The sequence below is a fragment of the Verrucomicrobiota bacterium genome, assembly GCA_027622555.1.
In the GTDB taxonomy this organism is placed as follows: domain Bacteria; phylum Verrucomicrobiota; class Verrucomicrobiia; order Opitutales; family UBA2995; genus UBA2995.
In genome coordinates this window covers 1-53,163 of the sequence record JAQBYJ010000030.1, presented here as the reverse complement: position 1 = coordinate 53,163, position 53,163 = coordinate 1, and the positions used below count along the sequence as shown (strand labels likewise).

The following is a 53,163-nucleotide window of genomic DNA, read 5'->3' as shown; positions in this document are numbered from 1 at the left end:
TGGACCGCATCGCGGTTACAAGTTTTCTGTTTATGAAGGTGGATTGCGCATCCCACTCATCGCCTGGTGGCCGGGTGTTGTTCCTAAGGGAACTACGAGTGATGCCTTGGTCGGTCTGAACGATTTTATGGCAACCTTTGCGGAACTAACATCTGTTAAATTGGCAAAAGACGAAGCGCCGGATTCCATTAGTTTCGCCAAACTCCTGCGCGATCCCGGTGCGACAGGCACACGTCAAAATCTGATCATGCAATCCGTTGTCCCGTTTGTCGTGCGGGATGGAGATTGGAAATTGTGTTTGTGTCCAGGCAGTGGAATGCCAGCCGATTCAGAGAATGGCGCCGGTAATGAGCCCACGCCGCAAGATGCCTGGCGAAGCGCGTTGGATCAATTCTCAGGCAAGCCCAAGGAGTCCGACTTCCTCAAGGCGCCCTTTGTTCAACTGTTCAATCTTGCCAGCGATCCGCATGAAGACCACAATCTCGCCGCCGACCATCCGGATCGGGTCAAGCAAATGGTCGCCATATTAAAAAAGCAGATTGCGAACGGCCGCAGCACACCCGGACCAAAACTGAAAAACGATAAGGAGGTCAAAATCATCAACACCAAAGACAAACGCCTGCCGGACTTCGTCCTCGATGCGTTCCGGTAAGGAACACTTCTTTAGGTATCACTTGTTCCATTTATTGGATTGTATCCGTGTTCATCCTATAAAAATAGATTCGAGATTAAGCGCCCGAATCCTTACTGCTTGGTTCGGAATGGCAGTATCAATGACGACCGATCCGTAGAGGAAGTGGGTCAACGGTCCAGGCCATGCGGTGGCATAAACGAAGCAGAAGATCCGCCTTCAAATTTTGATGCTTAGGATCCTTCCAGAGGTTTTTAATTTCTCCCGGATCGGACATCAGGTCGTATAACTCCCCTGTATTCCCGGTGTGATCAACAGTGATTTTTGCGTTCTCAGTTCTTAACATGGTGACATGAGGACTGGGGTCATACCAAACCATCGCATTATAATACTCGGAATAAATGTCCTTCCGATGCACGTTACGATCGGCTCCATCTGCCAGCAAAGGCCATAGGCTCTTAGCCTGCATGCCCTCGTAAGGTTTGAGACCGGCAGCCTCCATTAAAGTCGGTGCTATGTCGAACAACTCCACGAGTGCATCGGAAACGCCGGGAGCAATCCGCCCCGGCCAGCTGACGATGAAAGGAACCTTAACGGCCGGTTCATAAAAATGCGGGCCTTTCAAATAAATCCCATGGTCACCCATCATCTCGCCATGGTCGGACATGAATATAACCAAAGTATTGTCGAGTTGGCCGGAAGCTTCGAGAGCTTGCATCATCCGCCCCACCTGGTCGTCGATCAAGTCGCACATAGCCCAATAGGCGGCCTTCACAAACCGGTGATCCTTATCTGTCATAGAAGCGTAGGAATAAAAATTTCCATCGTAAGCCCCATGGTGATCAATCGTCTGATAGCTGGGCTTATTTTCCAGTTCACCTGGTGAGTAGTGAGGCAGCTCAATTTCATCCAGACGATCCAGGTATCGGTTTAGGTATGCTTCGGGTGGATTGAAGCTGTGGTGAGGATCAAAAAAGTTAACCGAATAGAGCCAGGGTTGCTCACTCGCCTCGTTTTTCGAAATGAAATCGGATGCCAATTCTCCACACCAGGTGGTTTGGTGGAACTCCGCCGGTGGGCCAATCTCCACATGCTCACATTCAGGATGGAGCCGCTTCTCATGCTTATACCCTTTTGCTTCGTACCATTCATGGAATTTGCGAGAAGTCCAGTTGTCGGCATGACTATGGGACCAATTGAACTCGGAGTAGCCGTCATCAAGACGTTCTTCTTCGTCAGGACAAGTATCCGCATGGCAAGCGCGTAGGTGAAGCTTCCCTACAAGCCCGCAATAATACCCAGCTTCCGCCAGTAGCTTGGTGACCAGTCGTTCGCTACCTGGCAGATCGGCTCCGTTTTGACGTCCACGACACGTACGCGGATACCGTCCGGTAAGAAAACTGGAACGGCTTGGGGTGCAAATAGGACTTTGGCAATAGACGTGATCGAAGCGGACGCCATTGGCAGCAAGTTTATCGATGTGTGGGGTATGTGTTTGAGTGTTCCCATAACAGCCCAGAGTATCCACACGCTGTTGGTCGCTGCAGATCCACAAAATGTTTGGAGGTCGATTCATTGTAAAATGGAAGACGGTTTCAGCCTTGTTTTGATATGTCGTTTAACGCTTACGACAATCCTGAAACACGAAACCACCCAATTTAGACTGGATGTGGGTCGCGTCAAGATGAGGAGAAAATTCTCTATCTTGACCTGGCTCTTGGTATCGCCATTTGTTAGAGCTGTTGCTGCACGGACTTTTTCTTAGCGCACTTATTCCTGTGAAAACTTTTATAAACTCAACTGCCTTGACTCGCAGATCGTTTATTAAATCTGCCACGGTTTTTGGCGTGGCGACCGCGGCAGGATATAGATGCCCACTGATGGCGCAGCAGATTCCTTCTCGAATCTTTCAAGCATCCGAGCCGATGCAAATTGGACTGAATGCATACTCCTTTGCAAAGATGTTGAATGCGGTAGCCTTGAAAAGGAAAGGCCCGGGAATGACGCTCTTTGAATTGCTCGATTACTGCGCCCATCCGGACCATCGATTCGACGCGGTGGATATCACGGGCTACTACTTTCCTAATTACTCATCTAAGGAAGCAACAACTCCTCCTGACAATTTTGTGGACAACATTCGACGTAGGGCTGCGGACCTGGGCTTGCCAATCAGTGGAACAGGTATCGGCAATTCATTAACCGGTGTTCCCTTCGATCGTAAAGGGAAAGAAGGAATTGTCTTCAGCAAAGATGAAGGCGGCGATCGTGAGTTGATAGAGAAAGATATTGAGCGGATTAAAGTTTGGACTGAGGTAGCGGCTCGGCTTGGTGCTCCGGTGATTCGAGTATTCACAGGCTTGGAACCCTCCTATCTGATGGCGGAACATATCAAGCCGAACGATCCTGCTCGAGAAGAGAAGGCCAAGAAACTCAAACAGTGGCGCGCTGAAAAAATGAAGTGGATGGTGGACGACCTGAAAGAGCTCGCAGAACACGGCAAAAAGATGGGTGTAATCATCGGCATCCAAAATCACGGTGATTTTTTAAAAACCGCAGATGAAACGGTAGAGCTGATCCAGGCAGTAGATTCAAAATGGATCGGCGTCATCGTCGATACCGGATACTTTCTCACACCTGATCCGTATCAGGATATCGAAAGCGTCATGCCGTTTGCAGTAAACTTTCAGATCAAGGAATTTGTTCGAGCAACCGTATCTCCGTATCAAATGTCCATGTTTAAGCCAACCGATCTGAATCGATTGATGGGGATTATCAGGCACTCCGGGTATCGCGGCTACCTTCCCATTGAAACGCTTTCCGCCGGCAAGACCACAGACTATGAACCCTTGAAGGAAGTACCCGTATTTCTCAAGTCTGTGCGGGAATCGGTAGCAGCCATCGGTTGACTCAATTCGGGGTGTTGCGGAAGGTCAATAAAGCTGGGGAGGATGAGAACTCATAGGTAAATCTCTTGCCTAGTTTCCTTTTCCATTTTTCAATGGTGCCCTATGCTCTGGTTTATTCGCTCACTTCTCTTTCTTGTTTTTCTCAGTTCATCCTACGGTGCAGGTAAACCGAACATCGTTATTATATTAACCGACGATATGGGCTGGAAGGACGTGGGATACCACGGAGCCGAGTTTCCCACGCCCAATATCGATCGTATCGCCCACGAGGGTGTGGAGCTCGATCGTTTTTATGTCACTTCTCTCTGCTCCTCGACTCGGGCAGGTTTGATGACGGGGCGATATCCGATTCGCTATGGACTGCAACGCGTGACGGTTAAAACCTGGGGGACGCGATCCATTCCCGATGATGAGGTGATGATTCCGGCATCCTTGGCGGAGGCAGGTTATAAGACGCGTGCCATCACCGGGAAGTGGCATTTGGGTTGGTTGCGCCGACAGAATCATCCCTTAAGCAAAGGCTTTACTTCTTTTCTGGGGCATGCGGGTGGGGCTATCGGTTTTTTTGATCATAGCACTGTGGGTCTGCATGATTGGCATAAAAATTGGGAGTTAAACTACGAACCCGGTTACAGCACTGAGCTGATCGGTGAAGAGGCGGTTCGGGTAATTGAAGAGGCCGAAGGTGATGAGTCACCTTTCTTTCTCTATGTCGCTTTCAATGCCATTCATACACCCAACGATTATTTGCAAAAGCACTATGACTTGTTTCCAGAAATAAAGAACACACTCCGCCGTGAAAAGGCTGCGATGATGACGTCACTCGATGAGCAGGTAGGAGCCATTCTCGATGCTTTGGATCGCACCGGCGCCACCGATAATACTCTCCTGCTGTTATCATCTGACAACGGCGGAGCCGTACCGACCGGCTCACTGAATGATCCCTTGCGAGATGGAAAATGGTCCGTTTATGAGGGCGGAATCCGGGTCGCTGCAGCATTGAGATGGCCCGCAGAAATCAAAGGAGGTCGAAAACTGACAGAACCGATTCGCTACATCGATGTGTTTCCCACGATACTTCGTATAATCGGTGGTGCACCCTCGGGTAATCCTTTTGACGGAGAGGATGTTTTGGACGTGCTTCAAGGAAAAGAAAAACGGAAGGATTGGGTATTCCATTCCTACTTTCAGGGTCAGAGGATTCCTCAAAATGAAACGAACCCCGACCGCGAAATCCCTTTTGAACGCAATGCGGTCAACACCAGAGATTGGAAACTGGTTCGGCTTGGTCCGAGCATCAGAATGGTGGACGATCCAATGCGGGATGCCTCCATCGAGCTTTATCGCATTCAAGATGATCCCTACGAAACAAAGAATGTCGCATCCAGGAACCCGAAAGTGGTGAAAGACTTATTGGCTCAAATGGTAGCATTCAGAGAGACTCAAAAACCGGTGCTGGATCATGTGGATATCAACCCGCCGGACACCTGGCAAAAACCGCTCAGTCTTCGGATTCCCGACTGATTCTATTGTTGGTAGGGCATAAGGTCAATTGAACCAAACCATCAGTCACGTCTCGCACACCTCATTCCATTGACCCTGATATACAATGTGCTAAATAAATGAGGATATTCCTCCCATCGTTGGATTCATTAATGGGCGGTTGTGCTGAATTTAAGATTGTAATCGATAGAAAAGTAGTGAACATAAAATCACATGAGTCAAACATCTAAAATAGAATGGACAGATGCGACATGGAATCCAGTGCGGGGATGTACCAAGGTAAGTCCGGGTTGTAAGCACTGTTACGCGGAGACTCTTGCTGAAAGATTTAGAGGAACTCTTGGACATCCGTTTGAGTTTGGGTTCGATCTTAGACTCGTTCCTGAAAAATTGGGTGATCCTATTCGCTGGTCTCGTCCGAAGAAGATCTTTGTGAACTCAATGAGCGATCTATTTCACGAAGACATATCCGATGAGTATATTGAAAAGGTAGTAGATGTAATGCTGGCGGCCAATTGGCATACATACCAGATTCTCACCAAGCGATCCACGCGTATGGCTAACCTGCTGGCTGGGAAGCTGAAGAAAGGTGCGGAAGCCTCGCATATTTGGTGGGGAGTTAGTGTAGAGGATAAGCAGTATGGTATTCCACGTGTCTCGGAACTAAGAAGATCTAACCCAACGCATACCTTTCTGTCTGTTGAGCCGCTATTAGAAGACCTTGGCACTTTCGACTTATCCGGTATTGATTGGGTGATAGTTGGCGGAGAAAGTGGCAGAGGTGCTCGCCCTCTGAAAAAGGAATGGGTAAGAAATATTCGCAAGCTTTGCTGTTCATACAAAGTACCCTTCTTTTTCAAACAATGGGGAGGAGTTCGAAAAAAGGAAACGGGTCGTGAACTTGATGGCAGGACTTACAGCGAGTTTCCTGAGTCTGCTGTCAACGAGGTTGCCTCGAAGGAAAGGCGGCTCGATTTACTCTCTCACCTTAGTTTCGCTTGATTAGATGAAGGCTTGCGACTTTCACGATAATCCGTATGATGGAGGAACACTGACAAAGTTGGAAATATTCGAGGCCTACGTTAAAGCATGGATTCCAGTATTTTTATCGCGACCAGATGCTCCTTTTGACGAATTGCACATTTTCGATTTCTTTGCGGGGCCTGGACAAGACGCAAATAACGTATCTGGTTCACCGGTACGAATTCTTAAGCAGCTTCAAGGAGCGCTTGATCAGCGTCTAGCAAGTTGGGAGAACGTTAAAAAGGTTGTTCATTTCTTTGATCTCGATAGGGGAAAGATAGATCACCTGAAATCCAAAATTGAAAATGAAGGCCTTACGGTAACAGGAGTTGCTTTAGATATTCGGTCTATCGATTTTGAATCAGCTCTAAAAGAGAATGGAAACATCTTAAATAATCGAAGAATAGCCAAGTTACTCATAGCAGATCAATGTGGGGTTGATGCAGTTAGCGATAGTGTTTTTAGCACCTTGATTAATTGCCCACGAGCAGACTTTATCTTTTTTCTTTCTACAAATACTCTCCATAGGTTTAGAGATCATCCTGCAATAAAGCAGAAAATCGGCAAGCCGGAGGACTCTTTTCATATCCATAGAGAAGCCTTCAGATATTACAAGAATCTGATACCTCCGTCTTCAAAAGTTTACTTAGGTCATTTTTCAATTAAAAAGGACTCTGGGAATATTTACGGATTAATTTTTGGGAGTAAGCATCCATTGGGTATTAACAAGTTTTTGGAGGTTGCATGGAAAAATGACAAGATAGCTGGAGAAGCAAACTTCGATGTTGATCGCGAAAAGATTAAAGAAGACGAGCTTTTGTTGAATTTGGATGTGATGGTTCCAAAGAAAATTGCTGTCTTTGAAGAGGCATTATCTGATGGCTTTAGAGAAAAGCGATTTGCGAACGAAATGGATATAGCCGAGCTTTGCTTTGAGTCTGGAGTCACATGTAAGCTGGCGGCACCTGTAATCAGCCAACTTAAAAAGGAAGGCATAATTCAATGTAAATTCAGGTCGCCTGTAGTTAAGAACTGGAAAAACCCTAGACTGATAACATATCTATAGTATTCATCCGATGTAGGAAAATGATCTTTCCTTTGTGCACTACTCTATTAAGGCACAGTATGACGTCGGGACCATTCGACGTCTGGTCTTGTATATTAACCAGGTCAGCTAAGTCCAGTGCGCGGTATTCTTGACAGCCTGTGAATATTTTTTCTCTTTCCCTTCATTTCGGCCTCCAGGGTTCTTTTGGTCGAAGGAATTTTGCGTCTACTTCACGATACCATGTATGTAGCCTGGCTTTCATTGAGGAAACGCGATCGGGGTGTTTCTCTGCCAGGTCGTTCTTTTCTCCGATATCGTCCTTCAAGTTATACAGATGCAGGCGTCCGTCTTCGTAGCGTTCGATGAGTTTCCAATCTCCCATGCGGATGGCCCCTGAAGGAATACCTCCCTGATTGCTGTAATGAGGATAGTGCCAGTAGAGGGCCTCGCGTTCGATAGAACCGTTTTGACGTAATTCCGGAACAAGGGAGATCCCATCAATGGGGTGATCGAAATCCGCTCCGGCGATTTCCAGAAGTGTGGGGTAAAAATCGATACTGCAGACGGGTGTGGTGTTAACGCTTCCGGGTTTGGTTACTCCCGGCCATTTGATGAGGTAGGGTTCGCGGATGCCACCTTCGTAAGTCCAGCCCTTGCCGCCACGCAACGGGAGGTTGGAAGTAGGCAGACCCTCGCTGGTGGAGAGACCACCGTTGTCTGAGGTAAAACAAACGATGGTATTGTCCGCGATCCCGAGCGCTTCGAGTTTATCCAGCACGCGCCCAAGGTTCGTATCCATCGATTCCATCATAGCGGCGTAAATGGCGTGCTGTTGAGAAATGCGAACCTGGCGTTCCTGTTGAATCGGCAGGACCTGTTCTTCATGGGCAAATTCTTTTTTGCCCACGAGGCCAAGTCGTTTCGCTTTCTCCTCGTATTTTTTAACCAGGTGGTCGGGTGCCATCAAAGGTGTATGAACCGAATAAAAGGAAAGGTAGGCTAAAAACGGTCCGTCCTTGTTGTCTTCCATGAACTTCATCGTTTCGTCGGCCAGTCGATGGGGTAGGTGTTCGCCTTCAGGCCCATCCTCCAGGCGTGGATTTCCATAAGGAGAGAAATACTTACTTCCGTACCTAGGCGCACCAAGTGCCCAACCACCTTTGTTGATCTCGAAGCCTTGGTTCTCTGGCCAGTATTCTTCTGTGGAACCGAGGTGCCATTTCCCGGCGAAGAAGGTTTTGTAGCCTACTGTCTTGAGTGCTTCTGCCAGGGTAACTTCTTCTAATGCCATCACGTCATTCAGCGGAGCGGGTTTGAATAATCCTTCCCTAGCTCCCGAGAAAAAATTGGTCGCATCGACCCGGCTGGGATACTTGCCGGTCATAATGCTGTAACGCGTCGGACTACACACAGGATTGGCTGCATACCCATCGGTGAAACGCATACCGGTTGCCGCGAGTTGATCGATGTTGGGTGTCTCGTAGAAGGTGTCGGGATTGTTCGCCCCTATGTCCATGTAGCCAAGGTCATCGACGAGGAAGAAAAGGATGTTGGGCTGCTTTGCACAAAGGCCGAATCCGATGAAAAAGATAATTGAAAGAAGAAACTTGGGCGTCATTAGGCAATTCATGAAGTGATATGGATATTCTGAAACTGACGGAACTCCAGCAAGCACAATGAAAACATTGGACATTGCTCGGATTTATCGGGTCTTTTGCATTGATCAAGCTATGAGCAATTTGCAGCGTATTCAAATGGAACGCTTTCGACTCGACCGAAGTGCCTTTAGTATGCGCTCGCACGCTCAAACTGAAGAGCGAAACTCTGAGTATTGGTCGCGACAGCCAGTTGCCGATCGATTTTCTGCTGCTGCTTATCTCAATAGCGTCGCATACGGATATCCTTATGCATTTCCACCTCGTCTCGACAAGACTGTCCATAGAGCCCGAAAACGGTAGACCATGGACATTGACCTAAACCCGGACTTTCTGGATTTTATAAAGGCGCTCAACGCCAACAGCGTGGATTACTTGGTCGTCGGTGGTTACGCTGTTATTTTTCCTTCTTCTATCAATCCTTTGTTAAATCAATTGGGCGGTGGTATTTTTGTCTCTTCCAGATCCAATTCTCATTCATGATTACCGGCTTCTCATAAAGTATCCGAAGTTCCTATTTATATGGCCATCCTGCATAACAAATCTAAACCACGACGCTTATTCGAAAGAGTTCTTTCAGCAGCGAGGAGAAGACTTCCGTTTCCTTGGATTTGGGCTTTTTTAATGGGATTACCTGTTCCATATCGTTCGATTACTGGAAGCATGTCTGGGCTACTGCGTCCTGAATCGGTTGCATTTAGTAAATCTGGAAACCACATCGTCGTCGGAAACTCTGGTGGTTCTTCTTTGACTGTTTATTCAAAGTCGAGCGACTCCAAAGACCAATTCGATTCAATCCCCACTTGCTCTATTATCAACGGCAAATGGCTAAACTTTGTGCACGATGCGATTTTCACTCCATGCGAAAACTATGTTATCGGAGTTGGGCGCGATTGCCATTCATTGGCAGTGTTTGAATTGAGCTCCGCCGACAACGTGGATCAAAAAGAAGTAGAACCGGTTTTTCATATTTGGGGAGATGAATCCAGGTTGAGCTATCCAGGAGGAGTGGCCATTCATCCTTCAGGCAATTGGCTGGCGGTTGCCAACCGTGGTCGATTTGGTATTACGCTTTATCGAAGGAAAGGAACCAGTTTTGAATTTGAATCGGTACCTTTTCAGTCAATCCCTGTCGAAGAATTAGTCCTTCACGGTCTGGCGACGCCACAGGGTATCGATTTTTCATCAGATGGAGAGTCGCTCATAGTTACTTACAAGGAATTTTATTTAAATGAAGACCCCAAAGGGAAATCCGGGATATCACTTTTTAAATGCCATAGCGGGGGTAATCCCGGAATAGAAAGTGAACCAGCTCATGTTTATCACTTTGGTGATCGGGCACTTCACTCAGTTGCCTTTCATCCTAAGGATCCCTTTATGGCAGTAACTGATGAAAATGGCAGTGTTGAGGTGCATCGCCTACCTTCCAAGCATGAGCCTATGCGCAAAATGGCTTCGATCGCTACCCTGGTGGGTGAAGAGGGTCCAAAGGGTGTCGGTTTCTCCGCGGATGGAAAGTTATTGGGGGCTTGTACTGTCTTCAACGAAGTGTTACTTTATAAGTCAGACTCTATATTCAAGTTGAGTGCTTAGATGCCTGTTATGAATAAATTTTGCCATCAGATCTTTTTCCGAGCGGAAATAAGCCACACATAATTTTAATGATTTTGCTTAATGACTTTTACTCCTGCACAAACAATTATCCAATTGTATAATCAACTTCATCAGCGAGGATCTAGTAGGGACGATCTAAATACGGTTCGCGAAGCTTACGAGTTAGTCGTTATAATTTTTACCGGTCAGTACCGTGCGAACGGAAAAACGTTTATATCTCATCTTGTTGGAACTGCCAGTGTGATAGCACACAGTGGAGGGAGAATTCAGGAAGTCGTGGCCGGTCTACTGCATTCCGCCTATTCACTCGGCGAATTTGGAGACGGAACTAGAGGTGTTTCTTCTAAAAAGCGTCAAATGGTGCGAAACATTGTCGGAGAAGAGGTGGAACAAATTGTGTACGATTTTCCTAGCTTGGAATGGAATGGTCCCGGTGACATCGAACGCTTGCTTCAGACCCCTCAGGAAAACATTTCCGAAGGGGAACGCCGTCTCATTTGGATGCGATTGGCACATGAGGTGGAGGAAAATGCTGACAGGGCTTTTATCTATTCGGAGAATGTTTCCCTGGATCGCACTCGCCAGCGATTGCAGATGACATCGGAAATTGCCGGTAAACTTGGTTTGGACGCTTTAGTGGTGGCGCTCAACGACTTGTTGAATGAAATTAATTCCCCGGATTTGCCAGAACCATTTGATAAGCTCCGCTCTGGAATTATCTATGTTGCACCGGCATCCCATAGCGAGAAGCTATCGTTAAAGCTCATGCGGGCGAAGCGCTATATCAATTACCGCATAGGGAGACTAATCGGTCGTTAGCTTTAATCGATTTAGTATGTGCCTTTTCACAATTCAATGGAGCCTGAATGAAAGTTATTTCACGAAGAAACTGGTTGAAGGGTGGCAGCTGCGCTATACTAAGCATTCTTGCGCTGCCTGGGTGCTCTCATGGGACTGCCGACTCCGAGTGAGGAGGTCAAAAAACAGCAAAGTAATTTGGATTGGGTCAAACGGCTTCTTGAGTTAGCCCATGATCTTAAGGTGGATAACCTTCCGCTGATTCAAGGTGTTTTGGGTGGTGGGAAGTGGGGCCAGAAAAAGAATTTATTTCGCGACCGGGTGGGGCAGTGGCTGGAACTTGCCGCCGCGGCGGGCATTACCCTCGCAATTAAACCACACCGAGGTCACGCGATGTCCACACCTGATGAAGCCGTGTGGATGATTCATGAACTTGGCGACAATCCCAAGCTGCGAATGGTCTACGATTATAGCCATTTCGCCTTCCGTGATATGTCCATCGAAAGCACAGTCGATATGGCTTTGCCATACACGAGTTATGTTGTGATGAAAGATGCAGTTCAGGAAAATGAGAAGGTGGTATTCGAACTTCCTGGACAGTCAGGAACCGTCGATCATGCACGTGTCCTTTCCCTGTTTTATGAAGGAGGCTATCGCGGAGAAATTTGTCCGGAAGTCAGTTCACTGGTTTGGCGTGCGGAAGGATACGATCCGGAGAACGCGGCCAGGATTTGTTACCGGAACTTGAGTGACATTTTTTCTGAAGCAGGTGTGGGGAGAATTTGAAGAATAAATGGAAGTCATGCGCTTATTGGAAGATACGGCGGCATAACGAGGCCCAACCTTCGCTCAAACAGGCTACGGCTTGGCACGCGCAATAGCCCTGCCTTCTGTTCTGGTGAAATGGTCGGGCCAGAGCCTCCGGCTCTGCTGAGATGTTTTACTTCTCTCCCTTGAGTCCAAGGTGTGCCAAAGCTTCCGGTGGCGGAGCAGGGGCGTGTGTCCGGGCGACATTGCCGGTGTAGCCAATATCCTTCATCCCGGCCGGAGTGGTGTAGTATCCGCCGGCGATCAGGTTGCGCATAAGATAAAAGAAATTGCCGGGAAACTTTTTGTTACTCGCTTTTGCTGATCGGGCAAGTTCTTGGCAGATCGCTGTTTGTTCGGCGAGTTTCAGGGACACAAAGTTTTTGGCTCCTTGCCTTTGCGCTTCTTCATCCAGCCCGGGAAGGCCTTGCAGGATGAGCTTCCGGTCTTTCGCCTGGTCCGGATAAGGCGAGCTGATCCATTCATCTACAAAATCGTGAACGCCCAAAGACGAAGCACTAGGTGACTGGTCGTCGGACGGCATAATAATATCGCACAAAGCGATGACTATTCGCCGCTGTTCATCGCTCAAGGTGAGTGGCCAAAGATCACCCGGGCGGTAGATCTTAAGAAGATCTGGATCGGGTCCGTAGCCCTGTGCTGTGACAGTACTTGCCGAAGCTTGGGTTAAGGGTAGAGAAGACGCGCCAAGTGCAGGCAAGGAGGTTGCCGCCGAAGCAATCCACTTCAATGCTTCACGGCGGTTGATACGTGGAAAGTTGTTTTCCTTATTCATGTTATATCTTTGTCCTAACGACGGCACTGCGAGGACGCAATAGCCCTACCTCTTTTAGTGGCGATGCATCCTGCTCTGCCGCAAATAATTTTAAGAAATGAGTCATCATTCATTCTAAAAAGTGCTAGATGTTTCCTTTCTTAATTTCCCCGATCAGGTGGTCCGCGGTGCGCCAGGCCAGGGCCATGATGGTCAGGGTGGGGTTCTTATCCGCCGTACCGGGAAAGGGAGCACCATCGGCGATAAAAACATTGGGTACGTCCCAGGTCTGACACCATTGGTTGGTTACCGAGTTCGAAGCATTCGCTCCCATGATCGCCCCGCCCACCTCGTGAATGGTTTGGCCGCCTTCCTTGACTGCCTTGAGCGGGTTTTCCGTGTCGGGCGGACGGTTGAATTTGGCCTCCATGGCTTCAAGCAGGTTGCCCATCATTTCCTGTTGGTGGGCAACCTGCTTTATATCGTCTTCAGAAAACTTCCAATGAAAGCGCAGGGCGGGGATGCCCCACTGGTCTTTTACCTCGGGATCCAGTTCGCAGAAGCAGTCATCGTTGGCGGCCATGGCACCTTGTGCGCCAATTCCTTGCATCGACCCGTAATAACGTCGGGCATCTTCCTTTAACTTTTTGCCGAAGGGAATACCATCGCTGTCCGAGAGCGAATCAAAACTTTTACCGGTGTTGAGATTCGGCATTTTGCGACCGCTTACCATGATGAATTTGTAGCCGCCGGGAAAATCGAGTTTGCCCGCCGCTTGTTCCTTGCAGAGCCAGAAGGGAACGTAGGCCTGCTGCCCAACTACGCTATCTTCATTGTGTATGGGGAGATTTTCCAGAGCCGGTATTTGTGCGCTGAAGCGGCTGCTGATCGAGTCGGTGATGTATTTGCCAACCTTTCCGCTGGAGTTTCCCAGTCCGTCAGGAAAACGGTTGGACTTCGAGTTCAGCAACAGTCGAGCGGTTTCATAGGCACTCGCCGCGAGCACGACAACACGCCCTTTGACCTGATGTTCCCTTCCATCGACCTTGTCGATGTAGCTGACTCCACTGGCCTTGCCAGATTTATCAACCGTCACATTCCGGACCATGGCATTGGGCAGTATGTCGAGGTTGCCGGATTTCAATGCGGGTCTCAACAAAGTGGTGGTCGAATCAAAGGCTGCGCCGACCGAACAACCGCGATGGCAATCGGTAGCAAACAAGCAGGCTGAGCGCATCCTCATGTTTTCAGCCAAAAGGCGTTGAGCTTTCGCATTCCCCGGGTGAAGTTTTGCCGGAAGGGTATCGGCATCCTGGCGTTGGGTGAGCACTGCCCGGTGAACCGGCAGGACGGGAATCCCCAGTTTCTTGCCCCGCTCCTTGGCAAGCAATTCTCCAGCGCGGAAGGGAGGTGGAGGCAGCAGGACTCCGGGAGATGAATCCGGGGAATTTTCGATCCCTTCGCTGGCACCAAAAATCCCCACAAGCATTTCCACTTTGTCGTAATACGGCGCCAGGTCGTCGTAGGTGATGGGCCAATCGAAACCGACTCCTTGGCGCGAGTTAGTTTTGAAATCGTAAGATCCATTGCGCAGGGAAACTCTGCCCCAGTGGTTGGTCCGTCCGCCCATCATTCGCTGCCGCCACCAGTGAAACTCTCGTTTCTCCTCTTTACTCGCGTTGGTGTACGGTTCGCCGGGGATGTCCCAGCCGGATGTGATGGAAGCGTCGTAAAAGCCGTACTGTTTATCCGGCGTTGGCTCCTCGCGCAGAGGTGCCTGATCGGGGGTGTGAAACATGGCCGTTTCCCGAACCGGATCAAACATCCGGCCTGCTTCGAGGACCAGAGTCTTGATGCCTGCCATGGCCAGAAGATAAGCGACCTGACCGCCACCGGCACCCGAACCCACGATTACCACATCGTAGTTGGATTGGATTTCATTTGGGGAAATAACGGGCATGATTGATTTGGGGAACTTGGATTAAGAAAACCTTTTCCATGATTGTTGTCGCCTTTAAAAGTTAGGAGTAGCTGCAATCCTGGGAACGCCAAGCCCCAGCTTGGCATTTATAACTGAACCCCACAGCTCAAACAGCGGAAACCGTCATATGAAACATGTGTTAGTTCTAGAATGGATAGTGATTCACAACAGAAGTGAGTATTAGTTTGAGAAAAGTTAACCATTTCATTTCGAATATGCGTAAGCCTCACCTAGTTGCTTTTCCAACTTCTCCACGCGTTTTTGCTGATTTGAATTGCCAGCCAAATTCATGGTCTCCAACGGATCGGCGTTGTGGTCATACAATTCGCGTTCCACGATCTGTCCAGTCTTGGAGTCTTCCCACAGCACGAAGCGATATCTGTCAGTCCGTAGAGCCCGGCCCATGTATCTTTCCTTAAAGCGGACGTGTTGACTCAACGCGACTGAGGAGAATGTTTTCGAAGGCTTTTCAAGGACTGGGACGAGCGTTTTACCTTCCAGATTTTTGGGCGCTTCGATGCCGGCCAGATCACACAAGGTTGGGTAAAGGTCCACCAATTCGGAGAGGGTATTTGTCCGTCCGGGTTTGATTCCTGGAGCAGCAATCATCAGAGGGACCCGGGTCGCAATTTCGAAATTGGTCATTTTGGTCCAGGCACTTTGCTCGCCCAGATGATAACCATGATCGGACCAGAGAAGGATAATCGTTTTGTCCAGGCGATTGCTTCTCTCCAGCTCCTCCATGAGTCGTCCGACCTGGGCATCCACATAGCTGACGCATGCTGCGTAGGCCTGAAGGAGTTCCAACTGCAGCGAAGTTGGAATAGCACCTTCGTTTGGAACGCCAACGTAACTCCGCATCTCGTATCCGTTCCAATCGATTCCTTCCTCATGGTTAGGTATATCCGGCATAGTGAGGCCAATCCGCTTTGCCGACCCCACGTAACCATCGGAATTGAACCAGGCCATGACAGGTGATCCGGTTGCAGGCATCGGGTTCTTCGCGAGCCACGTTTCATCGGGTTGATGGAGATCGAAATAACGTTTCGGTGCAATGTATGGAACATGTGGTTTCCGGAATCCGACGGCTATGAACTGGGGCTTCTCTTCTGCCCTCGTGTGCAAGGCTGCCAAGACCTGGTTCGTCATTCGTCCAGCGAAGAAATAATCATCCGCCACATCCGGACTTTGTTTCACCGGACACTCCAAACGATCGGCAATAATCGATGGGCCACCTGGATTCGTTTCGTCGAAGATCTCCAGTCCTTCTTTTTCCCGTCCGGCGAAAATAGATTCTGACCAGTCTGATTCAATAGCCCAACCGTCATGGTCCACTTTGCCGAAGCTTTGGGTGTGGTAACCCTGGTCTTTGAACCACCGGGCCATTGAAATGGCGTCAGATCTGCGATTGCGGAATGCAGCTACATCATTTTCACCATGGCTGAATACACCAATGGAATCGGGGCGAAGTCCGGTCATGATCGATAGGCGGGAGGGACCGCATTTCGCATACTGGCAGTAGGCCCGATCAAAAACCACGCTCCTGGCTGCGAGCCGATCTATGTTGGGTGTAACGGCTCGCGCGTCGCCGTAACACCCCAGCATCGGTCGGAGGTCGTCGATGGCGATCATAAGGATGTCGGGTCTGCCTACTGCGGCATATCCGCTGACAGCGAAGAAAAGGACAAGCAGGCTTGAAAGGAAGTTCATTCGAAAAAGGACCACAGCGACTCCTATGAAACTGCAGAGTTATTTCTGTGTCGAGTCCGGAAGACCGCAAGGGAATCTAATGGTTTTAACCTTGTAAATACGGAATAGATTCCGCATATTCTAGGCATATGCTAACTCGAAGATTGGAATCTACGCTTATTCAAAGAATCTCCCGAACACCAGTGGTGGCGCTCTTGGGTTCGCGGCAGGTGGGTAAAACAACCCTGGCCCGTAGTTTGAAATTGGACAAGCCCTCTCATTATCTGGATCTTGAACGCCCTTCGGACATTGCTAAGCTTGACGATCCCGAGCTTTACCTGAGCAAGCTTGATGATCACCTCGTGATTCTTGATGAGATTCAGCGTCTCCCTGAAGTTTTCCCAGTGCTCAGAAGCCTGGTAGATGAGCGTCGACGAAAGGGTGAGAAGGCTTCTCAATTTTTAATCCTGGGATCAGCCTCCCCGGACCTGTTGATGCAAAGCTCGGAAACACTGGCTGGTCGGATCAGCTACCTGGAATTGCATCCATTGAATCTCACTGAGTTGAAAAACCCAAATGCCACCATCGACCAACATTGGTACCGGGGAGGATACCCTGAAAGTTTTCTAGCTGAAGACGACGCTTCTGCAAACCAGTGGTGCGATGACTTTATAACCAGCTATGTTGAGCGCGACTTGCCTCAACTGGGCGTAGCTGCAACACCACTACAGCTGCTCCGCTTCTGTTCCATGCTCGCGCATCAGCAGGGAGCTACTTTGAATCTGAGCAAACTCGGTGCATCTCTGGGAATTGATGGAAAGACCGCCCGTCGCTATCTGGAACTACTCGAAGGGCTTTACCTTGTGCGCACCCTTTCGGCCTGGAGTCGCAATGCAGGAAAACGACTTGTGAAAGCGCCCAAAGTCTACTGGCGTGATACAGGCTTACTCCATGCTCTTGTCGGATTACATGGCTTGGAAAAAGTTCTTGGCCACCCAATCTGTGGTCATTCCTGGGAGGGTTATTGTATCGAACAGATACTTGCCTTACTTCCTTCGAGTACGATTTGCACTCACTACCGCACTCACGCGGGTGCCGAAGTGGATCTGGTATTGGAAAATGCCTCGGGCGAGAAGCACGCGATCGAAATCAAACGCACGCTTTCTCCAAAACTGACTCCTGGGTTTATCGAAAGCATGAGTACGCTCGAGGCAACGAGAGGCACCTACCTGATTCCTGAAGGGAATTCCTATCCTCTTTCGGAGTCGGTCACAGCCATGGGTCTAACCCAATTTCTTGATTCCCTGGAGTAAAGGGAGGCGGCTCGAACTAGGCCCGAAGGGCTTGGTCGGTCCGCTGCTGATGTGCTAGCCGACAAACAGACAAGATACCAACTGGTGCGGATAAGCAGGGGATACATCAACGATGGCCGTCAGTGTTTTACAGGCGTCTTCGCTTTGGGTGCTTTCAGTTCTACGACAGGTTCAATTATCTTGATCCGGATATTCCTGAACGCGACGTCCGCTCCCTTGCCATGATCCTGAAAAGCGATGACCCCGGTGTCCGATGAAAAACCGGCCTGGTCGTCCGTTGCATCCGAGAACATTTTTCCATTGATGATCTGGATGAGGCGGTTGTCCTGAACGATCACCCGCATCGTATTCCATTCGCCAACCTTGTAGTGCGCCTGGATGGTTTCGGCTTTTTCAAATTGTTCGACCACCTTGGTTCCATCTTGGGCGATGGTCACTCGTTGTCCGGCGGTGGCCAGGTGCTTCCGGGTGTTTTGAATTTCAATATCCGGAGACATGAGCGAGTGGTGCCAAAGCCCCATCCCCTCGGGTGGTGAAACTTCTACCTGATAGCCACGTACCTGCCAGTCGCCGAGGTCGGAACTGCGCACCTGAACGCCCGAGTTGCCTTTACGGTAACGAAAATCGAGGCGAAGTTCGAAATCGGCTGCACCGAATCCACGCCAGATGAGCCAGTTGCGAGCCATGCCTTTGCCTGTGCATTGGATGACACCATCCTCCACCGTCCACGATCCTGGTTGACCATCCCAACCTGTCAGGTCTTTGCCATTGAAAAGTTTTATAAATCCTGGCTCTTCCGGATAGTCGCCAAAATTCAGGCGAGTGGTTGGCGCGGTTTCTCCAGCGCCATTCAAGGTGAGTAATCCTTGGACTAAAATAAGGCCTGAGAAAGCAAGGCAGCGGGGTAGGGTAGATGAGAACATTTTGTATTGGTTAGCACATGTATTCTAAAAAATCGAGTTAGGATATACAGTAAGTTGTTTCTTGGACCTGATTATTCATTTTGGATAACTCTGTTTACTCCACATGTACCGCAAGACAACCGACGGCAGTTTCGCCTCGCGCATTGGTTCTTTGGACTCGAACAAGGTAAACACCGGGTTTCTTAAACGTGTGTTCAGTCACCGCATAACCATCTTTTGCGAGTTTATGGACGTTGCCGTCGGATTTAACAGTGACAGGCCTTGATCCATCGCCAAAGTCCCAAACTTCTTCGCCGTCCGTGGTTCGAAAGGTACGAACCTTGAAAGTCACACGATCACCAGAATGGATGCCGGTAGTGGGCGAATACGTCGGGTGGATCGATGGTGGGAGCTCATCCGGCTTGGAGGGATCGACTACCTGCACGACCGCGAAATCGAAATCTATGTTTCCTTGTGCATCTTCTATCCGAAGAGTTTCCGTGTACATGCCGGGTTTATCATAAGAGCGCTCTACAGTGGATCCGGTTGCTTTTGATCCATCTGTGAAGGTCCAATTATAAGAGGCTATTCGGCCTGATGCGCTCCACGACTTTGAGGCATCGAGTATAACTTTCTCCCCAATGGCGTTCAAATGATGCGGGCGGGCCACGGCAATAAGGGCCGGTTTGTTTTCGCGCAAATAAGTTTCCCAAACGAAGGCATAGGCATCCTGAGTCCCCCAATTACCGGACGGTTGACGGCTGACGATGCCAAAATGCAAGTGTGACCATCCTCCGCTGCCACCCTCTTTTCCCAACACACCCATCTTTTGTCCCATCGTTACCCTAGCACCCGGTGTAATCGCATCACCAATACTGAAGAGGTGACTGTAGCGATAATACCAACCACGGTCATCCAACAAGTAGACCACATCATAGCGTTGGTTCACCGGCGAATCCTCATAGCCTGGCAATGTGTTTTCACCACTTGAAACGACGAGTCCATCGGTGGCGGCCACCACGTCGATCAGGCCTTCGCAACCACCGAAATCCAGGTCGTTGTGGTAATAAATGTCCTTGCTGTTTGGCTGCTCTCCACCGTCCACGTAAGTCGGTTCGTTCGACATTTGCGTGTAAGTGGCGAACCACCTTTGTTTGACCGGGTAAGTAAACGTTGTCGGGTCGATAAGCGGAGAGTTCGTCGGCCATAGACGCAGCCGGACATCCTTTTCAAGTGCCCACACGTCGCGCCGGCTGTTGGAACGATACCCTCGTGTTATGGGACAATCGATCTGCACATCACCTACCTCTAGCGGCAGGTTGTAATTGCCGGACGACAACTGCACTGTTTTACCGTTTACCTCAACCGTCACCAAGGCCGAACGAATAGCCGCGCGTAGCGAATCGGTTTCCTCAACCAAGTCTACCAGCTTAACCCGGACAGTGTCCCCGTTGCTCAATGTTACCTTGGCTGATTCACCGAGATTCATATCCACCACCCGTACGATGGGTTCGCGGGTGGGTTGCGCAGAAACATCGGTGCCTACCAAAACGAGTAGTCCGAGTACTGAAAAGGCGGCGGCGAGAATAAGTCTACCGGTTATGGTAACGGCCACTGGCCTAGGGTAGTTGCACGGAGAAGACATAAGCTTCCTGTTTGTCAGAGTGCCTGAAATTCGCAAGCACTTACCTGCCTGGAACTGATCCATTAATCTTCTTTAGCTCTTACTGTTTTATCTCCGGATTCGGTTTACGAAAACTCATGGCTGGGCCGGGGACAAAGGGGAATCGTTTTTCCAGGTCAGGGGCGAGTTCGACTCCGAATCCGGGTTTGTCCGGAAGGTCCATGTAACCGTTCACGGCCACGAGCGGCTCGACGAACACTTCTGTCGTCAACGGATTCACCGTCTGGTTCAACTCGCACATAAGCCGGTTTGGAATGGCCGCGGTGAAATGGGCGTTGGCCATGGTAGTCAGGCCTCCGTGCCAGTTGTGTGGCACACAGTACTTGCCCAGGAGGTGAGCCATCCGGGCCACATACCAGGACTCCGTTAATCCCATGTTATTGGCGTCAGGTTGTGGGATATCCAGAGCGTTGCGGTCAAGCCACTCCTTGAATTGGAAACGGTTGGTTTTCGTTTCCCCGCCCGAGACCATCACGTTGGGCATCGCCTCGTTGATCTTGATGTGATCCAGAATGGTCTGTTCGTCCAGGGATCGGCTCACCGGTTCTTCAAACCAAAGAAAATCGAGTTCCTCCAGCACCGGGCAAAATTGTTCGACGATTTCATCCACCGTATGTCCGGAGCCGCCCATGGACTCCTGCATCAGGTCCATGTCCGGGCCGACCGCCTCCCGCAACTTGTAGAGAAAGGATACGTATTTCTTTATGTTCATATCACTGAACTTCCAGTCGGTCCCCTTGCGAAACTTGAAGGCGGTGTATCCCTGTTCCTTATAACGCAAACCCTCCTCGATCAGCGACTCCGGGTGATCGTAAAATTTCCAATCGACTCCTCCGCTGGCGTAAATGCGCACATGGGGATCCGGTTCGTTGTCGGTGGCGAGTAATTTGTATACGGGCATGCCGGTGGCTTTGCCGATAATGTCCCACAGCGCGCAGTCCACTCCCGACCAGGCGCAGCTCTTGTGGAACCATTCATTTCCGATGCGGCCATAACTCGGCCCGGTAGCCAGCAACTCCACATCAAAAGGATTTTTCCCGATCATCATGGGGCGGATCACTTTGTTGAAATAGGCCATCATCTCTTCAGGTCCACCGTACTGGCTGGAACCCCCGATACCCGTGATGCCCTGATCGGTGAAAACCTCCACCAGGATAGAATCGGTTCGCCAGCAATCATATTGGGCGGTTGACCAATACTCGGACGGCTTCATCACGTAAGTCAGCGGCGTCATTTTCAGGTCGGTGATCTTGATGTTCTGCCGTGCGATGCCTTCCAGCGGATAAGTCCGGTTCTTCGGCGGGTTTGGCGTCTTGGAAGGTCTCGTCCTTGTCTGTGCGCTGGAAACGTTTATCAGGTTCATCGCTCCGGCAGCAGCAGCTGCTCCGAGAAAACTACGTCGTGTCATGGGGTTCATCGTTTGATTCATTTCGTACTGATTGGGGTTAGGGGATTGGAAAATGTTTAAAGATTTACCCTAGATTTTTTGCGGCTAGGAGGGAATCCAAATTTGTACCTTTATTTACTGTTCTCGCCTGGCCAAAGTATAACCAATGAAACTTTCCACCCTATCTTTTTGGTTTCTCCTATGTATCGTTGCTGTAAGACTGAATATCATTCTTTTATTGGCAAACGAATAATGAGACGGTTCTAATTTCTTTTTCGCTATGAGCCGTAAACAGTTTTTCGACGTTCCTGATTTTCTGAAGCCGCTGTTGTACCTGGGGGAGGGATATCCGAGAGAAGAAATTGATGAAGTGATTCTCCGCCGCGAGGAAGCCACCCCGCATCTTCTGGCAGCTCTGGAATGGATGTTGACTCATACAGAGGAGGCGATCGATGAGTATGAATACATGCTGTCTCTCTATGCTATGTATCTTCTGGCACAATTTAGGGAGAAAAAGGCTAAGCCAATGATGATTGCCTTGGCCCGGCACCCCTTGTCGGATGATTTGTTGGGGGATGTTATTACCGAAGGTCTGCATCTTATGCTCGCTTCTCTATGTTGCGATGATCCTGAGGCGCTTAAACTGGTGGTGGAGGATCTTGACGCCGATCCTTTTGCCAGGTCCGCCGCGATTGAAGCTCTGGGTACCTTATGTTTGAAAGGGCATTATTCGCGAGATGCGCTTTCCAGCTATTTAAGTGAACTTTACGATTTCAAACTGGAGAAGGAACCCTCTTTTGTTTGGGATGGAGCGGTTGGCGTCTCGGTCGATCTGTGTTTAAGCGAGCATCGGGATCTAATAAAACGGGCTTATCTGGAAGGTTTGGCTGATGAGAGTGTGGACAACTTGCTGGACGTGTTATCCAGGCTGGACAATGAAAGGCCCTACTTTACTCGCGACCATCGTTTCCGTTTCGCAGATGACATTCATAGGGAAATATCAAAGTGGTATTGTTTCACCGATAAGTATGTGGTTGATAAAGCCAAACGACAAAAGAAACCTAAAGAATACGTTCCCGTGCGCGATGAACCTGCCAACATCGGTGGGTATTCAGACGTTCCCTACCTACGACCCGAACGCAAAATCGGCCGCAATGAACCCTGCCCGTGTGGCAGTGGGAAAAAGTATAAGAAGTGCTGCGGTAAATAATTGGATTTCAAATCTTCAAAACCTCCTGGATTCGATTTATAATGAGGGAGACTATGTCCCTTTCAAAGCTTGCGAGATCATAAGCGAGCAGACCATCATTGAACACTTCCTATGAGACTGTTTTCCTTTTTCCTAAATCTGTGGTGGCTGGTTCCACACACGCCTTACGAACCGGCTCCCGAGCCGCATTGGTCTGACACTGAGGCGAAAGGGATTTCCGATGATCAACATCGTTTCCGGTCCATGATGCAGCACATGGATGCAAAGGTGGGCCAGGTTCTCAACAAGCTTGATGAATTGGGTATCGCGGAAAACACACTGGTGCTATTCACGAGTGACAGTGGAGCTGCCTGGGAAGGGCACATTGGAAGTCTCAAAGGGGGAAAGACTGATTTACACGAGGGCGGCATTCGCGTGCCCATGTTAGCTCGCTGGCCTGATCAGATTCCATCCGGTCAACAAAGCAGAGTGCTGGGCCACTCGACCGATTTATTACCAACGATTTGTGAAGCAGCAGGTATTCAGATACCTGGCACACAGGAACTCGATGGCTTGAGTCTCTTGCCTCACATGAAGGGCGCACCTGCTCCAACCAATGAGGAACGCGGAACCGTTTTCTGGCAGATGATACTGTATAAACAATTGCAACGTCATTACCCGAAGCCCGAGCCCTTTGCTACAGAAGTGGTGAAGCGTGGCCAGTGGAAACTCCTCGCTCTCGATGGCAAGCCAGTGGAATTGTACGATGTCATTGCCGATCCCAACGAGCTGAACGATGTGATGTTTGAACATCCAAAACTCGTGGCTTCTTTGACTGCAGAGTTGCAAGCCTGGTTGGCGGCTGATCGGATCTCACAATAATGTATACACATTCCATCGCTTCGAGTTTCATATCTAGGTGGGTTGCTCTCTTTGCATCAGGTAGGGCTTGTTTGCCAAACGAGCCGTCTACAGATCGGCGGTGTTGGCAACACCGCCCTACCTTGAGAAAGTGCATACTGCCCGTGCGTTTTTTGCTTGGCCTTCTCTTGCTTCAAGCTGTTTTTCTCAACGCTGAAACCAGCCGTCCCAACATCATCTTTATTATGGCTGACGATCTGGGCTATGGTGATTTGGGCTGCTACGGGCAGAAAGAAATCCAAACGCCCCACATCGACCGACTTGCTGCGGAAGGCATGCGCTTTACCCAGACCTACGCGGGTAGTACAGTTTGTGCGCCGACCCGATGTGTTTTGATGACCGGTCTTCATACCGGGCACTCGCGTGTGCGTGGAAATGGGGGATGGGAAGGCCCGGAGCGTAGCCCGGTGAGCGTACCTCTTCGGGATGAGGACGTAACGGTGGCGGAAATTTTGAAAACGGCTGGTTATGCCACCGGAGTCACCGGAAAGTGGGGGCTGGGTCAGGCAGGAACCAGTGGGATTCCGAACAAACAGGGATTTGACGAGTGGCTTGGCTTTTTGGACCAGCGGCATGCCCACGGCTATTATCCCGAGTACATCTGGCGCAATGAAACCATGGTTTCCCTGGACGGCAATTTGGGCGGTCATCAGAAAGAATGGATACACGATCAGTTTACCGATTTCTCCCTTGAGTTTATTCGGGATAATAAAGACAACCCGTTCTTTCTCTACGTGGCCTATACCATTCCGCATGGGCGGTATGAGATCGCCTCGGACGCCCCTTACTCGAACAAGCTTTGGCCACAGGATGTGAAGAACTATGCCGCCATGGTTACGCGGATGGATAGCGATGTGGGCCGTATCATGGCATTGCTCCGGGATTTGAATATTGATGAGCAGACCATCGTGTTTTTCACCAGCGACAACGGAGCCGAGATCTATTATTTCCGTGGTGCGAATCTTATCGAGGAGTACGAAACGATTCTGAAAAGCCCCGGACCATTGCGTGGTTGGAAACGCGATCTTACCGATGGGGGAGTGCGCGTGCCGATGATTGCTCGGTGGCCGGGCAATATTGAGGCCAACACGGTGAGCGACAAGGTCTGGGCCTTCTGGGACTTTCTACCTACGGCCGCCCATCTGGCCGCGTTGAATCCGCCCATGAATATCGACGGAACTTCCATCGTTCCCACCTTGCTCGGAGATGCTCACGAAGAACACGAATTCCTCTATTGGGAATTCTTCGAACGGGGATTTCAGCAGGCGGTCCGCTACGGTGACTATAAAGCACTTCGACTTAAACAAAACGAACCGCTCGAGTTGTATCGGGTTACCAAGGACCTCAAAGAAATGACCAACATCGCTGGCCAGCATCCACAAGTTATTAAGCACATAGAATCCTACCTTGAAACCGCCCGATCTCCATCGCCCTATTGGCCCAAATGACCTATGACAAATGCTCAACCAATTAATCCTCCCCGTATTCTCGCGCTTGGTGCTCACCCGGACGATTGCGATGTTAAAGCAGGTGGCAGCGCCGTGCTCTGGGCTCAGTCTGGTTGTGCGGTTCAATTTGTTTCCGTAACCAATGGTGACGCGGGACACCATGAGATGTCAGGTGAGGAGCTGGTGAAGCGCCGCACCTCCGAAGCCGAGGCGGCTGGGCGTGTAGCCGGTATCGAATACCTGGTAATGGATAATCATGATGGTCAGCTGGTCCCTGGATTGGAGGAGCGCAATAAACTGATGCGAGTGATCCGCGAGTTTCGCCCGGATCTGATTCTTACCCACCGACCCAATGATTATCATCCCGATCATCGATACACATCACAGTTGGTTCAGGATTGTTCTTTCCTGGTGAGTGTTCCGAATATTTGCCCCGAATCACCGCGACTGGAAACCATGCCGGTTATTGCCTACTTTTCAGACCATTTTCAAAAGCCCATTCCTTTCCAGGCAGATGTGGCGGTGAATATCGATGCCGTTTTCAATACCAAAGTCCGCATGCTGGATTGTCATGTGTCGCAAATGTACGAATGGCTACCCTGGATCGGTCAGGCGAATATAGTCGTGCCCGAAGATCTCGAAGAACGGATAGCCGCTCTCAAGCCATTTGTGCAGGACCATTGCGTTATAAATGAAGACGCTCGTTGCTTGCTTATCCGGACATACGGGCAAGAAAAAGGATCAAGCATTGAAAACGCGGAATGCTTCGAAGCCTGTGAATATGGTTCGCCCATGGATGCTGAAGCGGTGAAACGGTTGTTTCCATTTTTACCGGCAGCGGATTGAGGGTTAAAAGCTACGATCTCCCTGGGAACGCCAAGCCCCAGCTTGGCATTGTTAGTAGGAGGCAGCATGCTGCCGATTTCGTGAATCTGTTGACCATCGTTTCGGCAGAAAGCTACCTCCACCATTTTTAAGAAATGTCAGTTGAACATCCAGACTTGTATCGTGCCGGGATCTTCGTTGATATGTAGGAATCTCCTGCGCTCTATGCATTTACCTCCTGGGAAATCGCTCCCCTAAAACAACCCAATGACCGAAGAAGAAAAAAAGCCGCCCTCGGATTCGACAGGCTCACCGCAGACCGGCCTCTCCCATCGACAAAGCTCAGGACTGGCCGCCTTCTGGCAGGAGCTGAAGCGCCGCAAGGTCATGCGGGTGGCCATCACCTATGCGGTGGTGGCGTGGTTGATTATCCAGGTGGCTTCCTCAACGTTCGGCTGGTTCGACATACCGGCTTGGGCATTCAGGTTGGTTACGCTCTGTGTCATTCTGGGATTCCCCCTGGCGGTGATTATCGCCTGGGCCTTTGAGCTGACTCCGGATGGGATCAAGACCACCAAACACGCCCGGGAGGAACAGGGCGAAGTCCCCGTATCCAAAACCCAGGAACGCAAACGCAACTGGCTCACCATCCTTTATGCGGCAGGCCTGCCCACTTTAATTTTTGGCACTCTGGCCCTCTTCCTTTATTTCCGGACCGACCACTCGTCCCCTGCCCTGAGCTCGTCGAATGGGCCCCAAGTCGAAGACTTGGAAAAATCCATTGCCGTCCTGCCTTTCGACAACCGCAGCAACCGGGAGGAGGACCTGTTCTTCACGGACGGGATTCACGACGAGTTACTCTCCCAGATTTCCCGTATCCGGGATATCAAAACGATTTCCCGGACCTCGGTGATGGGCTACCGGGGGACGACGAAGTCCATTCCAAACATTGGGGAAGAATTACAGGTGAACCACATACTCGAAGGCGGGGTTCAACGGGCGGGCAACCAGATCCGGATTAATGTGCAGCTCATCGAGGCGGCGGCCGACAGGCACCTTTGGGCGGAAACCTACACCCGGGAGCTAACCGCCGAAAACGTGTTCGAGATCCAGAGCGAGATCACCCGGACCATCGCCCAGGCCCTCAAGGCCATACTCTCACCCGCTGAGGCGGAACAATTGGAAAAGCTGCCGACGGACAACCTTGCGGCGTTGGAAGCTTATTTCAGGGGGAAGGAAAAATTGGAAAAACGATCCAGGATCGATTTTGCGGAAGCGATTCACTATTTCGAGGAGGCCATCTCCCTCGACCCCAAGTTTGCCATGGCGCATGCGGCGCTCGCACGAAACATTTTGACAGATGCCAGATTCTCCGGTCTGCCGAGAGATCTGCAAGCGGCAAAAGCGGAACCGCATATCCTCAAGGCTTTGGAATTGGACGACACCCTGAGTGAGGCTCATTTGGCCGTGGCGGGTTTGAAATATTTTCAAGGAGACAACCTGGCTGCGGAGCGTGCCTTCAATAGAGCCATTGAGCTAGATCCTAACAACCCGGATGCGCTTTCCGAATATGCAGGATTTATGGGCAGAGAGCATCCGGACCAATCGTTGGAGATTGCCGCACTTTATCGCCAAGCCTATGAATTGGACCCTAAGCATGAATTAGCACAGGACCGCCTGGCTGAAAGTTTTGAGGCCTTGGACAGTGGACAGAAGCCTTACAGGTGAGAGCATCCTTCGCGGAACAGAACCCGGAGAGCGCTGCCGCCCAACTTAAGCTTGGAAGTCTTTATAACCGAAATCTTGGCCGTTTCGACGATGCGATCATTGCCCATCGGAAGCAACTTGCGTTGGACCCTACCGCCCAGAATGTTAATGATTTTCTCAGCGACGCCTATCTATCCCTGGGAGACAAGGTGACAGCCCTAGGGTGGATCGACCGGTATCTGGAAACCCAACTGGATCCGTACTTACAGGCCGCTTTTAGAGGCAGGAAGTTTCATATCGCAGGCGACGATGAGGCATTCGAGCAAATCGCTTTAGAATTACTAAAGAAATACCCCGAAAGAACAGGTGGTCCTGAAAGACTCAATCAGCTTTCGGACTTATATATCTCTTCAGGCAATCCCGAGAAGGCCCGTGCTGTTATGGAGCAGGCTTATCCCTCACTCTTCCAGCGGTCTCCTGAAACTAGTTGGAGGGATCGTAGGGAACCGACAGCTGTAATTAAAATATTGTTGGCGACCGGACAACCCGAGCAGGCCAACCAGCTGATCAAAGGATTCCTGACTGCAGCCAGTTCACGGATTCCATCCATGGCGCGCTTTAAATTTGAAGCAACGCTGCACGCATTGGCGGGGGACGATCAGCAAGCCCTAAAATCCATCCGCAACTATTTCGACAGTGGAGGATCGCCCTACGATCTGGAACAGAGTGACTGGCCAAAGCGCTTGGAAAACAATCCCGAATATAAGGCCATGGCCGAAAAGCGAAAACAGGAACTGGCCATCCAGCTCAAGCGCATTCGGGACATGGAAGCCAACGGCGAACTGCCACCGATCCCGGAGCGGGTAACCAGGTAACCTATTATGTCCGACCCACCTACAGATTCAAATCCCACAAAGACGGAGCCCACCCCTTCGACAGGACTTCGGCGAGCTCAGTCGAAGCGCTCAGGACTGGGCGCCTTTTGGGCTGAGCTGAAACGCCGCAAAGTCATGCGGGTGGCGATCACCTATGCCATCGTCGCATGGCTGATTATCCAGGTGGCGAATGCGACTTTTGGGAGCTTTGGGATACCGGAATGGGCTTACCGGTTTGTGGTGATCATGCTCTGTATCTTCTTCCCGGTGGCCGTTATTTTGGCCTGGGCGTTTGAACTGACACCGGAAGGGATTAAGACGACAAAAGTTGCACAGGAAGCAGAGGTAACGGAGGTTTCAAAAGCTCACGAAAAGAAACGCAACTGGTTCTCCCTCCTCTTCGCTGCTGCCGTTCCCACTCTCATATTCGGCGCCCTGGCTCTCATATTTTTCTTCCAGGCAAAGTCATCGGACTCTGAGCTCTCGGCTCTTAGCTCTTCGCGCTCTGCTACGGATAAGTCGATTGCCGTCCTGCCATTTACCAACATGAGTCCCGACGCGGAGAACGCCTACTTCGCGGATGGCATCCACGAAACTATTCTAACGACTTTGGCCAACCTGGGAGATTTGCGGGTTACCTCGCGCACCTCGGTCATGCCCTACCGGGATTCGAACAAGTCGATTCCTGTCATCGCAGAGGAGTTAAACGTGGCTTATATCCTGGAGGGCAGTGTTCAAAAGATCGGGAACGATTTTCGACTGACCACCCAGTTGATTCAGGCAGGAACCGATGAACACCTCTGGGCCAAAAACTATGATGGAGAATTCAAGGAGGTATTTGCCGTGCAATCGCAGCTGGCCCGGGAGATTTCCCAGTCGTTGAAGGCGGTGCTTTCGCCCGAGGAGAACCAGCGCCTGGAGAAGAAGCCGACTGCAAATCTGAAGGCCTATGATCTTTACTTAAAAGCGCTTACGTTTGATCGCCGCAGTAAAGAGCACATTCAACTCATGGAAGAGGCGGTGGCTCTGGATCCGAATTTCACCCTTGCCTGGACGCGATTGTCAGCTTCGTATTCCACGCTTTATATAACCAGCAGGGATAGAACCCCAGCTACGATGATGCGGGCAAGGGAAGCCACCAGGAGAGCGTTCAAAATCGATCCTGAAAGCCCGGAAGTCTTACTAGCGATTGGGTATTTTAACTACGGCTGCCTTAGGGAATACTGGATTGCGGAATACTTCTATCGGCAGGTTAAAAACAAGCTTCCCAATGAAGCGCGCGTTTATGAATTCCTGGGGCTGGTCTATCGACGGGACGGCAGATGGAGAGAATCGATTGAAAACTTTGAAAAGGCTCATCGTCTCGATCCAAGCAGTAGTCTGGGTTTCCTTCGAACCACCAATGCCTACATACATGATTGGTTTACATCGTCTCAGTATCAAATTATAATGAGTCAGGAAGGCGCTCTCTTGGGAAACATCTACAAGGACTTTGTGATGGAAGGTAAAACATCCGCGTTTGAAGAATCGGATGAGCTCTCTCTCCAGCAAAAAACCGAGCTGGCCTGGGTTTTTGGCGATGTGAGTGCCACGCTGAGATTAATCGCTCGGGACGACCAGGCAGACGATTCCGAAACGTTTGGCCAGTTCAAGGGCCGGAGCAATTCATGGCGTCTTGGCGTCGCGCACCTGGTCAATGGAGATGTGTCAGCTGCGCGCCCCATACTGACAGCCTACCGGGATACCCTGAGTTTAAAATCCGAAACGGCTCTCCTGGACTATAATACCCTTGGTGATCTCGGTTCAATCGAAGCGTTGCTAGGCAATGAAGAGGCTTCCTTGAATGCATTCGAGCGGGCAAGTATCCTGGTGAATGAACAAATTGATAGTTTTCATGGCGTAGAACTTTCAGTCGACCGAGCCATTGCCCTGGCCTGGCTCGGACACCAGAATGAGGCCGTGGCGGAACTGGCACGTCTCATCAAAATACCCAGCAACCTGAACGTCCACTGGATGCGCCGCTGCCTCGATTTCTGGCCGCTGCGCGACCATCCCGGTTTCCAAGCCATCCTCAATGACCCGGCTAACAGTCAACCGTTGGATCTGGATAAGTTATGAGCGATGAACATAAACAGGATCCAGGTGTCAGTGGTCCCCCCACCGCTTCGCCAGCTACGGAGGGCACGCATGTGTCAGCACCGAAGACCGCGAAGCAAAGGATAAAACTTTTGGCAACCTTGCGAGGCGAAGTGGAGCCTGAATCGACTTTCATCATCTGAACCCATATTTCAAAACCAGTGATCCTCCCGAATTCAAAGAACGCCATCATTGATATGCGAAAACTGACGGATTATTGTCTCAGCCCTGCTCACCCAAGGGGAAAGCATAAAGCGAGAGTTTTCGAGACTGCGCTGGGCATCACCGTCGAAGAGGCTGAGGACCTGCAAACCATGATCGAAAAAGGGATATTGACCTCGCCCTGTGTAGCGACTCAGCGCGATACCTATGGCCAACGATATAGTGTTGATATCAGCGTAGAAAGATCAGGAACAAAAGCTGTAGTCAGAACCTCCTGGATCGTAAAACCCAGTGAGGAAATTCCTCGATTAACCAGTTGTTATGTTTTACGGATTATAGAATAGAAATGAAAACAGGAATCAAAGAACTGGAAGTTGTAGCTCTCCTCCACGATGCTCCAGAGCATGGATTAGTAATGGGGCAAGTCGGGACAGTCGTGGAAATCCTGGATAAAGGCGTCTACGAAGTAGAGTTTTCAGACGATTCTGGTAAATCCTATGCCATGGTTGCCTTGAAGGAGGAGGAGCTGATTGTCTTACATCACTCTCCCATTGCTGCTTGATTATGGACAAGGAAGGAATTGGTTGAATGGATAACGATTCTTCTCCTGATCCTCCCCAACCCGCTGATCATCCCAAGCCCACGGGCTTCTCCGCCTTCTGGCAAGAGTTGAAGCGGCGTCATGTCGTCCGGGTGGGAACCGTTTATGCCGTCGTGGCCTGGTTGATCATCCAGATTGCCGCAACCACCTTTGAAGGTTTTGGTATACCGGACTGGGCGTTTCGGTTTGTGGTGCTGATGGTGTTGCTGGGTTTCCCTGTTTCGCTGATCATCGCCTGGGCCTTCGAACTGACACCTGAAGGGATCAAAACGACCAAGGTCGCCCAGCAGGTGAAAAAGGATTCCCCGACCGCGGATGAATTTACGAACAAACGCAAGTGGCTGACCCTGGCATTCGGAGCAGCCATTCCAACCCTCATTTTTGGAACTCTGGCTTTGTACTTCTATTTCCGTTCCGATACAGTTCCCTCGTCCAATCAATTCACCGAACTGGACAAGTCGATTGCTGTCCTTCCCCTTACAAACATGAGTCCCGACCCGGAGAACGCGTTTTTTGCCGACGGGGTGCATGAGGATGTCTTAACCAACCTTTCGAAGATCAAGGAGCTGCATGTCATCGGACGTACCTCGACCCTGCAATACCGGGACACGGTTAAAACCCTCCAGCAAATCGGTGAAGAATTGAACGTGCGCTACCTTTTGGAAGGCTCGGTCCGGCGCGCCCGCGACCGGGTGCTGGTAACCGTTCAGTTGATCGACGCCCGGACCGAAGGCCACATCTGGGCGGAGAATTATAGCCGGGAGCTTGATGATATTTTTGCGATCCAGGCCTCTATTGCAAAGGACGTTGCCGGCCGATTGCAGGCGGTGATTTCTCCTGAGGAAATCGTCCAGATCGAAAGACGGCTCACCAAGAACCAGGAAGCCTATGATTATTATGTGAAGGCCCGGCAGTTGATCGAAACGGCCGGCCCCGACGGGGGCGAAGCGAAAATCACGGCCTTGGAGCAAAGCGTGGCCCTCGATCCCAATTTTGCTGAAGCCTGGGCGCTTCTGGCAAATGAAAGCATGTTTTGGTGGGGGCGCATCAGGGGGATCAGAGAGAAGGATGCGGATGAGGTTTTGGCTAAGGCTCACGCAGCGCTCAAGGAAGCGGAAAAATTGGCACCGGATTCGCCGGATGTTCTTTTTGCAAAAACCGAATTTCTATTATTAGAGGAAGAGGATACTGAAGGGGCCATACGCCTGCTGTTGCGTATCCTCTCCATGGACCCCAATCATTTTTATGCTCAGTTTCAATTAGGGAGGCAATATCTAGGTATGAGGCGATATTCTGAGGCGGCATATTATTTTGAAAGCATGCTTCGCACGGACCCTCTATCCCGCAGGGTCAACACCTTCCTTCTAAGAACCTACCAAAGGCTTCGCTCGTGGGACAAAGCCAACGAATTAACCCGGAAAAACGTCGCACGGGGAGGAGAATTGGAGGACTACTGGTTGGAAAGGAAAGTTGCCACGGAGTATTTCCAAACCGGAGACAAAAATGCGCTCCTCGAAGGGATCGGCCAAATACCCGGTTACCTGGATAGTCCAAAAACCCAATGCGAAATGGCCCTCATCTCCCGGGATTACGACCGCGCACTGAACAGCCTCTCCGAAATGGATCCGTCCAACACTAGCCTGGATTTTGGCATATTCAGCGATCTGGCTATCTCCCCCCGGGAACTGGCTAAAGCGCTTGTTCACTTCGAACGCAGTGATCGAACGGCGTGGATGACCGAAGCGGAAAAAGCCAGGCTCAAATTGGCGGAATCAAGCGCCCGACCAAATGCCAGTGTAAATCAGTGGGCAAAGTTGGCAATTTGCCACGGACTGATGGGTGATCGTGAACGAGCAATGTCACTATTGAGCGAAGGCAGAGCGAAGAAACCTTCAAGCCTAAATCAAATGACGGAGTTCGAGGTTATGAGCGCCATTGTTTTCCTCGTCCTCGGGAATCACGACAAAGCCATCCAAATTCTGGAAGCCGCCAGCAAGATGGACGGTCCTCTCTTCGTCAGCCGCGAGCTCGACCTCTGGTTCATCTTCGACCGGCTAAGAGGTAATCCGAGATTTGACGCCTTACTAAAAGATTAATATTTATGCGCTCATTTTCGACCTTTCGACACGGCTCCCGCCGTCGCCCAATGGGCTATGGCGCGGCAAGGCGGGGAATCCGCGGTTGGATAAATTGTTGGAAAGATAAAGTAAAGCGCGAGGTTTTGGAGGGTAGGGATACATTATGGTGTCTGGTCCGATTTTTTCTTCGGGGAATTACTTTTCATGAACATATGTAGGACCGACTGTTGTGTTGGTGTCGTTGCACTCGAAACGCTTCGCTGTCGGAGCAAGCTCCTCGGTATAGTCGGGAATCCCAGGTTCTCGTTTCGCAGCTAAAACCGCTACTCCTACAATTTGCCTCGGAACTCGGAGAGTCGTAAGACGGTTTACCCCGCACAAAGAATCCCCGAGGTCTCAGACAGCCAACTTGACAATATGCATTATTATTTTTTCAATGCATACCTATGAAAAGCAGAGTCACCATAACTCTCGATCCGAAAATACATGAGCGGGCCAAACGCCTTGCTCGACGACGAAGGGCCAGCGTTTCCGGGCTCATTGAAAGTCTTCTTTCCGAACAGCAGGAACCAGACGGTTCCATCGTAGATTCGATGATTGGTAGCTCGACGCTCAAGCCATCCAAGTCCGGGGATACAAAACAAGAGGCACTGCAAAAAAAATACCTTCGCTGATGAAAGGGCTAATTGATACTGACGTGCTGCTGGATGTGGCATTGCGTCGGCCAGCCTTTTTCGCCGAGAGCGCAGATGTGTTGCGTTGGGCTGAGAAAGGTGGCCAGGCCGCCATCGCCTGGCATTCAATTTCAAACTGTGCATACCTTTTAAAGGACAGTGGTCGCGATTTTTTGAAGTTATTATTGTCGATCGTGGAGGTCGCGCCAGTAGCAACAAAAGAGGCTCATCGGGCACTTGCGTTGCCGATGGCGGATCTGGAGGATGCTTTGCAAGCCTCTGCTGCCATGGCTTGGGGGGCGGATTTCATCATCAGCCGAAATCTTGCGGATTACAAAAAATCCCCAATCCCGGCCGTAAATCCCAAGAATTTCCTGGGCCACTTAAAGTATTGATAGCGCTCGAACGATGACCTCACTTCGATAAATCGTGGAACCAAACGGCGATCAAAAGCCGCTTTCCAAAAACGGGGCTTACGAAACTAAGGAAAGTATTTCCCAGCAGAATTTCCGAAAGTCAAAATCGCCTCCTTCCGGCCTCGCGGGCTTCTGGCAAGAGCTGAAGCGCCGGCACGTCGTGCGGGTAGGTACTGTCTACGCGGTGGTGGCCTGGTTGATCATCCAGATTGCCGCAACCACCTTTGAAGGATTCGGTATCCCGGATTGGGCGTTTCGGTTTGTGGTGCTGATGGTGTTGCTGGGATTCCCCGTTTCGTTGATCATCGCCTGGGCCTTCGAGCTAACCCCGGATGGGATAAAGACCACCAAGGTCGCCCAGCAGGAGAAAAAGGATTCCCCGACCGCGGATGAATTTACGAACAAACGCAAGTGGCTGACCCTGGCATTCGGAGCAGCCATTCCCACTTTCATCTTCGGTGCGCTGGCCCTGTTCTTCTACTTTCGATCAGGTCCCCCTGTCTCGCCGGATGTCTCAGGAGGCGGATCGCCCCCCGACACTCGTCCCACGTCCCTCCAAGTCGCAGACTTGGACAAATCCATTGCCGTCCTCCCCCTCGCCAACATGTCCCCCGATCCGGAGAATGCCTTCTTTGCCGATGGGGTACATGAGGATGTGTTAACCAACCTTTCAAGGATCAAGGAACTTTTGGTTATCGGAAGAACTTCAACCCTTCAGTATCGGGATACCGTAAAAACACTTCAGCAGATCGGAGAGGAACTGGGAGTCCGTTATCTGGTCGAGGGTTCCGTGCGCCGGGCCAATGATCAGGTTCTGGTAACCGTTCAGTTGATCGACAGCCAAACCGGAGGTCATCTCTGGGCAGAGAGCTACAACCGGAAACTGGATGACATCTTTGCCATACAAGCGGCTATCGCCAAAGAGATTGCCGGTAAGCTCCGAACCATTCTTTCCCCGGAAGAGATCGAATTGATTGACCATATACCTACTGAGAATCAGAAAGCCTACGACTTGTTTCTGAAACACCGCCAGTTGACCCACACAACCGGAGGCAGTTGGGATGAAAAAGTCGAGTTATTGGAGCAGGCGGTGAACCTGGATCCTGAGTTTGCTGAAGCGTGGGCATTCTTGTCGGTTGAATGTTTGTTTTCAGGAAGAGATGACCCCGAAATTGTAGCCAAATCAAGGAATGCGCTTCAAATAGCTCAAAGGTTAGATCCCAATAACGCATTCATCCCCTGGGCTCAGTCGTTTTATGAGGATTTGGTGAATCAAGATGGGGAAGAAAAAATTAATCTGTTGCTTAAAACCTTGGCTATGGACCCAGGTTTTACCTTGGCCAAGAGACCATTGGGGCGAGAATACTTTTTGCTGGGTCGTTTGGTAGAAGCACAGCAACTATTCGAGGAATACCTCCAATCCGATCCACTGGATCAAATAGTCGAGCAATTGCTTATAAGGGTATATGCAGAACGAGGCCTTTGGGAACAGGCGCGGGACTTGTCGACAAAACGGTACAAGCGAACCGGTGACAGAAGAATGTTGATCGAAATGGAATATCTTTCCAGCGGAGATAAACGGGCCTTTGTTGAAAATATGGAAAGGCTTCCCGGGATTTTGGATGATGCTTATGGAAAGGCATGGTCTTCGCTGCAAAAACGAAACTTGGAGCAAGCCAGGATTCTATTTGAGAACTGGGATAACCAAGGGTTTGAATTCTTTAGCTGGGGTAATGATCTCACATTTGAGCCCGTGGATCTGATGATGAGCCTGATCCATTTTGAGCTGGGTGAAAAAGAGGACTCAATACTCGCGGCTCAAAAGGCCAAGGATTTCCTGGTCAATAGCTTGGCCGGCACGGAGTATCAAGCGGCAGATGAATGGGCAAGCTTGGCTATTTGTTATGCCCTGCTGGGCGATGGTGAGGAAATGAAAAAAGCGATTGAGCAGGCCCGTAAGGTCGTATTGACCGCGAGGAGAAGTTATAGAGATCACGCCAAATCCGAGGTACAGATCGCCGTTTCCCAGTTGGTTCTCGGCGACCACGACCAAGCCCTCTCAACCCTGGAAGCCGCCAGCAAAATGGACGGCCCCCTCTTCGTGAACCGCGAGCTCGACCTCTGGTTCATCTTCGACCGGCTGCGGGGAAATCCAAGATTCGACGCGCTACTTAAAGATTAACATGCATACGTTGATTTTCATTAAAAGGCAAAGGCCCTTCGGCTTTGCTCAGGGTAAAGGAATCCGCGCTTTGATGCGTTGTTGGAGGAATAATAAAAAGGTTGAAGAATGATAGCCAAAAAATGAAATTTAAGAATGGGCAAACAAATCTCAGTCCAGATGGGAAAACAAGCGGACTCCGGCAAAGATTATCTCGAGGATTGCAGGAAACTAACTCCAACCGAAAGGATCGCTTGCATCCAACAACTTCGAGTGGCTTTTTGGGGCGATGAAGCAGCTACCGGACGACTTCAGAGAATTCCTGAGTTTATTAATCGAAAAGCAGGTTGAGTATCTCGTTGTAGGCGGTTGGGCTCTGGGTGTTCATGGTTATGTTCGAGCAACCGGAGATATGGATATCTGGATTGGTTCCAACGAAACAAACCTGGATCGATTGTTGAACGCGCTGTTTGCTTTCGGTGTCCCGAAGGAAGTTTCCAAGGATTTTTTTCGCGAAAAGGGAAATGTGTTCAGAATGGGGTCTCCGCCCATGAGAATAGAAATCATTACGGAGGCAACCGGTGTGGAGTTTTTAGAATGCTACTCCAATAAAATAGAACTCGTTTTGGACGAATTGTCGGTTCCATTTATTAGTTATGAGGACTTTGTTCTCAATAAACGAAGCAGTGGGCGATTGAAAGACTTGGCTGATCTGGAAAGTCTTGGAGAGGATGTAGAATGAGTGACCAGCAGCCGTCTAAAGATCAAAATCCATCGGATTCGACAGGCTCACCGCCCACCGGCCTCGCCCCTTCGACAAGCTCAGGACTGAGCGCCTTCTGGGCCGAGCTGAAGCGCCGCAAGGTCACCCGCGTAGCGATCACCTATGCGGTGGTGGCGTGGCTGATTATCCAGATCGCATCTTCTACCTTCGGCTGGTTTGACATTCCCAAGTGGGCATTTCGGCTGGTGACTTTATGTGTCATCCTGGGATTCCCTCTTGCCATCATCCTGGCCTGGGCTTTCGAGCTGACGCCGGACGGTATTAAAACCACCAGGCACGCTCGCGAAGAACAGGGCGAAATGCCCCTGTCGGATACTCAACAGAAGAAACGCAACTGGATGGCCTACCTGGTGGGAGCCTTGATCCCCACCCTCATCTTCGGTGCGCTGGCACTATTCTTTTATTTCCAGGCCAAACCCGCCCAAGAATCCCAGGAACCATTAACCAATAACCTGATAACCCAATCGACTGAAAAGTCGATTGCCGTCCTCCCCCTCTCCAACATGAGTCCGGATGCCGCGAACGCGTTCTTTGCCGATGGGGTGCATGAGGATATTCTGTCGAACTTATCGAAGGTGCGTGAGCTCTTTGTTATTTCCCGCACCTCCACCTTGCAATACCGCAACACCGTTAAGACCATGAAGGAGATCGGTGCCGAATTGGGGGTCCGCTACCTGGTGGAAGGCTCGGTCCGGAAAGCGGGGGATCAGGTGCTTGTCACCGTCCAGTTGATCGATTCGCAAAATGACCAACACCTCTGGGCCGAGAATTACGATCGAAAGTTGGACGACATCTTTGCCATCCAGGCAGCGGTGGCCAAGGACATCGCGGGCCAGCTTCAGGCGGTCCTATCGCCCGAAGAGATCGAGAAGATCGACTACCGTCCCACCGAGAACCAGGAAGCTTATGGTTATTATGTGCAGGCACGTCAAACAGGTGGAGGGAGTGGCAATCGCTTAAAGAAAATCGAGCTGGTTGAAAAAGCCGTGAGACTCGATCCTGACTTTGCCGAGGCCTGGTCTTTTTTGGCCCAAAATCGAATCTTTCACTGGAGGGATGAAGAGTCGCGACGCCAGAATACCCAGCTACTTCATAGTGCGCTCTATGCTTTTGCTGAAGTGGAGCGCTTGAGCTCAGGTTCTGCGCTTGGTCTCTACACCAAAAGTTTCCTGGGAAATATTGGGGAGGAATATGCGGAAATAGAAATAGATCTTCTCTCCAGGGCCCTGGTTCTGGACCCCAATTTCCTGGACGCAAAAACCAGACTCGCCAGGAGGTTCCTTATAAATGGGCGCATCGCGGAGGCTCGGATTTTATTGGAAGAAGCACAGAGCTCCGACCCATTTAACGGTGCCAATAGAATATATTTATCTTTTGCTTACCAACGACTGGGACTTTGGGATCAAGACCATGCGTTGCTTGAAAAATCCATTAGTCCGAAAGTCTTTCAACAGCAACTCGCCCGGTCAAACTACCTGGAAACAGGAGACATGGAGGTGCTGAAGCTTGAACTCCAACGGTTGGATGCTGAGGACGAAAATCCAGATCGCGATCGGCTCTCAGCACTTATTTTACGAGATTACTCTGTCATTTTAAATTATATGCAAATAGAGCCATTTGCGGCAGAAACTTTTCGATTTCCCTATGGGTTGTCCATGGGGCAACGAGCTATGATAGGAGCTCTCGTTTACTTCGAACTGGGAGATCGGGAAAAATGGCTGATCGAAACCAAAACGATGAAGACTTACCTGGAAGAATACACCCAGGCCGATCCACTCGCCGATCCGTTCACCTGGTCACAGCTGCCCATGTGTTACGCCCTGGAAGGCGATCGGAGCCGAATGGAGGCGGGTATTAGCGCAGCCAGAGAAAAAGTCATTGAGCAAAAGCGCCAATACACGATGAGCGCACAAACCGAAGCGCATATTGCCACCGCCTACCTCATTCTTGGGGACACCGAAAAGGCCATCGACATCCTGGAGGCAGCCTGTCGGCAGGATAGCCTCATTCTTCTTAATCGCGAGATCGGCATGTGGTTCATCTTCGACCGCCTGAGGGGCAATCCGCGCTTTGATGCGTTGTTGGAGGATTGGTGAACGATGCACAACAACCAGCTGAATTTTTGAATCACTTGGGTGAACTGCTAAATCTCAGGATCAATCAACTCGCTTCTAAAAGTACTTCGGGATGTGTTCGGACAATTTGCAATAACCTCAACGCCGCGCCGGATGGTTTTCGACGCCCTTTTTCCCAGCTGATAGCAGTTACAGTGGGCACATTGAGCAGTTGAGCAAAAACAGGCTGACTTAGGTTCAGGGCTTCGCGGGCAGCAACTATTTCTTCGGGTGTGATTTCAGGAGCCGGTTCGGGTAAATTGATTGTTGTAGTCCGGAGCGTGATTTTTCGCTTTCCCTGGACGTGATCTCGCACCTCTTCGACCGCCTTTAAAAAATCATCAGGTTCAAATTTAATATCCTTGTTTTTCATTGTCTGTATTCCTCCTTGATTTGCTTAATTGCCTGGGCGACACGCCGCTTTTGTTCAGCACTCATGTCGGTGATGTCTCCCTTAGTATATACATAAAATAGATAGATGATTGCCGGTTTGGGAACCAGTAGATAAATAATTCTTGCACCCCCGCGCTTTCCTTTACCTCTTGCTCCCCAACGAAGTTTCCGAAGACCTCCAAAACCTGGAATTACGTCCCCTAACGTTGGATTTGCGGCGAGGTGATTTTGAAACTTTCGATAGTCTTCATCTGAAAACAGTTCTGTGATTTTCCGGGTGAACGTGGGATGCTCGACAAAAATGAACATAATTAAAGCTATTACATTGTAATAGGATATATCAAGCTAATATTCCTCTGATTATCTTGAAGCTTGTCAAAAGCAATGGTCTTTCGGCCATGATTTTCTTTAACATTCCTGCTACTTCGATGCTTGAGTCCGCAACCTATTTTCCTACTTAATCTGTAGAGATTCGTCACTCATCTCATTGCCTTTATGGAAAACGACTCAAAAACCGATAAACCCAGGACCAGCCTCTCCGCCTTCTGTGCCGAACTGAAGCGCCGCAAGGTCATGCGGGTGGCGATCACCTATGCCGTAGTCGCGTGGCTGATTATTCAGGTGGCTTCGACCACGTTTGCGAGCTTTGGCATACCGGTGTGGGCATTCCGCTTTGTGGTGTTGATGGTGATACTGGGTTTTCCTTTAGCCATCATCCTAGCCTGGGCTTTTGAGCTTACACCGGACGGGATCAAGACGACCAAGCACGCCCGGGAAGAGCAGGGCGAAGTGCCGGTATCCAAAAACCAGGAACGCAAACGCAACTGGATGGCTTTCGCGTTTGCCGCGGCGGCTCCGACTTTGATTTTCGGCGCCTTAGCCATCTTCTTTTATTTTCGAGCGGACACTCCGGACTCTCCGCTCTCCGCTCCAAGCTCTGTGCTGTTGGACACCGACAACTCCATCGCCGTTCTTCCCTTCGCCAATATGAGTCCGGATGAGGAGAATGCATTCTTTGCAGATGGGGTACATGAGGATGTGCTGACCAACCTGTCTCACGTCAGAACATTTCAGGTCATTTCCCGGACTTCTACGCTTCGCTACCGGGACTCGATGTTGAGTCTCTCCGAGATTGGTAAAGAACTGGGTGTGCGTTACCTGGTTGAAGGATCTGTCCGGAGGGTTGGCAATCGTGTGCGTATCACCGCTCAGTTGATTGATGCCAGTACAGATCAGCACCTCTGGGCCCAGAACTACACGAGGGATTTGGACGACATTTTTGCCATCCAAACCGAAATTGCCAAAGAGATTGCCGACAAACTGGAAACAATACTTTCCCCGGAGGAAGTCGCTCAAATCGAACGCCGCCCCACCGACAATCTGGAAGCCTACGACTATGTCCTCAAGTTTCGCGAATTGCAGTACCAAGGGACTGCGGATGGAGACCAGAAGATCGAGTTGCTGGAAAAAGCCGTAGCCCTCGACCCTAACTATTCCGAAGCCTGGGCACAGTTGGTCATTGAGTGCGTCTTTTGGTGGGATACGGCGAAGGGCCGAAATGATCCGGCACTTCTGGCCAAGGCGCATCATGCTCTGGAAGAAGCCAAGCGAACCGGACCTGACCTGCCTTATGGACACGTTGCTGAATCCATCCTGGCCTTCCGGGAATACCAGGATTGGGAGTTATCCATCCGTCATTTGCTGAATGCCATGGTTATTTATCCAAACTCTCGGGAGATAAATGCCAACCTTGGAAGAGCCTATTACTTCTCCGGACGCCTGGCGGAGGCCCAGCACTATTACGAAGCTGTCTTACGTCTCGATCCCAATTCTGTAGATATTACAGGCATAGGGTGGCTGCCCACCATATATTTGAAGCAAGGGAAACGGGATGAAGCCAGGGCTTTTATTGACAGACAGGCGGCAAGGACCGATGTCAGCGAACAATGGAAAAGCTCCTGGGACTTGGAAATATTTAACTTAACGGGTGATCGAGAAGCTTATTTCAAAACTCGGGCCCTTATTCCTTTCTCTTCAAAAACGCAAAGCGGACAATCTTTTGATATACTTTACTCACGAAACCACAGAACGAGTCTGCGACTCATCGAAAACCTGAGTAATCGCCACTTTGACAGTCAATATTCGATCTGCTTTGGATCCAAGGACCTGGTAACTGCCTTACTCTGGTTTGAACTGGGAGAAACGCAGAATTGCCTCGATAAAGTCGCCGAAGCCAAACCTCACCTGCAAGGCCTTGTGGACATGAACCCGCTAGCACAACCTTGGTATTGGGCGGACTTGGCCATTTGCCATGCCTTGGAAGGAGACCGGGAACTCATGATTCAACGAATCGCAACAACACGGGAGGTGAGTAATACCGACTATTGGCGGTTTCAGCAACAGGCGGCCTGTGAAGTGCTCATTGCCATTGCTTACCTGGTCCTCGGAGAAAACGACCAGGCCATCGAAACGCTGGAAAGCGCAACGCAAATGAAGAGTCAACTTTTCATCAGCCGGGAAATTGACTGTCTCTTCATCTTCGACCGCCTGCGGGGGAATCCGCGGTTTGATAGGTTGTTGGAGGACTAGTCCATCTTTCTCCACGGCGTGATAGTAACGCCCTTCATCTCAGAAGTTCGCTCACCTCCGTAGACAAGTTCCAAGCTCGGGGCAGGTTCCGCAATTCGTTGGAACCATTGCAGCCCCTTTAGCCAGTCCTGCTGAAGCGTTTCACCAACCTTGATCTCGCAGGCATGTATCAATGGACCATCCTCCTGCAGTAAATCGATTTCATGACCGGTGTTGCTCCGCCAAAAGTAGAGGTTGCTCCTTTGCCCGGCGTTGAATCGTTTTTTCAGACGCTCCATGATAACCCAGTTTTCAAAAAGTCCTCCCCGCAGGTAGTGGGTCGATAGCTGGTCCGCATTTTCCAAACCAAGCAAAGCGCACGCTACTCCCGTATCCACAAAATAAAGCTTTGGCTGTTTAACCAGGCGCTTATTGAAATTCCTGTGATGCGGTTGAAGCAGAAGGACAATGTAGCTTTCCTCCAGAACCGACATCCAGGACTGGGCCGTTTTGGTGTCGACACCGCAATCAGAAGCCAGACTGGTGAAGTTTACCAGTTGTCCAATGCGGCCCGCACAGAGTTTCACAAAGCGCTGAAAGCGGGAAAGGTCCCCAATGTTCCGAATCAACCGGGCGTCCCGGTCAATATACGTTTGCACATACCGGGAATACCAATCGGCCGGGCTGACTTGCCGGTCGAAAATGGGAGGATAGGCACCGGCAAACAGCACCTCGTTTACCGACTTTTCGCTGATAGGATCGTTCCTTAGTTCGCTCCAGGAAAACGGCAGCAAAGGAAGCAGCCCAATCCGGCCGGCAAGACTTTGCGTGATGCGCTCCATGAGCAGAAAATTCTGAGAGCCCGTCAAAACGACTCCACCCATTCGCCGGGTTTCGTCCACCTGACTCTGCAGGTAGTTAAACAACTCGGGCACATGTTGCACTTCGTCCAGAATAAAATCCTTTTGCTGCCGTCGCAAAAAACCACGTGGATCCTCCCGGGCTTCCTCCCTCACATCCAGGTCTTCAAGGCTCAGGTAATCATGCTCTTTGAAAAGCTCCCGCACCAGGGTGGTTTTCCCCGATTGACGAGGACCGGTAAGCGCAATCACCGGGAATCCTTCCGCCAGTTGCTTCAGTTTTTGAGATGCATCTCTTTCGATCATAAGGCTATTATTACAATAATGGAACCTTAATCCATTATTGTAAAGATCAACCGGACTGCTCTCCTACAAAAAAGCAGCGATCCTCAACTGTCTGCCGCTTTCAGAAACCCCAAGTGGTAGGGCTATCTCGTCCCGCGATGCCGTCAGGATGCCAGAAATACCCGGCGCAGCGAGGACGCTGCCTCCCTACCTACGTCCCCAGCGAGGACGACAAGGCCCTCACAAAACGCTGGAAGCCGCCAGCAAGATGGAGGGTACCCTTTTAATCAATCAGGAACTGGACTGTCTCTTCATCTTCGACCGGCTGCACGGGAATCCGCGGTTTGATAAGTTGTTGGAGGATTGATGAGCGAAGAAAAAGAAGATCAAGGTGTCAGTGTGCAGGTGTGACACCTTGCCGCCTTCTGGAAGGAACTGACTTGGTACGCCCGTCATAGCTGAGCGACGTGGGAAGCGACGCAAAGTTATGCGGGTGGTGATCACCTGTGGTGGCGTTGTTGGTGATACCCACCCAGATTACTCTACCAGAATTCGGTAGAACGTATTCGGTAACATCTCAATTTGTAGGAGAAGGCTGATTTCCTGGCCGGTGCCTCGGATAAAATCGGTGATTTAGGACCAACTCTTGAGCATTTCTTTAAACGGATCCGGAAGTCTGCTGTGTGCTTAAAACGTCCTAAGCAGTAATCAGTGAGTCATCGCATAGAAAAAAATATTGATCCCCATGGGGAAGGAAAATTTTTCTGAGTACTGGCGAAAAAATTCTATGTCTTCTCCTTCGCGCTCCCATCCATCAACGAGGTCGTTGTTGTGACAAAGTATAACCATCATTCGACCTTTTTTATCGAAGATTCCGTAGAAGTGTGGGTCAGGGTCCTGCTCGATTCCGGCAACCGGATGATACTTTAATCCCTGTCGCCAAAAGTGAATCGCGGTTACTTGTGGCTTTTCCTTCAAGTTGAAAACGTTATGGAAAATTTCGTGCTCCAACGGCAGCTCTCTCGGCTCATGATCAGGCAGTACCCGCTTGAGTTGAAGGTAGAAGTGGTTCCATTGCTCTCTCCCCCAAAACTCATCAACCATCAGGAACCCGCCGTTCAACAAATACTTCCTCAAGGCCTCAGCCTCGGCATCGGTAAAGATCACCGACATTGGAGCTATAATGAAAATGAACGGATAATTAAGTAACTCAGGATCCGTCAGCTCGACGATAGCGGGATTCGGATTTACTTTGATTGAAGTCAGTTGCTGAAGACGATAAGAGATGTTCCAATCCGCCTCCGGGTAATCACCATCCCAACCCCGGAAGTAGTGCGGCGTGTATCGGATACGTGCAAAAGTAAATACATCCTCCTCGTAATCCGGATCGTTTTCCCACATCGGAAATCCACTGCGGTCGGGGATGGGTCGTTGTCGTCCACGATCGAACCGTTGAGCCAAAACAAGGCTTGCGGCAGCTGTGGCGCATAGTAGAGCCACTACAAAAAATCGACGGAACATGGGTTTGTTTTTCTTTCCTAAAATGGAGGTAGTCAGCGCCCGAACGAGAGATGTCTCATTGTCCTGATAGGCTGGAGGCTGAGTGTGTGTTTCAAGCGTCTGGATTTATCCCATTTCCTGAGGCGAGTCAACCGAAGCATTTGGAGGTCAGCTTGAATGGGTGTGATCGTTTTTCACTTCGGTGTCGGTCAAGACCTCGGTGTTATGGAATTCAAAAACGAAAGTATGGGCAAAGCGTAGGAAGCAAATTTGTTCGCGACCCCTGGGAACGCCAAGCCCCAGCTTGGCATTTGAACAAAAGGTCGCGGATAAAGTCTCCTACAAAAGGAGTGAGGTGACTTTTTCTGTAGAGAATCAGTCCAAAGAATTCTGTGCTGAAAAACCATCCACTCACCAATGGGAATTCGTTGGATCCGGTAGCCCAGATTTTGAATTATGAAAAAACTACAATTACTCGTTCTGCTTCTGAATCTGGCAGTTGCTCCCAATTATGGGAGCGCTCAATTATTTGGTCCTGTCGGTGATGACGTTGTCGCCTGGGCCGATGTGGCATTCTCTGGCGGCGGCAGCGGTGACCCCGGTGGAATTGGTCTTGGGGCTATTCTCGTTGATTTTGATGCTGGCGATCCGGGAGGTATTGATTTTGAAATCTATTATAGATGGTGTTTTGAAATCGGTGTTCATTACTACCTTGATTATAAAATTGGAGACGAGGAGTATCATTCAGGGGAAGCAGGGGATTTCTTTGGTGCATCCCATGAGCTTGGAACGGCGACTCCTCTTGAAATCATAAATGGCATTTCCAGCTTAATTGGTGGCGGGCTTTCGGAGACGGGGACGCTTGCTGAGCTTATTGCTGGTTATAACAGCCTTACAGGACTTACCGATATTGTATGGCCAGCGCCTTATGGTCTGGACGCTGGAGATATTGATTATGATTTTGGAGATTTTCCCATTATCTTTTTTTCAACCGATGATTTGGTATTGGGAGAAGATGATTTTCTCTTTCTAGAATTTGAAGGTGCATTTCGCTTGTCTGTTAAATCGCTCGAAAGCGGTGCAGTACCCGAACCTTCTACCTACGGCATCATCGGTGCGGGTTTTCTGATCGTGGTTGTTGCTCTCCGCAGAAAGAAAATGGCAGCACGTAGTTAAAGGATATACGGAATTTATCCGTCACATATTTCCAAAAGAAGGTGCCTCTTGAGGCTCCTTCTTTGTTTAACGGCAGTGTTAGATTTTCGAGCAAGCGGCATATCTCTTCAAACTGTTATTCGTTCAGGTCTTTATCCAAACTCCAGGGAATGAGTGCGCCACTCCGATCAATGAAACGTCCGCTTTGCTCCATGTCCACATTCGCCAGCACCTTGCGCATCAGGGTAACGGAATCGTCGATCTCGTAAGGAGCGTTGGGTCCGCCCATATCGGTCTTGGTGTGGCCCGGTCGTAGGGCAACAAAAGGTATTCCAAATTCTTTCAGGTCCATGGCGAGAAGCACAGCGGCAGCATGGGTTGCTGCTTTCGTTGTTCGGTAAAGGTAAGTGCCTCCCGTCTCGTAGGTTTGCAGGCAGCCTTGTTGGCTTCCGATGATCGCAGCAACCGGGTTTTCGGAAGCCGATAGATTAGGAATCAAAGCTTTGGTTAAAAGAACCGGCCCAATGACGTTGACCCGGAAACCCTCAATCCAATCGGCTTCGTCGATTCCTGAGAATCCTTCGATTTCAACCCTGTCCTTTATCGCTGCATTGTTAATAAGCAGGTCCACTACTTCATTTTCAAGTGACAGGGCAAAGGCATCAATCGCAGTCGAGTCCAGCATGTCCAACGCTCGAACCGTGACACCAGATTCGGACAATACAGTAGCTGTATCCGGATTCCGACAACAGGCGATTACCTTCCATCCGTCGGCATGATATTGTTTGGCAAACTCAAGGCCTAGACCCCGATTGGCTCCGGTGATAACGATTGTTGGCATATGGGTGTAAGTTTGGAGATTCTAACCAGTGCCACCGTTCTTCGGAGACCGACGCTTAGACAGTAGCTCTGTTTTCTAAACTCAGAACTTCGCTGCTTGTTTGATATGCTCGGGCAGATCGGCATTTTGAACCTGCTGCAATAATTGTTCCGCTACATTCTTATTGCCGCGCTTAGATATTATATCGGCAGCCAACAAAGCTGCGTGAGCAGCAGGTATGCGTAGTTCTTCTGGCCCACCTGTCATAATCGTGATCACTGTTGTCAGTGGTTCTCGTCCACCGATCCTCGCCAAAGCAACCAGAGCTGCTTCGCCGGCTCCCCGTTTGGGGTCGGCTACCAATTCAATAAGTGCCGATACCGCTTCTCGGTCGCGACGTGCTCCAATTGAGGTGATGACTCCGATCAAGAGTTGTCCTTCAAGGTTTGGCAATGCATCGCGAAGTGCTTGCCCAGCTGAAGGGTCGTCAATAACTTCCAGTGCTGTGCGAGCATAGGCTGCGAGCTGTCTGTCGTTCAGGAGACCCGCCAAGACCGGGACCGATTTGGGACCGCCAACCACGGCTAACGCCTGACAGGCTTCCGCTCTTGCTTGGGCGGTTACCGCAAGAGCTGCGAGAGCAGACTCTTCATCCCAGTCGGTGGAAGCGTTGGCAATACTTGTGGCCAGAACCAAAAGAGGTATAAGTAAAAAGCGAGGTGAATTCATCTATTGCTCAAAAAGAGGATTAAACATGCCAGGGTTCGCGGAGAGAGCGGCTGCACATACGATTGGCTTCCTCGTCGTTGATAAAGGTTTCGGTCTTAGGATCGAACTCTACTGTGCGTCCCAGCTGCCAGCCAATCGCTGCAGCATGACAGGCAATGTGCCCTTGCCGTGTGATGTCCTGATTCGCTGCCGGTTTTTCCCGTGTCTTAACGCAGTCGAGAAATTCGCGTACGTGTTTGATCGGATCGGTTCCGTAAATGGAATCTGTCGGTTGACCTTCAAGAAGAGAATCTGAACTGGCTACCAGGTTGCCATGGTCACCGGCTTCGACCCAACCTTCGTCTCCTTCAAATTTTACAGGACAAGTGCCAGGGACCTTCCAATCGCCTTCTTCCTTAAATCCGGAAAGCCGCAATACCAATTTGATGCCATTTTCGTAGGTGCCAATGATGTTGTCGCCTTCATACTCGTATTTGACAGGTACCGTTTCATCGGCACTCGCTGCCCATTGGCAGAGGTCGATGGTATGCGAGCCCCATTCGGGCAAACCTGCTCCACCATGGAAGTCATAGTGTCCGCGCCATCTTCCTTGCACGTATTTCAGGTTGTAAGGACGCCAGGGAGCTGGACCGAGCCAACGATCCCAATCACAGATATCCGGATCGGGGAGGGGCTCTTCAGGGAGCCAATCCATATCGGGTACTAGTTTCAAAATCCCGGCATTCACGGTATGGATATTCCCCAGCTTTCCGCTGCGAGCCAGGTGGGCTGCAAACTGAAAATTGTCTACGTTGCGTCGTTGGGTGCCCGCCTGGAATACCCGGCCATAGCGATTGACGGCATCGGCGAGATCCTGCGTTTCGCGGATGGTCATGCTACAGGGCTTCTCGCAATAGACATCCTTGCCTGCTTTTGCCGCCAGGATGGTTCCCAAGGTATGCCAACGGTCGCCAGTGGTAACTTGTACGATGTCGATGTCGTCTTGAGCCAGAACTTCATACATATCGCGAACCTTCGAGCAGTCCTCATTCTTGTACTCCCGGTTGACCAGGCGTCGTACGATCTCGCGGCGCTCTTCTTGGGCATCGGCGATCATTACGAATTGCACGTCCGGTTGCTGAAGGAAACAAGAGAGGACCTTTCTCCCACGTGGCCCAATACCGATGCCACCCATGACAAGTCGGTTGCTGGGTGCCACGGCTCCGTTTTTACCAAGTGCACTGGCGGGGATAATAGTGGGCATCCCGATCGCCACGGCGGCGGTTTTTAGAAAAGTTCGTCTGTTGGATTTAGTACTCATAAGAAGAATGGATAATGTAAAACGTTAGGGGTCAGATTTATTAGAAAGGGTATAGGTGCTGATTCGATAGTATCTGGTGAAGAATGGAAACTCCCAATTGTCACCTTGGTGTCTTCTTTTAATTGGGTCAACTCTCTGATTATTTTTCTTGGGCGTTCCGGTTGGATATAAAATCGAAGGAGTAGTGAGGTGGTGGAGGCTTTTCAGTAATTCATGCATGGCTTCGTCATCCCCTGTCAGTGTGTTGTCAATATCTGCAATGATGAGGCGATCGATTTGCGGCAGGCGGCGTGTCTTTCGGCCGAGGGCAATGGGTTGGGGTTTTCCCGCCTCTTGCAACACCTCCCCAACGTCTCTTAGATAACGCTTAACATGACGTTTCCAGGAGTAGTGTTTGCTCACGTTTTCAAGACCGGCTTTTGACCATGTATTCCATTGTTCCGGCTCAATCAATGCATGCATAAGGGCTTTTTCGATTGCTTTCTGATCGAAGGGATCGACGAGGATTCCGTTCTTGCATTTCGCAATGATGTCGCTGGGGCCTCCATCGTTAGTTGCTACAATCGGAGTACCACTCGCTGCTGCTTCCAAAAGTGTCAGGCCAAATGGCTCTGTCATCGCCGCATTGATGAATACACCTCGGGAGCGGGTAATCTCCCGATAAAGCGGGGCGACGTCGTCGGACTTGTGCTTCTTCGGGTAGGCAACTTTGCCATAGATATCGTAGACGTCGATCAAGGTGAGGACATTTAATAACACATTGCGTTGACCGGGCGGCATCTCCCGCAGGTCATCCCGGGAACCCATGATAAGGACCAGGTTGGCTTCGCGCTGCAGCGCGGGAGATTCCCCGAATACCCGGACCAGCATTTCCAGGTTTTTCCGTTCATCGGGTCGTGCCATCGCCACGATCATCGGTTTGTCCGGCTCGTGGAGAAAAGCCTTTATGTCTTTTGCCAACTGGGGCTCCTTATCGTCTTCATGAGGCGGACGAAAGTTACTAAGATCGACTCCGGGAGGAATCACCTCCATACGTTCGGGAATATAGTGTTCGTATTGCTCGTACTGTTCTTTTACCTCTTGGTGAGTGCTGGTGCATATCAGTGAGCAGGATTCCAGCGCAAATTCCTCGGCTTCTATACGGGTGGAGATCGCATAACGTGCTTCAATTTTCTCCAGACTCAGCCCCGACTCTTCAAGGCGCTGTTTCTTCACCCGTCCCAACGAATGTCCGGTAAAGACAAATGGAATACCCAGTAACCGTGCCAATTGCCCCCCGCCATAGCCGGCATCTGCATAGTGACCATGGATGATGTCGGGTACGGTCCGGGTTCGTTGAAAGTGGTTGAGGCATTGATCGACAAAGACCTCCATGTAGGGCCAGAGCTTTGTCTTGCCCAGGTAACGTTTTGGGCCAAACGGAATACGGACTATATAGGCTTTTTCCGCGATCGGTTCCTCCAGCCTTGCATAGTCATCCGAAACTTTAGCATCAATAACCTGACGTGTGATGAGATCCACCCGGTCCACGGTTTTGCGTTCAGCCAGTGCTCGCGCCAATTCCAATACGTAACGCGTTTGTCCTCCGGTATCTTCGTCACGACCGAGCTCCTGTTCCTCACCTCTTATGAGTCCGTGCAAACTGATCAGTGCAATATGTAGTCCTTTTTCTGTGGCCATAGCAATTAGTGGTAGAAATTAACCTCGTCGGTGGTTGCCCCCTGGAGACCGCACACTTTGGACGCGAATTTGCTTGCCCGCGTGATGAGGGATTCCAAAGGAATGCCTGTCAGGATTCCGTGGATGGTATAAACAGAAAAGGAATCGCCGGCACCTACCGTATCGACAAGGGGATTAGGTTTGGGTGCGGGAATACAGGCGGCTTCGCCTATGGCCCCGATGATACGAGCGCCTTGACTGCCGGCGGTTAGCAAAACGTTTTGAATATCATACTGCTTGCGAAGCGCATTCACAGCATCCTTGCAGTCGTCGAAGGAGACCGGAGTGCCCGCCAGTTCTCCGAGTTCATCCAGGTTAAGCTTTAACCAGTCTACTCCCGCCAACCAGGGTTGTACCGTTTCCATAGAATCGTAGGGAGGCCGCAAATTGACGTCGAAAAAACGTTGGGCCGATGAACGCTTGCAGATCGCTTTCAGCGTCGCATGTGACCGTTCGTTTCTCAAAGAAAGCAAACCGTGGTAAATCAGCCCGTTGGTGGAAATACCCTGGTCAATGACGTAGTCCCATGCACTGTTTTCAAGTATCTCGTATGAAGGTTCGTTCGCTTCAATGGTTACTTCCACCTTGCCGGTCGGATGCTCCGGATCGGTTTGTAAACCGGTCATGTTCATGCCCCAGTTTTCCATTTGGCGACGAATCGATTCGCCATCCTTATCTTTCCCAACCGCACTTACAAACAACGGATCCTGTCCGAGCCCTTTTAATCCCCAGGCAACGTTGAAGGGTGCGCCTCCCAGCACGCGCTTCCCATCGGGAAAGCAATCGTAGAGCACCTCACCGAATACGATGAGAGGAGTGTTTGTTTTGGTATGGGTTCTGTTTTCAAGTGGTTGTTCAGGTGACATAGTCAGAGGAGGAGTAATTTTATTGAGTTGGTAGTGCTTCCGCCTAGCCTCTCAACCTCCACCGCCTATACCACTCTGGATCATGAATTATTTCAACCCTCAAAAGGAAATTTCGCCCCGATGGTTAGCTACCGATCTGGATGGAACCCTGATTCCACTTTCGGAACATCCTGAAAATGTCGCTGCTTTACAGGCTATTTCCGAGGCTCGAAATCGGACCGACATCGGGTTGGTCTTTGCCACTGGGAGGCACTACGAATCTGTCCTTCAAGCAATTGATGACTACCGGATGCCGGTGCCGGATTGGATCATTTGTGATGTGGGCAGTTCCATCTATCATCAAACTGATCGGGGATTCGAGACCTTCGACTCCTATGAGGATCATCTCGTAGAGTTATCAGGCGACGTCGACCGGGAAGTCATTGAAACACTGTTGCAATCCATCCCCGGATTGAAACTTCAGTCACCCGATGACCAACAGAGATTCAAGATCAGTTACGAGTCCGCTTCGGAGATCGTCGATGGGTTGGTCGACACCATTAATGGGATGCTTAAGAATGCAGGTCTGCCCTATCATTGTATGGGAAGCCTCGATCCGTTTCTGAATTGCGGGCTCCTTGATGTCTTGCCCGATGGAGTATCCAAGGCGTACGCGTTATTGTGGTTGAGTACGCATGCCGACTTTACGCCTGACGAAGTCATTTTTTCAGGCGATTCGGGCAACGACTTTGCCGCATTGGTGAGTGGATTTCGTGCCATTATCGTGGCCAATGCGAGTAAGGGTCTGGCGGATCGGGTTCGCAAGGTACTTGGGCCACGCCAGCTGGAAGACCGACTTTACGTTGCTGAAGGACAAGCCACCAGCGGGGTGCTGGAAGGGTGCCGTTTTTTCGGGCTTATAGAGTAATCGGTTGTAGGAATTTACCCGGCCGATTCTTTGGCCAAAAAATTGCTCAGAGCAGCAAGGCCGAAACCAAAGTTTAACCTAACCACAGATTGCTCAGATAGGCACAGATATTGTAATGATTCCTTAACCACGAATGGACAATTGATACGAATCATGAGGTAGGACCGACACGCCGTGCGGTCCGATATCCTGAAAGGTTGGTTCGTTCATTTTTTTATTTGAACCCTTCGACATTGCTCAGGCCAAGACAGGAG

General features: G+C 50.3%; 48 protein-coding genes. 31 read left to right on the top strand and 17 right to left on the bottom strand.

Annotation, left to right across the window (positions count from 1 at the left end):
* A partial coding sequence (locus tag O3C43_10185; protein ID MDA1066861.1) for a sulfatase-like hydrolase/transferase occupies positions 1-652 on the top strand: 652 nt, incomplete at its 5' end.
* A gap of 118 nt (positions 653-770) precedes the next feature.
* Here the strand turns inward: O3C43_10185 and O3C43_10180 are convergent.
* Positions 771-2,207, bottom strand: coding sequence for a sulfatase-like hydrolase/transferase (locus O3C43_10180; GenBank protein MDA1066860.1), 1,437 nt, complete (start codon positions 2,205-2,207; stop codon positions 771-773).
* A gap of 202 nt (positions 2,208-2,409) precedes the next feature.
* Between O3C43_10180 and O3C43_10175 the strand changes: the two genes are divergently transcribed.
* From O3C43_10175 to tcmP, 4 genes are all read left to right on the top strand, one after another.
* Positions 2,410-3,537, top strand: coding sequence for a sugar phosphate isomerase/epimerase (locus O3C43_10175; GenBank protein MDA1066859.1), 1,128 nt, complete (start codon positions 2,410-2,412; stop codon positions 3,535-3,537).
* A 102-nt stretch (positions 3,538-3,639) separates the two neighbouring features.
* Positions 3,640-5,061 carry a sulfatase-like hydrolase/transferase gene (locus O3C43_10170; protein MDA1066858.1) on the top strand — a complete coding sequence of 474 codons (1,422 nt, stop codon included), beginning with the start codon at positions 3,640-3,642 and terminating at the stop codon, positions 5,059-5,061.
* A gap of 192 nt (positions 5,062-5,253) precedes the next feature.
* Entirely contained in the window at positions 5,254-6,042 is a 789-nt protein-coding gene (locus tag O3C43_10165) for a phage Gp37/Gp68 family protein (protein ID MDA1066857.1), read from the top strand.
* A 4-nt stretch (positions 6,043-6,046) separates the two neighbouring features.
* Positions 6,047-7,129: a three-Cys-motif partner protein TcmP gene (gene tcmP / locus O3C43_10160; GenBank protein ID MDA1066856.1), complete on the top strand. Its 1,083-nt coding sequence runs from the start codon at positions 6,047-6,049 to the stop codon at positions 7,127-7,129.
* A 163-nt stretch (positions 7,130-7,292) separates the two neighbouring features.
* Here the strand turns inward: tcmP and O3C43_10155 are convergent, their stop codons facing one another.
* Positions 7,293-8,729: a sulfatase gene (locus tag O3C43_10155; GenBank protein ID MDA1066855.1), complete on the bottom strand. Its 1,437-nt coding sequence runs from the start codon at positions 8,727-8,729 to the stop codon at positions 7,293-7,295.
* 112 nt (positions 8,730-8,841) lie between these two features.
* Between O3C43_10155 and O3C43_10150 the strand changes: the two genes are divergently transcribed.
* The 5 genes from O3C43_10150 (at position 8,842) to O3C43_10130 (ending at position 11,964) form a co-directional block, all read left to right on the top strand.
* Complete coding sequence (locus tag O3C43_10150) at positions 8,842-9,069, top strand: hypothetical protein (GenBank protein ID MDA1066854.1); 228 nt, start codon at positions 8,842-8,844, stop codon at positions 9,067-9,069.
* A 3-nt stretch (positions 9,070-9,072) separates the two neighbouring features.
* Entirely contained in the window at positions 9,073-9,249 is a 177-nt protein-coding gene (locus O3C43_10145; protein MDA1066853.1) for a hypothetical protein, read from the top strand.
* A gap of 180 nt (positions 9,250-9,429) precedes the next feature.
* A complete protein-coding gene (locus O3C43_10140) occupies positions 9,430-10,359 on the top strand; it encodes a hypothetical protein (protein MDA1066852.1) in 930 nt (309 codons plus the stop codon).
* An 81-nt stretch (positions 10,360-10,440) separates the two neighbouring features.
* Positions 10,441-11,199: a hypothetical protein gene (locus O3C43_10135; protein ID MDA1066851.1), complete on the top strand. Its 759-nt coding sequence runs from the start codon at positions 10,441-10,443 to the stop codon at positions 11,197-11,199.
* Between the two features lie 129 nt (positions 11,200-11,328).
* Complete coding sequence (locus tag O3C43_10130; GenBank protein ID MDA1066850.1) at positions 11,329-11,964, top strand: TIM barrel protein; 636 nt, start codon at positions 11,329-11,331, stop codon at positions 11,962-11,964.
* 154 nt (positions 11,965-12,118) lie between these two features.
* Here O3C43_10130 and O3C43_10125 read toward each other — a convergent pair whose 3' ends face one another.
* The 3 genes from O3C43_10125 to O3C43_10115 all read right to left on the bottom strand — a co-directional run bounded on the left by O3C43_10125 (position 12,119) and on the right by O3C43_10115 (position 16,451).
* Positions 12,119-12,781, bottom strand: coding sequence for a gluconate 2-dehydrogenase subunit 3 family protein (locus tag O3C43_10125; protein MDA1066849.1), 663 nt, complete (start codon positions 12,779-12,781; stop codon positions 12,119-12,121).
* 124 nt (positions 12,782-12,905) lie between these two features.
* Positions 12,906-14,720 (bottom strand): GMC family oxidoreductase, encoded by a 1,815-nt coding sequence (locus O3C43_10120; GenBank protein MDA1066848.1) that lies wholly within the window; start codon positions 14,718-14,720, stop codon positions 12,906-12,908.
* A gap of 225 nt (positions 14,721-14,945) precedes the next feature.
* Positions 14,946-16,451 carry a sulfatase gene (locus O3C43_10115; GenBank protein ID MDA1066847.1) on the bottom strand — a complete coding sequence of 502 codons (1,506 nt, stop codon included), beginning with the start codon at positions 16,449-16,451 and terminating at the stop codon, positions 14,946-14,948.
* A 128-nt stretch (positions 16,452-16,579) separates the two neighbouring features.
* On the opposite strand from O3C43_10115, the gene O3C43_10110 reads away from it, so the two are divergent.
* Positions 16,580-17,743 carry an ATP-binding protein gene (locus O3C43_10110; GenBank protein ID MDA1066846.1) on the top strand — a complete coding sequence of 388 codons (1,164 nt, stop codon included), beginning with the start codon at positions 16,580-16,582 and terminating at the stop codon, positions 17,741-17,743.
* A gap of 119 nt (positions 17,744-17,862) precedes the next feature.
* Here O3C43_10110 and O3C43_10105 read toward each other — a convergent pair whose 3' ends face one another.
* The 3 genes from O3C43_10105 to O3C43_10095 all read right to left on the bottom strand — a co-directional run bounded on the left by O3C43_10105 (position 17,863) and on the right by O3C43_10095 (position 21,563).
* Complete coding sequence (locus O3C43_10105) at positions 17,863-18,666, bottom strand: DUF1080 domain-containing protein (GenBank protein ID MDA1066845.1); 804 nt, start codon at positions 18,664-18,666, stop codon at positions 17,863-17,865.
* 94 nt (positions 18,667-18,760) lie between these two features.
* Entirely contained in the window at positions 18,761-20,290 is a 1,530-nt protein-coding gene (locus O3C43_10100) for a PKD domain-containing protein (GenBank protein ID MDA1066844.1), read from the bottom strand.
* A gap of 79 nt (positions 20,291-20,369) precedes the next feature.
* Positions 20,370-21,563, bottom strand: a complete 1,194-nt coding sequence (locus O3C43_10095) for a mandelate racemase/muconate lactonizing enzyme family protein (protein ID MDA1066843.1) — start codon at positions 21,561-21,563, stop codon at positions 20,370-20,372.
* Positions 21,564-21,996: 433 nt separating this feature from the next.
* Between O3C43_10095 and O3C43_10090 the strand changes: the two genes are divergently transcribed.
* From O3C43_10090 to O3C43_10015, 16 genes are all read left to right on the top strand, one after another.
* The gene (locus O3C43_10090; GenBank protein MDA1066842.1) at positions 21,997-22,926 is read left to right on the top strand and encodes a DUF1186 domain-containing protein; all 930 of its coding nucleotides are present in this window, start codon (positions 21,997-21,999) and stop codon (positions 22,924-22,926) included.
* Between the two features lie 111 nt (positions 22,927-23,037).
* Positions 23,038-23,787, top strand: a complete 750-nt coding sequence (locus O3C43_10085) for a sulfatase-like hydrolase/transferase (protein MDA1066841.1) — start codon at positions 23,038-23,040, stop codon at positions 23,785-23,787.
* A gap of 122 nt (positions 23,788-23,909) precedes the next feature.
* Positions 23,910-25,274 (top strand): arylsulfatase, encoded by a 1,365-nt coding sequence (locus tag O3C43_10080; GenBank protein MDA1066840.1) that lies wholly within the window; start codon positions 23,910-23,912, stop codon positions 25,272-25,274.
* Between the two features lie 3 nt (positions 25,275-25,277).
* Entirely contained in the window at positions 25,278-26,120 is an 843-nt protein-coding gene (locus O3C43_10075; protein MDA1066839.1) for a PIG-L family deacetylase, read from the top strand.
* A gap of 246 nt (positions 26,121-26,366) precedes the next feature.
* On the top strand, positions 26,367-27,827 hold the full coding sequence (locus O3C43_10070; GenBank protein ID MDA1066838.1) for a hypothetical protein: 1,461 nt from the start codon (positions 26,367-26,369) through the stop codon (positions 27,825-27,827).
* On the top strand, positions 27,824-28,681 hold the full coding sequence (locus O3C43_10065; protein ID MDA1066837.1) for a hypothetical protein: 858 nt from the start codon (positions 27,824-27,826) through the stop codon (positions 28,679-28,681). Before O3C43_10070 ends, O3C43_10065 begins: the two co-directional genes overlap by 4 nt.
* Positions 28,682-28,687: 6 nt before the next feature.
* Entirely contained in the window at positions 28,688-30,799 is a 2,112-nt protein-coding gene (locus O3C43_10060; GenBank protein MDA1066836.1) for a tetratricopeptide repeat protein, read from the top strand.
* On the top strand, positions 30,796-30,960 hold the full coding sequence (locus O3C43_10055; protein ID MDA1066835.1) for a hypothetical protein: 165 nt from the start codon (positions 30,796-30,798) through the stop codon (positions 30,958-30,960). The genes O3C43_10060 and O3C43_10055 overlap by 4 nt, the downstream gene beginning before the upstream one ends.
* Before the next feature lie 18 nt (positions 30,961-30,978).
* Positions 30,979-31,323 (top strand): hypothetical protein, encoded by a 345-nt coding sequence (locus O3C43_10050; GenBank protein ID MDA1066834.1) that lies wholly within the window; start codon positions 30,979-30,981, stop codon positions 31,321-31,323.
* Positions 31,324-31,337: 14 nt separating this feature from the next.
* Positions 31,338-31,541, top strand: a complete 204-nt coding sequence (locus O3C43_10045) for a DUF4926 domain-containing protein (protein MDA1066833.1) — start codon at positions 31,338-31,340, stop codon at positions 31,539-31,541.
* 26 nt (positions 31,542-31,567) lie between these two features.
* Positions 31,568-33,676, top strand: a complete 2,109-nt coding sequence (locus O3C43_10040; protein MDA1066832.1) for a hypothetical protein — start codon at positions 31,568-31,570, stop codon at positions 33,674-33,676.
* A 428-nt stretch (positions 33,677-34,104) separates the two neighbouring features.
* The gene (locus tag O3C43_10035; protein ID MDA1066831.1) at positions 34,105-34,332 is read left to right on the top strand and encodes a DUF6364 family protein; all 228 of its coding nucleotides are present in this window, start codon (positions 34,105-34,107) and stop codon (positions 34,330-34,332) included.
* Positions 34,332-34,727: a PIN domain-containing protein gene (locus O3C43_10030; GenBank protein ID MDA1066830.1), complete on the top strand. Its 396-nt coding sequence runs from the start codon at positions 34,332-34,334 to the stop codon at positions 34,725-34,727. Before O3C43_10035 ends, O3C43_10030 begins: the two co-directional genes overlap by 1 nt.
* Before the next feature lie 34 nt (positions 34,728-34,761).
* Entirely contained in the window at positions 34,762-36,930 is a 2,169-nt protein-coding gene (locus O3C43_10025; GenBank protein MDA1066829.1) for a hypothetical protein, read from the top strand.
* 268 nt (positions 36,931-37,198) lie between these two features.
* The gene (locus O3C43_10020; protein MDA1066828.1) at positions 37,199-37,651 is read left to right on the top strand and encodes a hypothetical protein; all 453 of its coding nucleotides are present in this window, start codon (positions 37,199-37,201) and stop codon (positions 37,649-37,651) included.
* Positions 37,648-39,789, top strand: a complete 2,142-nt coding sequence (locus O3C43_10015) for a hypothetical protein (GenBank protein MDA1066827.1) — start codon at positions 37,648-37,650, stop codon at positions 39,787-39,789. Before O3C43_10020 ends, O3C43_10015 begins: the two co-directional genes overlap by 4 nt.
* Before the next feature lie 64 nt (positions 39,790-39,853).
* Here O3C43_10015 and O3C43_10010 read toward each other — a convergent pair whose 3' ends face one another.
* Both O3C43_10010 and O3C43_10005 read right to left on the bottom strand, forming a co-directional pair.
* Positions 39,854-40,180: a type II toxin-antitoxin system MqsA family antitoxin gene (locus O3C43_10010; GenBank protein MDA1066826.1), complete on the bottom strand. Its 327-nt coding sequence runs from the start codon at positions 40,178-40,180 to the stop codon at positions 39,854-39,856.
* Positions 40,177-40,509 (bottom strand): type II toxin-antitoxin system RelE/ParE family toxin, encoded by a 333-nt coding sequence (locus O3C43_10005; protein MDA1066825.1) that lies wholly within the window; start codon positions 40,507-40,509, stop codon positions 40,177-40,179. Before O3C43_10005 ends, O3C43_10010 begins: the two co-directional genes overlap by 4 nt.
* 186 nt (positions 40,510-40,695) lie before the next feature.
* Between O3C43_10005 and O3C43_10000 the strand changes: the two genes are divergently transcribed.
* A complete protein-coding gene (locus O3C43_10000) occupies positions 40,696-42,789 on the top strand; it encodes a tetratricopeptide repeat protein (protein ID MDA1066824.1) in 2,094 nt (697 codons plus the stop codon).
* Here O3C43_10000 and O3C43_09995 read toward each other — a convergent pair.
* Complete coding sequence (locus tag O3C43_09995) at positions 42,786-43,934, bottom strand: ATP-binding protein (protein MDA1066823.1); 1,149 nt, start codon at positions 43,932-43,934, stop codon at positions 42,786-42,788. The genes O3C43_10000 and O3C43_09995 overlap by 4 nt on opposite strands.
* Positions 43,935-44,082: 148 nt before the next feature.
* On the opposite strand from O3C43_09995, the gene O3C43_09990 reads away from it, so the two are divergent.
* Positions 44,083-44,280 carry a hypothetical protein gene (locus O3C43_09990; protein ID MDA1066822.1) on the top strand — a complete coding sequence of 66 codons (198 nt, stop codon included), beginning with the start codon at positions 44,083-44,085 and terminating at the stop codon, positions 44,278-44,280.
* A gap of 341 nt (positions 44,281-44,621) precedes the next feature.
* Here O3C43_09990 and O3C43_09985 read toward each other — a convergent pair whose 3' ends face one another.
* Positions 44,622-45,434, bottom strand: a complete 813-nt coding sequence (locus tag O3C43_09985; protein MDA1066821.1) for a DUF4159 domain-containing protein — start codon at positions 45,432-45,434, stop codon at positions 44,622-44,624.
* 435 nt (positions 45,435-45,869) lie between these two features.
* On the opposite strand from O3C43_09985, the gene O3C43_09980 reads away from it, so the two are divergent.
* Complete coding sequence (locus tag O3C43_09980; GenBank protein MDA1066820.1) at positions 45,870-46,589, top strand: PEP-CTERM sorting domain-containing protein; 720 nt, start codon at positions 45,870-45,872, stop codon at positions 46,587-46,589.
* 115 nt (positions 46,590-46,704) lie between these two features.
* Here O3C43_09980 and O3C43_09975 read toward each other — a convergent pair whose 3' ends face one another.
* From O3C43_09975 to O3C43_09955, 5 genes are all read right to left on the bottom strand, one after another.
* Complete coding sequence (locus O3C43_09975) at positions 46,705-47,409, bottom strand: SDR family NAD(P)-dependent oxidoreductase (GenBank protein ID MDA1066819.1); 705 nt, start codon at positions 47,407-47,409, stop codon at positions 46,705-46,707.
* An 81-nt stretch (positions 47,410-47,490) separates the two neighbouring features.
* Positions 47,491-48,117, bottom strand: a complete 627-nt coding sequence (locus O3C43_09970) for a hypothetical protein (GenBank protein MDA1066818.1) — start codon at positions 48,115-48,117, stop codon at positions 47,491-47,493.
* A gap of 19 nt (positions 48,118-48,136) precedes the next feature.
* Complete coding sequence (locus O3C43_09965; protein MDA1066817.1) at positions 48,137-49,417, bottom strand: Gfo/Idh/MocA family oxidoreductase; 1,281 nt, start codon at positions 49,415-49,417, stop codon at positions 48,137-48,139.
* 24 nt (positions 49,418-49,441) lie between these two features.
* A complete protein-coding gene (locus tag O3C43_09960) occupies positions 49,442-51,097 on the bottom strand; it encodes a glycosyltransferase (GenBank protein MDA1066816.1) in 1,656 nt (551 codons plus the stop codon).
* A gap of 5 nt (positions 51,098-51,102) precedes the next feature.
* Entirely contained in the window at positions 51,103-52,002 is a 900-nt protein-coding gene (locus tag O3C43_09955) for a carbohydrate kinase (protein MDA1066815.1), read from the bottom strand.
* 82 nt (positions 52,003-52,084) lie between these two features.
* On the opposite strand from O3C43_09955, the gene O3C43_09950 reads away from it, so the two are divergent.
* The gene (locus O3C43_09950) at positions 52,085-52,909 is read left to right on the top strand and encodes an HAD-IIB family hydrolase (GenBank protein ID MDA1066814.1); all 825 of its coding nucleotides are present in this window, start codon (positions 52,085-52,087) and stop codon (positions 52,907-52,909) included.
* Positions 52,910-53,163 lie beyond the last annotated feature (254 nt).

What these genes read in the sequence shown, in the direction of transcription:
- O3C43_10180 (MDA1066860.1), bottom strand. Translation starts at nt 2,207, where the DNA reads ATGAATCGACCTCCAAACATTTTGTGGATCTGCAGCGACCAACAGCGT.
- O3C43_10170 (MDA1066858.1), top strand. Translation starts at nt 3,640, where the DNA reads ATGCTCTGGTTTATTCGCTCACTTCTCTTTCTTGTTTTTCTCAGTTCA.
- O3C43_10165 (MDA1066857.1), top strand. Translation starts at nt 5,254, where the DNA reads ATGAGTCAAACATCTAAAATAGAATGGACAGATGCGACATGGAATCCA.
- tcmP (MDA1066856.1), top strand. Translation starts at nt 6,047, where the DNA reads ATGAAGGCTTGCGACTTTCACGATAATCCGTATGATGGAGGAACACTG.
- O3C43_10155 (MDA1066855.1), bottom strand. Translation starts at nt 8,729, where the DNA reads ATGACGCCCAAGTTTCTTCTTTCAATTATCTTTTTCATCGGATTCGGC.
- O3C43_10150 (MDA1066854.1), top strand. Translation starts at nt 8,842, where the DNA reads ATGAGCAATTTGCAGCGTATTCAAATGGAACGCTTTCGACTCGACCGA.
- O3C43_10145 (MDA1066853.1), top strand. Translation starts at nt 9,073, where the DNA reads ATGGACATTGACCTAAACCCGGACTTTCTGGATTTTATAAAGGCGCTC.
- O3C43_10140 (MDA1066852.1), top strand. Translation starts at nt 9,430, where the DNA reads ATGTCTGGGCTACTGCGTCCTGAATCGGTTGCATTTAGTAAATCTGGA.
- O3C43_10135 (MDA1066851.1), top strand. Translation starts at nt 10,441, where the DNA reads ATGACTTTTACTCCTGCACAAACAATTATCCAATTGTATAATCAACTT.
- O3C43_10130 (MDA1066850.1), top strand. Translation starts at nt 11,329, where the DNA reads ATGGGACTGCCGACTCCGAGTGAGGAGGTCAAAAAACAGCAAAGTAAT.
- O3C43_10125 (MDA1066849.1), bottom strand. Translation starts at nt 12,781, where the DNA reads ATGAATAAGGAAAACAACTTTCCACGTATCAACCGCCGTGAAGCATTG.
- O3C43_10120 (MDA1066848.1), bottom strand. Translation starts at nt 14,720, where the DNA reads ATGCCCGTTATTTCCCCAAATGAAATCCAATCCAACTACGATGTGGTA.
- O3C43_10115 (MDA1066847.1), bottom strand. Translation starts at nt 16,451, where the DNA reads ATGAACTTCCTTTCAAGCCTGCTTGTCCTTTTCTTCGCTGTCAGCGGA.
- O3C43_10110 (MDA1066846.1), top strand. Translation starts at nt 16,580, where the DNA reads ATGCTAACTCGAAGATTGGAATCTACGCTTATTCAAAGAATCTCCCGA.
- O3C43_10105 (MDA1066845.1), bottom strand. Translation starts at nt 18,666, where the DNA reads ATGTTCTCATCTACCCTACCCCGCTGCCTTGCTTTCTCAGGCCTTATT.
- O3C43_10100 (MDA1066844.1), bottom strand. Translation starts at nt 20,290, where the DNA reads ATGTCTTCTCCGTGCAACTACCCTAGGCCAGTGGCCGTTACCATAACC.
- O3C43_10095 (MDA1066843.1), bottom strand. Translation starts at nt 21,563, where the DNA reads ATGACGCCGCTGACTTACGTGATGAAGCCGTCCGAGTATTGGTCAACC.
- O3C43_10090 (MDA1066842.1), top strand. Translation starts at nt 21,997, where the DNA reads ATGAGCCGTAAACAGTTTTTCGACGTTCCTGATTTTCTGAAGCCGCTG.
- O3C43_10085 (MDA1066841.1), top strand. Translation starts at nt 23,038, where the DNA reads ATGAGACTGTTTTCCTTTTTCCTAAATCTGTGGTGGCTGGTTCCACAC.
- O3C43_10075 (MDA1066839.1), top strand. Translation starts at nt 25,278, where the DNA reads ATGACAAATGCTCAACCAATTAATCCTCCCCGTATTCTCGCGCTTGGT.
- O3C43_10070 (MDA1066838.1), top strand. Translation starts at nt 26,367, where the DNA reads ATGACCGAAGAAGAAAAAAAGCCGCCCTCGGATTCGACAGGCTCACCG.
- O3C43_10060 (MDA1066836.1), top strand. Translation starts at nt 28,688, where the DNA reads ATGTCCGACCCACCTACAGATTCAAATCCCACAAAGACGGAGCCCACC.
- O3C43_10055 (MDA1066835.1), top strand. Translation starts at nt 30,796, where the DNA reads ATGAGCGATGAACATAAACAGGATCCAGGTGTCAGTGGTCCCCCCACC.
- O3C43_10040 (MDA1066832.1), top strand. Translation starts at nt 31,568, where the DNA reads ATGGATAACGATTCTTCTCCTGATCCTCCCCAACCCGCTGATCATCCC.
- O3C43_10035 (MDA1066831.1), top strand. Translation starts at nt 34,105, where the DNA reads ATGAAAAGCAGAGTCACCATAACTCTCGATCCGAAAATACATGAGCGG.
- O3C43_10030 (MDA1066830.1), top strand. Translation starts at nt 34,332, where the DNA reads ATGAAAGGGCTAATTGATACTGACGTGCTGCTGGATGTGGCATTGCGT.
- O3C43_10020 (MDA1066828.1), top strand. Translation starts at nt 37,199, where the DNA reads ATGAAGCAGCTACCGGACGACTTCAGAGAATTCCTGAGTTTATTAATC.
- O3C43_10015 (MDA1066827.1), top strand. Translation starts at nt 37,648, where the DNA reads ATGAGTGACCAGCAGCCGTCTAAAGATCAAAATCCATCGGATTCGACA.
- O3C43_10010 (MDA1066826.1), bottom strand. Translation starts at nt 40,180, where the DNA reads ATGAAAAACAAGGATATTAAATTTGAACCTGATGATTTTTTAAAGGCG.
- O3C43_10005 (MDA1066825.1), bottom strand. Translation starts at nt 40,509, where the DNA reads ATGTTCATTTTTGTCGAGCATCCCACGTTCACCCGGAAAATCACAGAA.
- O3C43_10000 (MDA1066824.1), top strand. Translation starts at nt 40,696, where the DNA reads ATGGAAAACGACTCAAAAACCGATAAACCCAGGACCAGCCTCTCCGCC.
- O3C43_09995 (MDA1066823.1), bottom strand. Translation starts at nt 43,934, where the DNA reads ATGATCGAAAGAGATGCATCTCAAAAACTGAAGCAACTGGCGGAAGGA.
- O3C43_09990 (MDA1066822.1), top strand. Translation starts at nt 44,083, where the DNA reads ATGCCAGAAATACCCGGCGCAGCGAGGACGCTGCCTCCCTACCTACGT.
- O3C43_09985 (MDA1066821.1), bottom strand. Translation starts at nt 45,434, where the DNA reads ATGTTCCGTCGATTTTTTGTAGTGGCTCTACTATGCGCCACAGCTGCC.
- O3C43_09980 (MDA1066820.1), top strand. Translation starts at nt 45,870, where the DNA reads ATGAAAAAACTACAATTACTCGTTCTGCTTCTGAATCTGGCAGTTGCT.
- O3C43_09975 (MDA1066819.1), bottom strand. Translation starts at nt 47,409, where the DNA reads ATGCCAACAATCGTTATCACCGGAGCCAATCGGGGTCTAGGCCTTGAG.
- O3C43_09970 (MDA1066818.1), bottom strand. Translation starts at nt 48,117, where the DNA reads ATGAATTCACCTCGCTTTTTACTTATACCTCTTTTGGTTCTGGCCACA.
- O3C43_09965 (MDA1066817.1), bottom strand. Translation starts at nt 49,417, where the DNA reads ATGAGTACTAAATCCAACAGACGAACTTTTCTAAAAACCGCCGCCGTG.
- O3C43_09960 (MDA1066816.1), bottom strand. Translation starts at nt 51,097, where the DNA reads ATGGCCACAGAAAAAGGACTACATATTGCACTGATCAGTTTGCACGGA.
- O3C43_09955 (MDA1066815.1), bottom strand. Translation starts at nt 52,002, where the DNA reads ATGTCACCTGAACAACCACTTGAAAACAGAACCCATACCAAAACAAAC.
- O3C43_09950 (MDA1066814.1), top strand. Translation starts at nt 52,085, where the DNA reads ATGAATTATTTCAACCCTCAAAAGGAAATTTCGCCCCGATGGTTAGCT.